This is a genomic window from Sphingobium sp. PNB, assembly GCF_019873065.1.
Lineage (GTDB): Bacteria > Pseudomonadota > Alphaproteobacteria > Sphingomonadales > Sphingomonadaceae > Sphingobium > Sphingobium fuliginis.
On record NZ_JAINEZ010000005.1, the window covers coordinates 1 to 57,671 of the forward strand.

The 57,671-nt window shown below is 66.4% G+C and carries 45 protein-coding genes and 1 tRNA gene (1 of these 46 running past the window's edge); 21 read left to right on the plus strand and 25 right to left on the minus strand.

Going from position 1 to position 57,671, the window contains the following annotated elements; translation table 11 throughout:
* Positions 1–204: 204 nt before the first annotated feature.
* The 4 genes from K7W03_RS03015 to radA all read right to left on the minus strand — a co-directional run bounded on the left by K7W03_RS03015 (position 205) and on the right by radA (position 3,994).
* A complete protein-coding gene (locus tag K7W03_RS03015; RefSeq protein ID WP_222885531.1) occupies positions 205–1,527 on the minus strand; it encodes an aminopeptidase P family protein in 1,323 nt (440 codons plus the stop codon).
* Positions 1,528–1,646: 119 nt separating this feature from the next.
* A complete protein-coding gene (locus tag K7W03_RS03020) occupies positions 1,647–1,829 on the minus strand; it encodes a general stress protein CsbD (protein ID WP_025551144.1) in 183 nt (60 codons plus the stop codon).
* A 270-nt stretch (positions 1,830–2,099) separates the two neighbouring features.
* Positions 2,100–2,615 (minus strand): CvpA family protein, encoded by a 516-nt coding sequence (locus K7W03_RS03025; RefSeq protein WP_044661661.1) that lies wholly within the window; start codon positions 2,613–2,615, stop codon positions 2,100–2,102.
* Positions 2,616–2,626: 11 nt separating this feature from the next.
* The gene (gene radA, locus K7W03_RS03030) at positions 2,627–3,994 is read right to left on the minus strand and encodes a DNA repair protein RadA (protein ID WP_044661660.1); all 1,368 of its coding nucleotides are present in this window, start codon (positions 3,992–3,994) and stop codon (positions 2,627–2,629) included.
* A gap of 89 nt (positions 3,995–4,083) precedes the next feature.
* On the opposite strand from radA, the gene K7W03_RS03035 reads away from it, so the two are divergent.
* The 3 genes from K7W03_RS03035 to K7W03_RS03045 all read left to right on the plus strand — a co-directional run bounded on the left by K7W03_RS03035 (position 4,084) and on the right by K7W03_RS03045 (position 7,836).
* Positions 4,084–4,782 (plus strand): endonuclease/exonuclease/phosphatase family protein, encoded by a 699-nt coding sequence (locus K7W03_RS03035; protein WP_192832867.1) that lies wholly within the window; start codon positions 4,084–4,086, stop codon positions 4,780–4,782.
* 115 nt (positions 4,783–4,897) lie between these two features.
* The gene (locus K7W03_RS03040; RefSeq protein WP_222885532.1) at positions 4,898–7,231 is read left to right on the plus strand and encodes a patatin-like protein; all 2,334 of its coding nucleotides are present in this window, start codon (positions 4,898–4,900) and stop codon (positions 7,229–7,231) included.
* The gene (locus K7W03_RS03045) at positions 7,228–7,836 is read left to right on the plus strand and encodes a hypothetical protein (RefSeq protein WP_061940249.1); all 609 of its coding nucleotides are present in this window, start codon (positions 7,228–7,230) and stop codon (positions 7,834–7,836) included. Before K7W03_RS03040 ends, K7W03_RS03045 begins: the two co-directional genes overlap by 4 nt.
* A gap of 4 nt (positions 7,837–7,840) precedes the next feature.
* Here the strand turns inward: K7W03_RS03045 and K7W03_RS03050 are convergent, their stop codons facing one another.
* Positions 7,841–8,128: a 4a-hydroxytetrahydrobiopterin dehydratase gene (locus K7W03_RS03050; protein ID WP_048577142.1), complete on the minus strand. Its 288-nt coding sequence runs from the start codon at positions 8,126–8,128 to the stop codon at positions 7,841–7,843.
* 86 nt (positions 8,129–8,214) lie between these two features.
* Here K7W03_RS03050 and K7W03_RS03055 point away from each other — a divergent pair, with 86 nt between their 5' ends.
* The 3 genes from K7W03_RS03055 to K7W03_RS03065 are packed head-to-tail and all read left to right on the plus strand — an operon-like array spanning position 8,215 to position 9,886.
* Positions 8,215–8,640, plus strand: coding sequence for a metallopeptidase family protein (locus K7W03_RS03055; RefSeq protein ID WP_044663047.1), 426 nt, complete (start codon positions 8,215–8,217; stop codon positions 8,638–8,640).
* Complete coding sequence (gene ccmA, locus K7W03_RS03060) at positions 8,637–9,242, plus strand: heme ABC exporter ATP-binding protein CcmA (RefSeq protein ID WP_222885533.1); 606 nt, start codon at positions 8,637–8,639, stop codon at positions 9,240–9,242. Before K7W03_RS03055 ends, ccmA begins: the two co-directional genes overlap by 4 nt.
* Positions 9,239–9,886, plus strand: a complete 648-nt coding sequence (locus K7W03_RS03065; protein ID WP_048577144.1) for a heme exporter protein CcmB — start codon at positions 9,239–9,241, stop codon at positions 9,884–9,886. The genes ccmA and K7W03_RS03065 overlap by 4 nt, the downstream gene beginning before the upstream one ends.
* A gap of 174 nt (positions 9,887–10,060) precedes the next feature.
* On the opposite strand, the gene K7W03_RS03070 is transcribed toward K7W03_RS03065, so the two are convergent.
* From K7W03_RS03070 to K7W03_RS03110, 9 genes are all read right to left on the minus strand, one after another.
* Positions 10,061–10,744 (minus strand): Fe2+-dependent dioxygenase, encoded by a 684-nt coding sequence (locus K7W03_RS03070; RefSeq protein WP_137709346.1) that lies wholly within the window; start codon positions 10,742–10,744, stop codon positions 10,061–10,063.
* Positions 10,745–10,793: 49 nt separating this feature from the next.
* Positions 10,794–11,558: an energy transducer TonB gene (locus K7W03_RS03075; protein WP_222885534.1), complete on the minus strand. Its 765-nt coding sequence runs from the start codon at positions 11,556–11,558 to the stop codon at positions 10,794–10,796.
* 175 nt (positions 11,559–11,733) lie between these two features.
* The gene (locus K7W03_RS03080) at positions 11,734–14,295 is read right to left on the minus strand and encodes a TonB-dependent receptor (protein ID WP_222885535.1); all 2,562 of its coding nucleotides are present in this window, start codon (positions 14,293–14,295) and stop codon (positions 11,734–11,736) included.
* Positions 14,296–14,381: 86 nt separating this feature from the next.
* Positions 14,382–14,657, minus strand: a complete 276-nt coding sequence (locus tag K7W03_RS03085; protein ID WP_222885536.1) for a ribbon-helix-helix domain-containing protein — start codon at positions 14,655–14,657, stop codon at positions 14,382–14,384.
* On the minus strand, positions 14,657–15,379 hold the full coding sequence (gene phbB / locus K7W03_RS03090) for an acetoacetyl-CoA reductase (protein ID WP_222885537.1): 723 nt from the start codon (positions 15,377–15,379) through the stop codon (positions 14,657–14,659). The genes K7W03_RS03085 and phbB overlap by 1 nt, the downstream gene beginning before the upstream one ends.
* Positions 15,380–15,415: 36 nt before the next feature.
* Positions 15,416–16,387: a ferrochelatase gene (hemH, locus tag K7W03_RS03095; protein ID WP_222885538.1), complete on the minus strand. Its 972-nt coding sequence runs from the start codon at positions 16,385–16,387 to the stop codon at positions 15,416–15,418.
* Between the two features lie 5 nt (positions 16,388–16,392).
* The gene (locus K7W03_RS03100; RefSeq protein ID WP_222885539.1) at positions 16,393–18,660 is read right to left on the minus strand and encodes a molybdopterin cofactor-binding domain-containing protein; all 2,268 of its coding nucleotides are present in this window, start codon (positions 18,658–18,660) and stop codon (positions 16,393–16,395) included.
* Positions 18,661–18,716: 56 nt separating this feature from the next.
* A complete protein-coding gene (locus K7W03_RS03105) occupies positions 18,717–19,145 on the minus strand; it encodes a CoA-binding protein (RefSeq protein ID WP_025548752.1) in 429 nt (142 codons plus the stop codon).
* Positions 19,146–19,316: 171 nt separating this feature from the next.
* Entirely contained in the window at positions 19,317–20,084 is a 768-nt protein-coding gene (locus K7W03_RS03110; protein ID WP_226869663.1) for an Mrp/NBP35 family ATP-binding protein, read from the minus strand.
* Positions 20,085–20,418: 334 nt separating this feature from the next.
* Here K7W03_RS03110 and hflK point away from each other — a divergent pair, with 334 nt between their 5' ends.
* From hflK to K7W03_RS03150, 8 genes are all read left to right on the plus strand, one after another.
* Positions 20,419–21,546, plus strand: coding sequence for an FtsH protease activity modulator HflK (hflK, locus tag K7W03_RS03115; RefSeq protein WP_173664354.1), 1,128 nt, complete (start codon positions 20,419–20,421; stop codon positions 21,544–21,546).
* Positions 21,546–22,391: a protease modulator HflC gene (hflC, locus tag K7W03_RS03120; protein WP_222885540.1), complete on the plus strand. Its 846-nt coding sequence runs from the start codon at positions 21,546–21,548 to the stop codon at positions 22,389–22,391. The genes hflK and hflC overlap by 1 nt, the downstream gene beginning before the upstream one ends.
* 109 nt (positions 22,392–22,500) lie before the next feature.
* On the plus strand, positions 22,501–24,009 hold the full coding sequence (locus K7W03_RS03125; RefSeq protein ID WP_025548759.1) for a Do family serine endopeptidase: 1,509 nt from the start codon (positions 22,501–22,503) through the stop codon (positions 24,007–24,009).
* Between the two features lie 146 nt (positions 24,010–24,155).
* Complete coding sequence (locus K7W03_RS03130; protein ID WP_222885541.1) at positions 24,156–25,781, plus strand: helicase HerA-like domain-containing protein; 1,626 nt, start codon at positions 24,156–24,158, stop codon at positions 25,779–25,781.
* Between the two features lie 15 nt (positions 25,782–25,796).
* Positions 25,797–26,210 (plus strand): hypothetical protein, encoded by a 414-nt coding sequence (locus K7W03_RS03135; RefSeq protein ID WP_222885542.1) that lies wholly within the window; start codon positions 25,797–25,799, stop codon positions 26,208–26,210.
* Between the two features lie 174 nt (positions 26,211–26,384).
* Positions 26,385–27,689, plus strand: a complete 1,305-nt coding sequence (locus K7W03_RS03140; protein ID WP_222885543.1) for an MFS transporter — start codon at positions 26,385–26,387, stop codon at positions 27,687–27,689.
* Positions 27,686–28,603 (plus strand): cysteine synthase A, encoded by a 918-nt coding sequence (gene cysK / locus K7W03_RS03145; protein ID WP_044661642.1) that lies wholly within the window; start codon positions 27,686–27,688, stop codon positions 28,601–28,603. The genes K7W03_RS03140 and cysK overlap by 4 nt, the downstream gene beginning before the upstream one ends.
* A 30-nt stretch (positions 28,604–28,633) precedes the next feature.
* Positions 28,634–29,968 (plus strand): cell wall hydrolase, encoded by a 1,335-nt coding sequence (locus tag K7W03_RS03150; protein ID WP_222885544.1) that lies wholly within the window; start codon positions 28,634–28,636, stop codon positions 29,966–29,968.
* A gap of 24 nt (positions 29,969–29,992) precedes the next feature.
* On the opposite strand, the gene K7W03_RS03155 is transcribed toward K7W03_RS03150, so the two are convergent.
* Complete coding sequence (locus tag K7W03_RS03155; RefSeq protein ID WP_319024286.1) at positions 29,993–31,090, minus strand: helix-turn-helix transcriptional regulator; 1,098 nt, start codon at positions 31,088–31,090, stop codon at positions 29,993–29,995.
* Positions 31,091–31,209: 119 nt separating this feature from the next.
* On the opposite strand from K7W03_RS03155, the gene K7W03_RS03160 reads away from it, so the two are divergent.
* Positions 31,210–32,412, plus strand: coding sequence for an MFS transporter (locus K7W03_RS03160; protein WP_319024287.1), 1,203 nt, complete (start codon positions 31,210–31,212; stop codon positions 32,410–32,412).
* On the opposite strand, the gene K7W03_RS03165 is transcribed toward K7W03_RS03160, so the two are convergent.
* The gene (locus tag K7W03_RS03165) at positions 32,392–34,692 is read right to left on the minus strand and encodes a TonB-dependent receptor (protein WP_319024288.1); all 2,301 of its coding nucleotides are present in this window, start codon (positions 34,690–34,692) and stop codon (positions 32,392–32,394) included. The genes K7W03_RS03160 and K7W03_RS03165 overlap by 21 nt on opposite strands.
* 406 nt (positions 34,693–35,098) lie before the next feature.
* Between K7W03_RS03165 and rpoB the strand changes: the two genes are divergently transcribed.
* The 3 genes from rpoB to K7W03_RS03180 all read left to right on the plus strand — a co-directional run bounded on the left by rpoB (position 35,099) and on the right by K7W03_RS03180 (position 43,913).
* Complete coding sequence (gene rpoB / locus K7W03_RS03170) at positions 35,099–39,262, plus strand: DNA-directed RNA polymerase subunit beta (RefSeq protein WP_044661637.1); 4,164 nt, start codon at positions 35,099–35,101, stop codon at positions 39,260–39,262.
* A gap of 85 nt (positions 39,263–39,347) precedes the next feature.
* Positions 39,348–43,604, plus strand: a complete 4,257-nt coding sequence (gene rpoC, locus K7W03_RS03175; protein ID WP_037482269.1) for a DNA-directed RNA polymerase subunit beta' — start codon at positions 39,348–39,350, stop codon at positions 43,602–43,604.
* 235 nt (positions 43,605–43,839) lie between these two features.
* Positions 43,840–43,913: transfer RNA gene (locus K7W03_RS03180), tRNA-Gln, on the plus strand.
* A gap of 71 nt (positions 43,914–43,984) precedes the next feature.
* Here K7W03_RS03180 and K7W03_RS03185 read toward each other — a convergent pair.
* Positions 43,985–44,353: a thermonuclease family protein gene (locus tag K7W03_RS03185; RefSeq protein ID WP_137709356.1), complete on the minus strand. Its 369-nt coding sequence runs from the start codon at positions 44,351–44,353 to the stop codon at positions 43,985–43,987.
* Between the two features lie 574 nt (positions 44,354–44,927).
* Here K7W03_RS03185 and K7W03_RS03190 point away from each other — a divergent pair.
* Complete coding sequence (locus K7W03_RS03190) at positions 44,928–45,953, plus strand: DUF2279 domain-containing protein (RefSeq protein WP_226869661.1); 1,026 nt, start codon at positions 44,928–44,930, stop codon at positions 45,951–45,953.
* Positions 45,954–46,079: 126 nt separating this feature from the next.
* Here K7W03_RS03190 and K7W03_RS03195 read toward each other — a convergent pair whose 3' ends face one another.
* The 8 genes from K7W03_RS03195 to K7W03_RS03230 all read right to left on the minus strand — a co-directional run bounded on the left by K7W03_RS03195 (position 46,080) and on the right by K7W03_RS03230 (position 55,365).
* Complete coding sequence (locus K7W03_RS03195) at positions 46,080–46,580, minus strand: energy transducer TonB (protein WP_222885546.1); 501 nt, start codon at positions 46,578–46,580, stop codon at positions 46,080–46,082.
* A gap of 229 nt (positions 46,581–46,809) precedes the next feature.
* Positions 46,810–47,979 (minus strand): glycosyltransferase, encoded by a 1,170-nt coding sequence (locus K7W03_RS03200; protein ID WP_222885547.1) that lies wholly within the window; start codon positions 47,977–47,979, stop codon positions 46,810–46,812.
* The gene (locus K7W03_RS03205; RefSeq protein WP_222885548.1) at positions 47,976–49,061 is read right to left on the minus strand and encodes a sugar-transfer associated ATP-grasp domain-containing protein; all 1,086 of its coding nucleotides are present in this window, start codon (positions 49,059–49,061) and stop codon (positions 47,976–47,978) included. Before K7W03_RS03205 ends, K7W03_RS03200 begins: the two co-directional genes overlap by 4 nt.
* 5 nt (positions 49,062–49,066) lie before the next feature.
* Positions 49,067–49,867, minus strand: coding sequence for an NTP transferase domain-containing protein (locus tag K7W03_RS03210; RefSeq protein ID WP_222885549.1), 801 nt, complete (start codon positions 49,865–49,867; stop codon positions 49,067–49,069).
* Entirely contained in the window at positions 49,864–50,910 is a 1,047-nt protein-coding gene (locus K7W03_RS03215) for a phosphoribosylglycinamide synthetase (RefSeq protein ID WP_222885550.1), read from the minus strand. Before K7W03_RS03215 ends, K7W03_RS03210 begins: the two co-directional genes overlap by 4 nt.
* 158 nt (positions 50,911–51,068) lie before the next feature.
* On the minus strand, positions 51,069–52,691 hold the full coding sequence (locus K7W03_RS03220) for an NAD(P)/FAD-dependent oxidoreductase (protein WP_048577026.1): 1,623 nt from the start codon (positions 52,689–52,691) through the stop codon (positions 51,069–51,071).
* Positions 52,692–52,868: 177 nt separating this feature from the next.
* Positions 52,869–54,905 carry a TonB-dependent receptor family protein gene (locus tag K7W03_RS03225; RefSeq protein ID WP_222885551.1) on the minus strand — a complete coding sequence of 679 codons (2,037 nt, stop codon included), beginning with the start codon at positions 54,903–54,905 and terminating at the stop codon, positions 52,869–52,871.
* 43 nt (positions 54,906–54,948) lie between these two features.
* Complete coding sequence (locus K7W03_RS03230; RefSeq protein ID WP_044661631.1) at positions 54,949–55,365, minus strand: hypothetical protein; 417 nt, start codon at positions 55,363–55,365, stop codon at positions 54,949–54,951.
* Between the two features lie 106 nt (positions 55,366–55,471).
* On the opposite strand from K7W03_RS03230, the gene K7W03_RS03235 reads away from it, so the two are divergent.
* On the plus strand, positions 55,472–55,879 hold the full coding sequence (locus tag K7W03_RS03235) for a MerR family transcriptional regulator (protein ID WP_025548781.1): 408 nt from the start codon (positions 55,472–55,474) through the stop codon (positions 55,877–55,879).
* A gap of 34 nt (positions 55,880–55,913) precedes the next feature.
* On the plus strand, positions 55,914–57,671 hold the 5' portion of the coding sequence (locus tag K7W03_RS03240; RefSeq protein ID WP_222885552.1) for an acyl-CoA dehydrogenase C-terminal domain-containing protein. Its footprint extends 45 nt past the window's final position; the window shows 1,758 of its 1,803 coding nt (coding positions 1–1,758); its start codon is at positions 55,914–55,916; the stop codon falls past the right edge of the window.

The following is a 57,671-nucleotide window of genomic DNA, read 5'->3' on the forward strand; positions in this document are numbered from 1 at the left end:
CGATCCGTTGGATCGCAACCCCCTCACCCGGCTCCTCCGTCGCCAACGCTTCCCATCCTTCCCTCAAGGGAGAAGGAAGGTCTTGAACTTGCCCACACCCCCCAGAGCAAATTCCAATCCGACTGCATCGGCTCGACTGCTCCAAGTTTCCGTTTTGTCGCCTTTTCCAAGTCAGCAGATGATTCCATCCCCCGGAAAGCAAGCCTACCGCCCCATCGCCGCCTCGATCTCCGCGACGGTGCGCGGCACGGCTTCGCTCAGCCGCTGCGATCCGGTCGGCGTGATCAGGTACAGATCCTCGATCCGGATGCCGTAATTGGCGGACTGGACGTACAGCCCCGGCTCCACGGTGATCACCGCGCCCGCCGGCAGCGGCTTCGACATGTCGCCCACATCATGGACGTCCAGCCCGACCAGATGCCCCAGCCCATGGGTGAAGTCGTCCACCCGCCCGGCCTTGCGGAACACGTCCTTCGCCGCCTCGACCAGATCCTCATAATAGACCCCGGCCTTCAGCCTGGCGACGGCCGCCGCCTGCGCGGCGAGGACCAGCTCATAGGATGCCCGCTGTTCGTCGGTGAACCTGCCGCCGGCGGGGAAGGTGCGGGTCACGTCGCAGGCATAGCCCCCGACGGAGGCCGCCGCGTCGATCAGGATCAGGTCCTTCTCCCCGATCACCCCGCCGCCGCCGGTATAGTGCAGCGACGCCGCGTTGCGCCCGGTGGCGACGATGCTGTCATAGGCCAGCCCGTCGCCGCCCCCGGCGCGGAAACCATCCTCCAATATCGCCTTCAACTGCCTTTCGGTCATGCCGGGCCGCACCTGCTTCATCGCGGCGAGATGGCCGCGCGCCGTCGCCGCCATCGCCTTGCGCATCAGCTCCAGTTCGCGCGCCTCCTTGACGATGCGCAGCGAGGGCAGAAGGCCGCTGTCGTCCTTCAGGGATACGCCCGGCACCCGCTGCATCACCTTGCCGTAAAGCTCCAGCGCCCTGGGCACGGGCGCGGACGCGCTGACGATCGGCCCCAGGAAATGCAGCGTCTTGGACCGCTCGGCCAAAGCGGTGACAAGGCTCCCCAGCCCGCCGGTGCGCGCCACCCGGGAAAAGCCCGTGCGCCGCTCCACTTCGGTGCCCAGCGGCAGGCGCTCGACCTCCCACCGCTCCGACTCCACATCGCGCGACGGCAGCAGCAGCCATTCCCTGACCGTGCGTTCGGCGGGCGCCATGACAAGCACGGCGTCCGGCTCGTCGACAATGCCGGTGAGCCACGCGAAATCGCCATCCTGCACGAAGGGCGGCGCCACCGCCGCGCTGCTTTCCACCGGCCCCGCGCCATGGACGACGGCGACGCCGTCCTTCAACGCCTCCATCACCCGGCGGCGGCGCTCGCGAAACACATCGGGCGCGAAGGGAACGGTGCCCGAAGGCGTCGCAAAGCCCTGCGGCGGCAGGACCTGCGCCCGCAACCCGGCGGCGCACAGGAACGAAGCCGTCCCGCCCGCGATTATCGACCGTCGATCCCACATGTCCCTGAACTCCCTTGCTGAAAGGATTGGAACAGCAAGAGGCGTATGATGTCAATAATACAGTAAAAGGCCCCGCCAAAAAGGCGAGGCCATTCTGTGGAAGCTTCTTGGACTTGGGCTCAGATCTTGTCGCCAAGCGCGCCCTTGACCGAACCCTTGACGTCCTGCGCCGTGCCCTTGGCCTTCTGCGCCTTGCCTTCCGCGACCAGATCGGGATCGCGCTGGTTGCGCCCAGCCGCTTCCTTGATCGCCCCGGCCGCCTTGTTGCCGGCCGCCTTCACCTTGTCGGTCATCTCGCCCATCGGTTGTCTCCTTCAGTTGCTGTTGCCCGATAAACGGATGGGCAGAACCGAAAGTTGCCTCCAATACGCAGGCGGAACGGACGGAAAGAGGAAACAGGGTGACAGGCGGACTCGGGGGATCGCCCGCTAGAGCCAATCGACATTCAGCCCTGAGGGCCTGCAAATGATGCTTTTCCCTGCTTCCGGTGCTCACCTACCATGAGTAGGCTGCGCTCCGGGTCACGGAAAACCATCATTTTCGGCTCGTCATCTTCTGAATGTCGATTGGCTCTAGTCCGTCTCGGACGGCTTGCGCGCCCGCCGTTCCGCCACGAATTCGCTGATCGCCTGACCGCTGGCGTTCAGCAGCGGATAGGTCCGCGCATCGGACAGCCAATCCGGCCGCCGCGCGCCGCTGCCGTAGAAAGTGTCGTAAACCAGGCTGAACGCCAGAAAGACCAGCGTCGCGCCGATCAGCCCCTTGACCGCGCCGAAGCCCGCACCCAGCACCCGATCGACGGGCCCCAGCACCGACTGCCGCGTGCGCCGGCCGATGGCGTGAGCCAGCAGCTTGCCCGCGCCGAAGGTGATGCCGAACACCAATGCGAAGGCAAGCACCGCCGCGCCGCTGGTGCTGCCGACGAAGGGCGCCGCCAGTTCCGTCGCCGAAGCGTGGAAAAGGCGGATCGCGAAGATCGCCAGCACCCAGGCGATCAGCGACAGGGTTTCCTGCACGAAACCCCGCATCAGGCCGAAAATGGCGCAGCCGCCGATCAGCAGCAGGACGAGAATGTCGATCGCGTTCATCGCGCTGTTGGCTATCCGCGGCCGAGCATCTGGTCAACAAGTTGCGCAAGCGCGCGATAACCGCTGACCGAAATGCCCTTGACCCCATCGGCCACGGCGGCGGGAACGAAAGCGCGGTTGAAACCGAGCTTGGCCGCCTCGCGCAACCGCAACGGGGCATGGGCCACCGGGCGGATTTCGCCGGACAAGGCGATTTCCCCGAACAGGACGACATCGGCGGGCACCGGCCGCTCCGACAGCGCCGACATCAGCGCGGCCGCGACCGCCAGGTCGGCCGCCGGGTCCGACAGGCGATAGCCGCCCGCGACGTTCAGATAGACTTCGCAGGTCGAAAAGCTGAGGCCGCAGCGCGCCTCCAGCACGGCCAGCACCATGGCCAGCCGCCCGCTGTCCCAACCCACGACAGCCCGGCGGGGCGTGGCCCCGCTGGAAAGGCGGACGACCAGCGCCTGGATCTCCACCAGCACCGGGCGCGTCCCTTCCAGCGCCGGAAAGACGGTGGCGCCGGTCACATTCTCGTCGCGATGGGTCAGGAACAGGGCGGACGGATTGGCGACCTCCTCCAGCCCCTCGGCCACCATCGCGAACACGCCGATCTCGTCCGTGCCGCCGAAGCGGTTCTTGATCGCGCGCAGGATGCGATATTGGTGGCTGCGCTCTCCCTCGAAGCTCAGCACCGTATCGACCATATGCTCCAGCACGCGGGGGCCCGCGATGCTGCCGTCCTTGGTCACATGGCCGACAAGGATCAGGGCGGTGCCGCGCTGCTTGGCGAAGCGGATCAGTTCCTGGCTGGACGCGCGCACCTGGCTCACCGTGCCGGGCGCGCCCTCGATCAGGTCGCTGTGCATCGTCTGGATCGAATCGATGATCAGCAGCGCGGGTGGCGCGCCCTCCCCCAGCGTCGTCAGTATGTCGCGCACCGAAGTGGCGCTGGCAAGCTGCACGGGCGCATTGCCAAGCCCCAGCCGCTGCGCGCGCAGGCGCACCTGATCCGACGCTTCCTCGCCGCTGATATAGGCGACGCTGTGCCCGGCCGAAGCAATGCGCGCGGCCGCCTGCAACAGCAGGGTCGACTTGCCTATGCCCGGATCGCCGCCGATCAGCGTGGCGGAACCGGACACGATGCCGCCGCCCAGCGCCCGATCGAACTCCGCAATGCCGGTGGTGGTGCGGGGCGGCAGTTCGACCTTGTCGTCCAGCCCCACCAGCGTCAGCGCCCTGCCGCCGCTATGCAGGTCGTGGCGGGCGGAAAAGACCGTTTCGGCCGCTTCCTCGACAATGCTGTTCCATTCGCCGCAATCGTCGCACTGCCCCTGCCACCGGCCCGAAACGGTGCCGCATTGCTGACAGACGAATTTTCGCTTTGCCTTGGCCATGCGGCACGCATATCAGAACATATGCGGAACACAAATCCTCTTTGCATCTTGCCATGGAAACCGGGCGCGCTGTGGCGCATTGTTTCGCCATGAAGACCATTCGCGTCGCGAGCTACAATATCCGCAAGGCCATAGGCACCGACCGCCGCCGGGTTCCCGAGCGGGTGATCGACGTGCTGAACGAACTGAACGCCGACATCATCGCCCTGCAGGAGGCCGACCGGCGCTTCGGCGTCCGCTCGGCGGCGCTGCCGCCCTGGCTGCTGGAGAGCATCAGCCCCTATAAGCCGGTGCCCCTCAACGTGCAGGTCGATTCGATGGGCTGGCACGGCAACGCCATATTGGTGCGCAAGGATGTGGAGATCGGCGCGCACGACGTTCTGCACCTCCCCTGCCTGGAGCCGCGCGGCGCGACCATGGCGGAGGTCACGTTGGGCAAGACGCATCTTCGCATCTTCGGCATGCATCTCGACCTGTCCGGGCTCTGGCGGCGCAAGCAGGCCGCCGCGGTGATCCACGCGGCAGGGCAGCGCGACGCCATGCCGACGGTGCTGATGGGCGACCTCAACGAATGGAGCGCGGAACGGGGGTGCCTGGCGGATTTCGCGCGGCATTACAGCTTCGCGCCCTGCGGCCGTTCCTTCCATGCGCGACGGCCGGTGGCGCGGCTCGACCGGATCATGCATTGCGGGCAGTTGAAGCTGGTCGATTGCGGCGTGCATGAAAGCGCGGGGGCGCGAAAGGCGTCCGACCATCTGCCCATCTGGGCGGAATTCAAGCTGGGGTGACGGCGAAGCTCCATCATGTTCCTGCGAAGGCGGGAGCACCGAACCCTTTGCGCAAACGCGCCTGCCCATCTGCGCCCCCTCGACAAGCCCCCCTTGCTCTGCAACTCTCAACCCCATGAAAGAGCGGGAACTCAGGCTCGCACTGGTCTGCTATGGTGGGATCAGCCTGGCCGTCTACATGCACGGCATCACCAAGGAGATCTGGCATCTGGCCCGGGCAAGCCGGGCGTTCCATGACGGCGTGCCGTCCGGCAACAGCAGCGAGGCGGTCTATCGCAAGCTGCTGGAGGATCTGGAAACGGCCTGCGGCGTCAAATTGCGGGTGATGCCCGACATCATCGCCGGGGCCAGCGCCGGCGGCATCAACGGCATCTTCCTGGCGCAGGCGATAGAGACGGGCCAGTCGCTGGACCCGCTGACCGATATGTGGCTCGACAATGCCGATGTCGAAAAGCTGCTCGATCCCGATGCCCGCCCCGCCCGGCGGATCACCAAATTCTGGGCGACGCCGCTTGTGTGGATGGCGGCGCGGCATCCGGGAGACACGGTCGAGCGCACCGTCGCCCCCGATACGCGGGAGGAGGTTCGGCACAAGCTGTCGCACTTCATCCGCTCCCGCTGGTTCGAGCCTCCCTTCGGCGGGGAAATCTTCACGGCCATGATCCTGGACGCCTTCGACGCGATGGAGGCGACCGGGCGCGGCCCGGCGCTGCTGCCGCCCGGCCATCCGCTGGACCTGTTCGTCACCGTCACGGATTTCGAAGGGCATCCGCAGAGCCTGAACCTCAACAGCCCCCCACAGGTGGTGGAGACGGAACATCGGCTCTCCATCGGCTTTCGCGCCCGCGGGCATGGACAGCGCAACCTTGCCGATCCCGCCGAACTGGTCTTCGCCGCCCGCGCCACGGCCAGCTTTCCCGGCGCCTTTCCGCCCTTCACCGTGCGCGAGCTGGACCGGGTGCTGAAACGCCGCCATCGCGCCTGGCCGACGCGGGACGCCTTTCTGGCGCGCGCCCTTCCCCGCCATGCGGCGCACGGACGCGCCGAGGACGCGGTGCTGATCGACGGCTCGGTGCTGGCCAACGCCCCGTTCGCCCAGGCCATCGGCGCGCTCAGGAACCGCCCCTCCCGGCGGGAGGTCGACCGGCGCTTCGTCTATATCGATCCCAAGCCCGGCCATCGCTCGATCCAGCTCAATCGCCACGGCGAGGCGGAGGAAGCCTCATCGGGCGAGGATGCGCCGCTGCCGGGCTTCTTCCGCACCATTTTCGGCGCGCTCAGCGACATTCCCCGCGAACAGCCGATCCGCGACAATCTGGACGCCATAGACCGGCATAGCGCCCGCATCCGGCGCATGGCGCGCATATTGACCGCTCTGCGGCCCGGCATAGAGGCGGAGGTCGAAAGCGCCATCGGCGGCATGCTGTTCCTGGATCGCCCGACGCCGGCGCGGCTGTCCGCCTGGCGCAGCAAGGCCCAGCAACGGGCCGCCAGTTCCGCCGGCTTCGCCTTCCCCGCTTACGGCCACCTCAAGCTGTCCGGCATCGTCGAGGACCTGGCCGACCTGCTGTTCCACCTGAGCGGGGAGGAAAGCCCGCTGATGCGCGAAAGCTACCGTCAGGCGCTATGGGGCCATGTCAGGTCGATCGGCGCGGACCAGTTGACGGAGGATGTCGGACCCGCATCCGCCCCGGTCGGCTTCTTCCGCCAGCATGACCTGCCCTTCCGCATTCGCCGCCTGCGCTTCCTCGCCCGGCGTCTGGCCGAAACGCTGGAGGTGGAGGGCGCCGCGGACGACGCCGTCATCCAGAAGATGCACGACGCCATCTACGCCGCCCTGTCGCACTATACCGAATGCGAGGGCGCCGACTTCTACAATGGGGAAATCAAGGCGGCGGCGCGCGAAGTCCCCAATGATCCCGGCGCAGCGCTGGAGGCGGTGGCGCAGCTACGCGGCCTGCGCGAACGGGACGAAGCGGCGGACATGATGCTGGCCGATGCCCTGGCGGCGCTGCCCAGGGCGGCGCGTCGGACCATGCTGCTCGCCTATCTCGGCTTCCCCTTCTACGACATCGCCACCCTGCCGCTGCTGCAAGGGCATGGGATGGACGAATATGATCCGGTCAAGGTCGACCGCATCTCGCCGGAGGATTGCAGCGCGATCCGCTCCGGCGGGGCGGAAGCGACGCTGAAAGGCGTAGAATTCAATAATTTCGGCGCTTTCTTCAGCCGCGCCTATCGGGAGAACGACTATCTGTGGGGGCGGCTTCATGGGGTGGAGCGGCTGCTGGACATCGTGATTTCTGCATGTCCCGCGGCAAGCCGTCTTTCCCAGGAAGCGGTGCATCAATATAGGCGAACCGCTTTCATGGCGATTCTGGATGAGGAGGAGGAGCGGCTGGACCATGCCGCCGACCTGATCGCCAGCTTGAGAGAGGAGATCGGGTGAACGCAGGCAAGACGCTGTTTCCGATGCTGGTGCTGGCACTGGCCGCCGGTTGTTCTCCTGGCTCCGATGGACAGACGAGCGCAAAGGCGGGGGAACGGCCCGGCGAGCCGCGTGACGCCCTCGGTTCCCTCGCGCTACCCGACATGCCTTTGCGCCGGGAAGAGGCGGCGGAGACGCTTCCCGCATCTTCCGCCCTCGCTGCCGCGCCTTCGCGCCCCGGCGGAAAAGGCGCCGGACGGCAGGCGGACGCCGGCCCGACGAGCGCCGTGCCATTGCGGCTGCTGCCGATGAAGCCTTCGGTGGTCAACATCCCGCCGCCCCCCTATGTCCCCGACCTGCCGCCATCGGACGGCGCGGCCGACATCCAGCCCTTTCCCGATGAGGTGACGCGCTACATGGTCGACCGCGACAGTTGCGACCATTTCCGGGGCGAGGAAGCCTATGATCCGGAGCGGCTGGCCTATTTGCAGGACAATATCGCGGCGCTCTGCACCGGCACCGATGCGCGGCTGGCGCTGCTGCGCCACCGCTATGCCCATGTCCCGGCGGTCATCTCGGCGCTCAGCGGCTATGATGACCGGATCGAAGGAAATGCGTCGCAATAGGGCCTTATGAAAGGGCGTCGATCTGGGCGGCGAGTTCGATGTCCCGGCGCGACAGGCCGCCGGCATCATGGGTGGTGAGCAGGATGTCGACGCGGTTGTAGACATTCGACCATTCGGGATGATGATCCGCCTTTTCCGCAAGCAGCGCCACCTGCGTCATGAAGCCGAAGGCGGCGTTGAAATCCTTGAAGGTGAAAAGGCGGCGGATGCCGTCCGGATCCTGCACCGGCGCCCATTCCGGCAGATTCCTCAGCGCCAGCGCGCGTTCCTCCCCATCCAGTTTCGCGATCATCTGTCTTTCCCGTCCCTTGCCCGGCCGATTCCTGGCGGCGTTAACTCATTTTCCCAAGCGTCGGCGGTTTGCAGACGATTCGGAACATGCTTTATGTCTCTCCCATGGACGATGCCGGTCAACAGCCCCGATTTGCGCCGACGCGCGAGGATATAGAAAGCCTGGCGCTGGCGGCCCTGTCGCGCCTGCCGGAACCCTTTCGTTCGCACCTGTCGAATGTCGTGCTGTTTGTCGAGGAATTTGCCGATCCGCAGGTGCTCAAGGAAATGGAGATCGACGATCCCTTCGGCCTGACCGGCCTTTACACCGGCCGGCCCGTCGGGGAAGCGGCGCAGAGCGGAGACCTGCCGCCGACGGTCCATCTTTTCCGCCGTCCGCTGCTGGACGAATGGGTGGAAACCGGCGTGCCGCTCGACATGCTGATCACCCATGTCGTCGTGCATGAGATCGGCCATCATTTCGGCCTGTCCGACCTCGACATGCATGTGCTGGAGGACATGGTCACTCTATGAGCCGGGCGGGATTGCACCTGTCGGGCGTCGCCTGCGCGCGCGGCGGGCGGCTGCTGTTCCACGGCGTCGACCTGGCGATGGAGCCGGGCGGCAGCGCCTTGCTGAAGGGGCCGAACGGCATCGGCAAGTCCAGCCTGATGCGGATTTGCGCCGGGCTGCTGCGCGCGACGGCGGGAACGGTCGATCGCCATGGCCGGATCGCGCTGGCGGACGAGCGGCTGGCGCTGGACATGGAGCAACCGCTCGAAGCGGCGCTCCGTTTCTGGACGCGGTTGGATGCAGCGGCGTCGGACGCGCTGGACGCGGCGATGGCGGCAATGGCGCTGGAGCCCCTCCGCCAGGTGCCGGTGCGCATGCTGTCGACCGGGCAGCGCAAGCGGGCTGCGCTGGCACGGGTGATCGCCAGCGGCGCGCCGATCTGGCTGCTGGACGAGCCGGGCAACGGGCTGGACGAAGCGGCACTGGACCTGCTCGGAACGGCGGTTGCGGGGCATCTGGCCAAGGGCGGGATCGTCGTGGCGGCGTCGCACCAGCCGCTGCCGCTGGCGACGCCGGTGATCGTGGCGATACAGGACCATGCATGGGCGGAGGAGGAGGCATGACCATCCTCCTGACGCTCGCGGCGCGGGATTTGCGGCAGTCCTGGCAATCCGCCGGGCTGTGGCTCCCGGTCGCCTTCCTGTTGCTGGTGGCCAGCCTCTACCCCTTTGCCGTGGGGCCGGACGCGGCGCTGCTGCAGCGGAGCGGCGGCGGCATGCTGTGGATCGCGGCGTTGCTGGCCAGTCTTTTGCCCGTGGACCGGCTGGTGGCGCCGGATCGGGATGCGGGCGTTCTCGATCAGATAGCCCTGCGCGGGATCGGGGAGGAGACGGTCGTGCTCGCCCGGCTGATCGCCCATTGGCTGGGCTTCGGCCCGGCGCTGATGATCGCCACCCTGCCCGCCGCCGCACTGTTGAAGCTGGACGGGGCGACCATAGGCTTGCTGGAAGCCGGATTGCTGATCGGCACGCCCGCCCTTGCGGCGCTGGGGCTGCTGGTGGCGACGCTGACGGCAGGCTTGCGCTCCAGCGGGGCGCTCGCCGGACTACTGGCCCTGCCGCTCGCCGTGCCGCTGCTGATCTTCGGTGCCGGGACGCTGGGGGACGGAAGCGGCGCAGCGCTCAAGTTCCTGGGCGCAGCGTCCCTGCTGCTGGTCGCGATCACCCCCTTTGCCGGCGGCGCGGCAATCCGCGCCGGGCGGGAGTGAGAGACGGGTTGGGTGGTTCTTGCCATTAAGCCCCTCCCCTTAAGGGGAGGGTTGGGGTGGGGGCGTGCCTTTACAGGTCAACTTTTCCCGTGGGGCACGCCCCCACCCCTCAGTCCCCTCCGCTGAAGGGGAGGGGAAGCATTGACGTCCGCCATTGCCCAATATCCCACAAGATCAAGCGTCGGCCCATCGCCGCAGCAGATTGTGATACACGCCGGTCAACCGGATGACCTGCGCATTGTCATGGCCCAGTTCGCCCGCCAGCGCCTGAACGCTGCTGTCGAGATCGAACAGCATCTGCCGCGCGGCATCGTCCCGCACCATGGATTGTAGCCAGAAGAAGCTGGCCACCCGCCGCCCCCGCGTCACCGGTTCCACCCGATGCAGCGACGATGACGGATAGAGCACCGCATGGCCGGCCGGCAGCTTCACCTGCTGCACGCCGAAATTGGTCTCGACCGTCAGTTCGCCGCCGTCATAGCTGCCGGGCTCCTCCAGGAAGACGGTGATCGACAGGTCCGAGCGCACGCGAAAGCCGGTGCCGGCCTGCATCCGCACTGCATTGTCCACATGGGTGCCGAAGGCCTGACCGCCCGCATAGCTGTTGAACAGCGGCGGGAAGACCTTGAGCGGCAACGCGGCGGCAATGAACAGGGGCGAGCGGCCCAGAGCATCCAGCACGATCTGCCCTGCCTGCTTCGCTTCGGCGCAATCCTCCGGCAGTTGCAGGTTGCGCTTGGCGAGCGCGGACTGGTGGCCGGAGGTGACATTGCCGTCGACCCACTGCGCCGCGTCGATCAGCGCGCGGACCCGGGCGACGGTTTGGCCATCCAGCAGTTCGGGGATGACGGTCAGCATACCGATGAACCTGGACAGGCACGGATGAAGCGGAAGCGGCCCATTGCAGTCACTCCGCCCCGCCGCGCAGGACGAAGGGAATTTCGACCACGCCCTTGACCCGAACCGCCTGGCCATCCCGCATCACGGGTTTCCAGCGCCAGCCGCGCACCGCGTCGCGCGCCGCATTGTCGAGCCGGGGAAAACCGCTGCTCTGCGCGATGGAGAGGTTCTCCACCGCGCCATCCAGACCCAGCGTCAGAGCCAGAACGACGGTCCCCTGTTCGCGCCTGCGACGGCTCTCCACCGGATAGCGGGGCGGCTTGCCGGCGATCATCTGCGCGCCCAGGTCGCCGCCCTGGACCAGGCTCGATCCCATGGATGCGGCGGGCGGCGCGGGGGGTGAGGAAAGCGCGACGGGAGGAGCAGGCGGCGCAGGCGGCACGATCTCGGGCGTGGTCGCCACGGCCGGCGCCGGCGGCTGGGGCACTTTCACCAGTGGCGGCGGCGCGACGATCTTGGTCTGCGGCGGGGGTGGCGGGGCCTCCGCGGATGGAGGCGGAGGAGGCGGTGGCATGAGGTTCACGACCGACAGGCGCGCCTCCCGCACGCGCTGCGCATGATGCCGGACCTGGACCAGCGCGGCGATAAGGACGGCATGAAGCAGGACGATGACAAGAATGGCTGGAACGTTCGGCCCACGCCGCGTGCCATAGCGGGCGGGAGCAGCCTCGAATCGAACGGTTGCGCTGGGGACGGAGAGCGGAACGGCGGGGGATGGGACGATCGCGTCATCCGCCGCCTCTTCAACATATCCATCTGCTACGCGAAGCATGCCAGATCCCCTTTGCCGCCCTGCCGGCGAAACCGGTCCATAACGCGAATCCTAATGCTACTCAATCGCATCTTTACCATGGGACCGGACGGGTGGCGACCCGAGGAGGATAGGAGTGCATCGCCACCCGCCCGTTTCCCCCGGCAAGGGACGAGTGCCGGGGGATAGGGATCGGTCAGAACATATAGTTGAGGCTGAACACCGCCGACCGGGTCGGGGCAGGCTGCGCCCAGCTGTTATTGATGTTGTTGCGCACCGTCGTCACATATTTCTCATTGGTGAAGTTCTGCACATTCACCTGCGCCTTCAGATTCTCCGTGATCGGGTAGGAGGCCATGAAACGGTGGATCGTGTAGCTTGGCACCCGGTAGCCGACATAGCTGTTGGCGACCAGTTGGGCGAGCGACGGCTGGTTCAGCAGGAAGCTGCCCTGATAGGTCAGGCCATAGCCCAGTTCCAGGCCGAAGCCGAAGCGGTAGGTCGTGAACAGGCTGCCCGAATGCTTCGGGGTATTGGTCAGCGCGTAACCAGCCGTCGGATCAAGGAAGGTCGTGCTGTTGGCGCATGTGCCGGCGGCCGGGTCCGTCGCGCCCGGATGGGCGAGGCAATAGTCGGAAACGCCCTGCTTGATCTTGCTCTTGAGGTACATGTAGTTGGCGGAAATCGTCCAGTTGCTGGTGATGTTGCCCGACGCGCCGAAGGACACGCCCTCCACCCGCTGGCGGCCATCCGTCGCCTGATCGCGCAGCAACGGATCGCCCGACACCACCTTGATCTGGTTGCGGTCGTTGCGGAACAGCGCCAGGGTCAGCAGCAACTGCTTGTCGAACAGGTCGGCCTTGGCGCCGATCTCGTAATTCTTCGTGGTTTCCGGCCTGACATTGCAGGTGCCGCTGCCGCCCGCGGCATTGTCCGCGGTGCAGCTACCGTCGACCGACGATTTGGACGGCAGCTTGGAGTTGCCGAAAGCGACATAAAGGCTGGTGTCCGGCGTCGGCTTCACGACCGCGCCGATGCGGAAGGAAAAGAGATTGTCGTCCACCTCCAGCCGAGTGCCGACCGTGCTGATCTGGCCAAGCTGCGCCGAACCGCCCGTCGTGTTGTAGGTGAAGGTGCGGTTGAAGCCCTTGACCTTCTCATAGCGGACGCCGCCGTTGATCTCGAACCAGTCGGTGAACTTCATCGTATCGAACAGATAGGCGGCATAGCTGGTCTGTTCCCCGACATTATGCGTGCCCAGGATGAAGTTGACCGGCCCGACATAATTGTTGCTGCCATAGACGCGGGCCAAGCCGGTGGTGGCCGCAGGGCCGACGATGCCGGACGAGGGATCGGCGATGTTCACCAGCGGCAGGTAGAAACCAAGGCTGGCGGCGGCGCTATAGGCCGGATTGGCGGCGCCGGCGCCGGTGGCAGGCGCGGTGAAAGGCGCGGCATAGGGATCGAATCCGTTGGCGCTGCGGCCCAGGCTGCCCTGCAACTGGTCGTAGCGCTCCCACAGGGCCGAACCGCCGACGACCAGCGTATGGCCGATGCCGCCGGTGTCGAAATCGGCGCTGAGGTCGATCTGGTTATAGGCGGTTTCATTGGTGATGAAGCGCTGGTTGCCGCGGCCGCCGATCGGCAGATAATAGCCGACTGGAATGGTGAGCGTTTCGCCGGCGGCGGTCGTGCCGATGCGCTGCGTGCATGCGCCGCCGGTGTCCGGATTGAAGCCGCCCGCCGTTCCGTTGTCGAGGCAGAAGACGCCGTTCGGCTGGCTGGTCACCGTATCCTGGCGGATATGTTCGTACCGCGTCAGGTTGCGGACCTTGACCGTATCGCTGAAGGCATGGCTGAAGATCGCCTGCAGCGACTTGGTCTTGCTGTCCTGGCGGTCGAGATTGGCGAAGCCGTAATAGCCCGACCGGTCGAACTGGTCGACGATGCCCCCCAGCGCCGGGAAGTAGCGGATGCCATATTGCGGCATCGCCTTGTCATCCAGATATTCGCCCTGCAGCGTCAGGCTGGTGGGGCTGTCGATGCCGATGGTGATCGCGGGCGCCACGCCCCAGCGCTCATAATCCTCGATATCGCGGCCCGGCACATCGTTGCGGTGATAGACGGCGTTGAGGCGCACGGCGATCAGGTCGTTGACGCGCTTGTTCGCGTCGATGGTCGCCCGATAATAATTGTCCGTGCCGATCCCGGCGTTCAGGATCGTCTTGTCGTCGGCCAGCGGACGCTTCGTCACCAGGTTGATCGTGCCAGCGACCGAACCGCCGCCGTTCATGACCGAATTGGCGCCGTTAGTGACTTCGACCTGCTCGATATTATAGACTTCGTTGCGGTTCAGGAACGCGCCGGAACGCACGCCGTCGACCGTGACGTCGTTCTTCGCGTCCTGCCCGCGCAGGATGATGCGGTCGCCATAGCCGAAGCCGCCCTCGCCCGCGCCGAAGGTGATGCCGGGAACGGTCGACAGCACGTCGCGCAGCGTCAGCAGGTTCTGCTGCTGGATGGTTTCCTTGCCGATCACCGTGATGGTCTGCGGCGTATCGAGCAGCGGCCGGGTATATTTGGGCGATTCCGCCTTTTCGACCTTGATCGGCGATTCCTCGATCGCCGTGTCGGTGACCGTCATCCCGCCAAGCTTGGCGCCCTGCGCTGCATCCTGCGCCTGCGCGGACGAGGCAAAGGCGATCGCGCCGACGCAACTCAGCGCCAGGAAGGACGGTCGTGACAGTGCTTTGGACATGGAAACAGAACCCCTTTCTTGAACCTTGAGGGGTCTGCTATTGCGACTTGTTCGCAGAGTCAACGCTATTGCGAGTAATTATTATTTTATGATTGTATATTATCGTTGAAAAGCCAGCATCTTATCGCGCTCGCCAGATTGGGCGGATCGGCCGACGCCATGCGCGCGACATCGATGCGCGCGATCAAGGCGTTGACGGGCAAACCCTCTCGCAGGGCGGCCGCGCGCAGGGCTTGCCAGAATATCGGTTCGAGGCTGATCGCGGTCTGATGGCCCGCAATCGTCACGCTGCGCTTGACGGGCGGAGCGAAGGGCGATGCCGCCGGCGCCGAAGCGTCAATGGAAGGCCCCTCGCCTTCCATCAGTACATATGCTGGCCGCCGTTGATCGACAGCGTGCTGCCGGTCACGAAGCCCGCCTCCTCGCTGCAGAAGAAGGCGACGCCACGGGCGATCTCATCGGCATGGCCCAGACGGCCGACCGGGATCTTGGCGACGATCTTTTCCAGCACCGCCTGCGGCACCGCCGCGACCATGTCGGTGTCGATATAGCCCGGCGCGATCGCATTGACCGTGACGCCATATTTCGCGCCTTCCTGCGCCAGCGCCTTGGTGAAGCCATGGATGCCGGACTTGGCGGCCGCATAGTTGACCTGGCCATATTGGCCCGCCTGCCCGTTGATCGATCCGATATTGACGAAACGGCCCCAGCCGCGCTCCCGCATCCCGCCGAAGGTCGCCTTGGCCATGTTGAAGCAACCGCCCAGATTGATGCGCATCACCTCGTTCCAGTCGTCGAAGCTCATCTTCGCCAGCACGCCGTCGCGCGTGATGCCCGCATTGTTGACGACGACGTCGATCGGCCCCAGCCCCTCGGCCACCTGCGCGCAACCGTCCAGACAGGCCTGGTGATCGCCCACGTCCCATTTGAAGGACGCTATGCCCGTCTTGTCCGAAAAGGCCTGCGCCTTGGCGTCGTTGCCGGCATAGTTGGCGGCGACCGTGAACCCCATCTCCTTGAGCGCCAGGCTGATCGCCTCGCCAATTCCACGCGTTCCGCCCGTGACGACTGCAACCTTGCTCATAGTGGCTCTCCTCAAAGAATATTGACGGGACGAAACTTACCTCTCCAACCAGCCGGCCAGTTCGCGACGGGCCAGAGTCTCGTACAGATTCATAGCGTCCGGGGAGGCGTTCAAACAACTCAAATGGACAAAATTATTGCCACCGGAAGCGATAAAATCCTCTTTGCCGCGAATGGCGATTTCCTCTAGGGTTTCCAGGCAATCCGCCGAGAAGCCGGGGGTCAGGACGGCAACATTCCGGACATTTTCCGAAGGGAGCTGCCGCAGCACCGCATCGGTTGCCGGGCCCAGCCATTTCGCGGGGCCGAAACGCGATTGGAAGGTGACCCGGACCTCCCGCCCCAGCGCCTCGCCCAGCAGCCTTGCACTTTCGACGCACTGGTCGCGATAGGGATCGCCCAATTGCCGCGTTCGTTCCGGCATGCCGTGGAAGCTGGCGATCAGCAGGTCCGGCGCGAAATCCAGGTTGGCGAGCTGCGCCTGGGTCGATGCGCGCAGCGCCTCGATATAGGCGGGATCGGCATGATAGGGCGGCAGCGTGCGGATCGCCGGCTGCGCCCGCATCTTCGCCAGCGCCGCATAGGCGGCATCGAGCGCGGTGGCCGTCGTCGCCGCGCAATATTGGGGATAGAGCGGAGCCAGCAGGATGCGGTCGCACCCTGCGGCGACCATCGCCTCCAGCCGCGCGCCGATCGCCGGATTGCCATAGCGCATCGCCCAATCGACCATCGCGCCGGCGCCCATCCGCTCCTGAAGCCCGCGGGCGGCGTCGCGCGTATAGACGGCGAGCGGCGATCCCTCCTTCATCCACACCTGCCGATAGGCATGGGCGGATTTCTTCGGACGGGTCAGCAGGATCGGGCCGCGCAGGATCGGCTGCCACAGCAGTTGCGGAATTTCCACGACGCGCCGGTCGGAAAGGAATTCGGCCAGATAGCGCCGCACCGATGCCGGGTCGGGACCGTCGGGCGTGCCCAGATTGATGATGAGAAGGCCGATCTTGCCCAAGAATTTCACCCTTCCATCAGCAGGGGCAGGGTGCGGAAACGCCGCCCCGCCGTGGTGAACAGCGCATTGGCGACGGCGGGCGCCACCAGCGGCGCGCCCAGGTCTGTCAGCCCGGCGGGAGGCGCGGTGCTGCGGATCAGTTCGACCGTCACTTCCCCGACATCGCCCAGCCGCGGCAGACCCATGCGGCCCAGCATCGCCCGCGTCGGCATGCCCTTCGCATAGGGGACGGACGCCCCCATGGCGAATGCCAGCCCATGGATCAGGCCGCTTTCGACCTGCTGCCGGGCAATGTCCGGATTGACCTGATCCCCGCCGTCCACCGCGGCGACGATCCGTGAGACCTGCAACTTGCCCTCCGCCATGCCCGCCTCCACCATCACGGCGATGAAGGCGCCGTTCATCACATGCGCCGCCAGTCCCTGCCCGCTTCCTTCTATGCCGCCCTGCCAGCCGCCCATGGCGCCGACGGTGGTCAGGCAATGCGCCAGCCGGGGATTGCCGCCCAGCATCTGGATACGAAAGGACATCGCCTCCATCTGCGCCTGATGCGCCAGCTCGTCCATGAAACTTTCGGTGAAGAAGGCGCCGTGCAGATGCGCGTTGCCACGTGCGAACCCCAGCGGCAGGCCGACATCGGCGGGGAAGTGATCGACCGCCCAGTTGGGCACCGCATAGGGCAGCTCCATGCCCGCCACCGCCAGCCGGGTGGACGTGCCTGACGCATCGGCGCCGGCCTCGTGCGGCAGCTTGCCATGGGCGATGCGCGCCCATGTCTGGGTCAGGGCGCAGGGGGCGGCGACCTTCGCGGACCAGCCTTCGATCGCGCCGTTGCGGCCCAGCTTGCCCGCCATGCGCGCATGGGCGGGAGCGCTGGGCCTGTCCTGGATCACATCCTCCAGCCGCGACCAGAGCAGTTGCACCGGCCGCCCCATCTCGCGGGAGAGGAGCGCGGCCTGCACGCCGGCCTCGAAATCCATGCGGCGGCCATAGCCTCCGCCGGCATGCAGCGGGTAGAGCGTCACCGCTTCCGCCGACAGCCCCAGCGCGCGGGCGATGGCGGCGCGGGCCAGGCCGGGCGCCTGCGTCGCCATCCATATTTCCGCGCTGTCCTCGCTGATCCGGGCGGTGGCGCACATCGGCTCCAGCGCCAGATGCAGGCCCGGCCGCACCCGATATTCGCTGGCAAGGATGGTCGCATCCCCGAACAGCGGCTGCGGATCGCCCTGCGCATAAAGCCGTTCGCCGGAGCCGGAAAAGGCCTGCTCCAGCGCCGCCTCCATCCCGGCGCTGTCCACCGGCCTGCCGGAAAGCGCGAAGACCGGATCGGCCAGATCGAGCGCCTTGTTCGCCGCCCACCAGTTGCTGGCGACCGCCGCGACCCACCGGTCCCGCCGCACCAGCTTCAGGAAGCCGGTGACGGATTTCGCCGCGCCCTCGTTGACGCTCTTCAGCACGGCATCCCCGATCGGCCCCTGCCGGATGGAGGCGAAGACCATGTCGGGCAGGCGGATGTCGGCGGCGAAATTATGGCTGCCGTCGATCTTGGACGGGGTGTCCAGCCGGGGAAGCTCCTGCCCCGCCAGCCGGTCCACCTCCGCCTGGCGGAAGGGCAATATCTCGGGCAGGTCGAAGGTCGCGGCATCCTCCACCACCTCGCCCAGCTTCAACCGGCGCTGCCCGCCGTCGGAAATGATGCCGTTCTGGATGTCGCAGCTTTCCCAGGCGACGTCCCAGCGCGCCGCCGCCGCCTTGCACAACAGCACCCGCGCCGCCGCGCCTGCCTCCCGATAGGGCTGGTGGAACATCGGCACCGACGTGCCCGCGCCCGTCAGCATCAGGGCGCGGCGGGTCGCATATTGATCGATGGTCCATTGGCCCGCCTCGCCCGCCAGCCGGCTCCAGTCATTGGCCAGCCATTCGCGCGCCAGCAGGATATTGGCGTAGAGCGGCCCGATCGGCGCGCTCTGCACGCCGACGGTCCGCCAGTCCGCGCCCAGTTCGTCGGCCAGTATCTGCGGCAGAAGGGTCGTGACCCCCTGCCCCATCTCGGTCTGGGGCACGATGACGACGACCTGGCCAGACCGGTCGATCTTCAGGAAAGCGTTGAACGCGGTCTCGCCCGGCGCGGTGTTGAGACTGGCGCGATAGGAGCGCGGCCATATGGCCCATGCCAGCAGCAGCCCCACCGTGGCGCCCCCGCCGACCAGCAGGGTGCGCCGGTCCAAACCCTTTTTCGTCTGCTGACCCTGCTTCCGCGGTGCGCGCCCCATGCCATCGCTGATAGAGGGGCTTGGAAGCTCTGCAAAGCCCTATTGCGCCCGAAGGTTCAGGCGACGGGCCTGAGCTGGAGCCGGCGTATCTCGATGGCGGGGCAGCGATCCATCACCACCTTGAGCCCGGCCGCCTCGGCCCGGGCCGCCGCGGCCTCATCGACCACGGCCAACTGCATCCAGACCGCCTTGGCCCCTGCCGCTATGGCATCGTCCACTACCTCCCCCGCGGCGTCGCTGCGGCGGAAGATGTCGACCATGTCGATCGGCACGCCGATGTCGGACAGGCTGGCCCAGACGAATTCGCCATGGACATGCTCGCCCGCGATCTGCGGATTGACGGGCAGCACGCGATAGCCGTGATCCTGAAGGGTCTTCATCACGCCATAGCTCGGCCGGTCGGGCCGGTCGGAAATGCCGACCAGCGCTATGGTGCGGGTTTCGTTCAGCAGATCGGCTATATCCTGCGCATCGGTAAGCGGCATGAGGGGTCCTCCATATTCGCGAGACATGGGAAGGACGCTGGAGAGGCGCAAGCCGTTCCCTCCAACCCCTTCATCCCAATGCAAGCCGGGATCTCAGGCGATAGGGCATGGAGTAGTCTCACGAGGTCCGGCTATCGCCGGGACGACGAAAGAAGGAACAGGGTGAAGACGTCAGCGCCCACCCCGCAGCCACGCAACGACCTTCTCCGCAATCGTGCGGAAAGCCACACCATGCGCGTCGTCCCCCGCCGCCGGAGGATCGCCCGCATCGGACCGGCGGCGAATGTCGATGGCGAGCGGTATCCGGCCAAGGAAGGGCATCCCCATTTCCCCGGCGGCCGCTTCCGCGCCGCCCTGACCGAAGGGGTCCGACACTTCCCCGCAATGGGGGCAGGCATAGCCCGCCATATTCTCGACAAGGCCGATCATCGGCACCTGCGTCTGCTCGAACAGGCTCACCGCGCGTACCGCGTCGATCAGCGCCAGGTCCTGCGGCGTGGAGACGATGACGGCGCCGGCCGGCTTGTGCTTCTGCACCATCGACAGCTGCACGTCGCCCGTGCCCGGCGGCATGTCGACGATCAGCAGCTCCGCATCGCCCCAATCCGCCTCGATCAGCTGGGCCAGCGCATTGCCCGCCATCGGCCCGCGCCAGGCGAGCGCCTTGCCCGGCTCGACCAGATGGCCCATGGAAAGCATCGGAACGCCAAAGGGGCTCTGCACCGGGATGAGCTGCTTGTCCTTCGCCTGCGGCTTCCTGTCCTCGCTGGCCATCAGCCGCGCCTGCGACGGGCCGTAAATATCGGCGTCGACCAGCCCTACCTTCACCCCCAGCCTTTGCAGCGCGACGGCGAGATTGGCCGACAGCGTGGATTTGCCCACCCCGCCCTTGCCCGATGCGACGGCGACGATCTTCAGCGGCCTGCGCTCGGCCGTCATGGCGATGCGCACATCCTCGACCCCGGGCACGGTCAGCGCGCCCTCCCGGATCGCGGCGGCCACGGCGTCGCGCTGATCGGACGACAGGCCCGCCACGTCCAGCACCAGCGACATCACCCCGTCCTTCAGGCGCGGCGCGCTGGCGCGGCCGTCGGTCAGCGTTTTGAGGCGAGCGGCGAAATCTTCAAGCTGGGTCATGGCAGGCCATCTAGGGACTTTCCCCGTCCGGCGAAACCGGCAGGCCGCCGTTTTTCTTGGCCATCGACATCATTCGAAACAATAATCGTTGCGAAGGGCACTGTTTTTCGCCGGAGAGCCTACCTATAGAGAAGGCATGAAGAGATTTTTCGGGTGGATGCCGGGCATAGCGAGCGCCATGGCCCAGGGTCCGTGGGGCGGCAAGAGCGACGGTCCGGACGGCAATGACGGCCAGGGCAAGGGCGGCGAAGGCAAGGGCAGCGACGGGCCGCGCAACCCGTGGACCCAGCCGGGACGCCCCGGCGCCAAGGGCCCTTCCGCGATCGAGGAACTGCTCCGCCGCAGCAAGGAAAGCTTCGGCCAGGGGGGTGGCGGCTTCGGCAATCTGCCGCCCCGCCCATCCGGCAAGGCGCTGTGGCCGGCCGCCATCGGCATATTGGTGGTGCTGTGGCTGGTCCTGACCTGCTTCCACCGGGTCGGCCCGCAGGAACGCGGCGTCGTCACCCTGCTGGGCAAATACAGCCGCACCCTGTCCCCCGGCATCAGCCTGACGCTGCCTGCCCCACTGGAAAATGTGACGACCGTCGACGTCGAGGAAATCCGCACCATCGACATCGGCTCGACGCGGGCGGAGAGCGAGAATCTGGTCCTGACCGGCGACCAGAACATCATCGACCTCGCCTATTCCGTGCGCTGGAACATCCGCAGCCCGGAACTCTATCTGTTCCAGCTTTCCGACCCTGACTCATCGGTGCGCGAAGTCGCCGAAAGCGCGATGCGCTCCGTCGTCGCCAGCGTCAGCCTGGAGGATGCGCTGGGCGCCGGCCGCACGGAGATCGAGCAGCAGGTCGAACAACGGATGCAGGAGATATTGGACGGCTACCGCTCGGGCATCCGCGTGCAGGGCGTCGCCATCAAGCAGGCCGATCCGCCGACCGCCGTCAACGATGCGTTCAAGGCGGTGTCCGCGGCGCAGCAGACGGCCCAGACCTATCTCAACGAAGCCCGCGCCGCCGCGCAGCAGGTGACCGCCAAGGCGCAGGGCGAAGCCGCCGCCTTCGACAAGGTCTATGAGCAGTACAGGCTCGCGCCCGACGTCACCCGCCGCCGCATGTATTATGAAACCATGGAGGGTGTCCTGTCGAACGTCGACAAGACCATCGTCGAAAGCGGCAATGTCACGCCCTATCTGCCCCTTCCCGAACTCAAGCGCCGGGCGCAGGGCAGCACCGCGCAGGGCAGCGCGACCGTGGAGGGCCAGTGATGCAGAACCTCGCCCGCCATCCCGTCGCGCTGGCGCTGCTGGCCATCGCCGCGCTGCTGCTGATCGGCAGCACCATCGCCATCGTGCCTGAAACCAAGCAGGGCGTGATCGTGCGCTTCGGCGATCCCAAGAAGATCATCAACCGCTATCGCCCCAACGAGGATTTCGGCAAGACGGGCGCGGGGATCATCCTGCGCTGGCCGTTCATCGACCAGATCGTCTGGATCGACAAGCGCGTCCTGTCGGTGGAGATGGAGCGGCAGCAGGTGCTGTCCACCGACCAGCTCCGGCTTCAGGTCGACGCCTTCGCCCGTTACCGCATCGTCGATCCGCTGCGCATGTACATCGCCGCGGGCAGCGAGGAGCGGGTGTCGGACGCCCTGCGCCCGATATTGGGCTCCGCGCTGCGCAACGAACTGGGCAAGCGGCCCTTCGCGGCGCTGCTCTCCCCCGAGCGGGGCCAAGTGATGGACAATATCGAGGCGGGCCTGAACCGCGTCGCCCGGCAATATGGCGCGCAGATCGTCGATGTGCGGATCAAGCGGGCCGACCTGCCCGACGGCGCGCCGCTGGAAAGCGCCTTCACCCGCATGCGCACGGCGCGGGAACAGGAAGCGCTCACCATCCGCGCTCAGGGCGCCAAGCAGGCGCAGATCATCCGCGCGGAGGCGGACGCCAACGCCGCCCGCATCTATTCGGAAAGCTTCGGCAAGGACGCCCAGTTCTACGATTTCTATCGCGCCATGCAGGCCTATCGCTATACTTTCGCTCCGGACCGGCAGGGGTCGACCACCATGGTCCTCTCCCGCGACAATGATTTCCTGAAGCAGTTCCAGGGGCGTTGATTTCATTACGGAACCAGCGTCATTCAATGAGGGTTAAGGCAAGACGGCGCATCCCGCTCATCGCAGAGTCCCGCCTTTCCTTCGCAAGTTCATGAGAGGACCGTCACGAGTGCGTTACGCTTATGCCATTACCGGCGCCCTGCTGCTCGGCGGCACGGCCATCGCCGTCACGACCAGTTCCAATGTCGGCGCGCAGGTCGCGCAGAATGAAGGCATGCAGGCCGCCGCCCCCGCCGGCGCCCCGGCAAGCCTGGCCGACATGGTCGAGAAGCTGCAACCGGCCGTGGTCAACATTTCCACCAAGCAGCGCGTGCAGGTGCAGAATCCCTTCGCCGGCACGCCCTTTGGCGACCTGTTCGGCGCTCCGGGCGGAAGGCCGCAGACCCGTCAGGCGCAATCGCTGGGGTCGGGCTTCATCATCTCCGCCGACGGCTATATCGTCACCAACAACCATGTGGTGTCCGCCGGCGCCGAAGGGGCCAGCGTCGATTCCATCACCGTCACGCTGACCAATAGCGAGGAATATCCGGCCAAGCTGGTGGGCCGCGATCCCGCCACCGACATCGCCGTGCTCAAGATCGAGCCGAGGAAAGCCCTGCCCTTCGTGAAGTTCGGGGACAGCACCAAGGCGCGCGTGGGCGACTGGGTGATCGCCATCGGCAATCCCTTCGCCCTGTCGGGCACGGTGACGGCCGGCATCATTTCCGCCGTGCATCGCGGCACCGGCGGCACCTACGACAAGTTCATCCAGACCGACGCCTCGATCAACCAGGGCAATAGCGGCGGCCCGATGTTCGACATGCGCGGCAATGTGATCGGCATCAACAGCCAGATACTGTCGCCCTCGGGCGGCAATGTCGGCATCGGCTTCGCCATCCCGTCGGAACAGGCGGCGCCGATCGTCGACACGCTGCGCAAGGGGCAGGCGGTCAAGCGCGGCTATCTGGGCATCCAGATCAGCCCGCTGGGCGAGGATCTGGCCGATTCGCTCGGCCTCGCCAAGAATCGCGGCGAATTCGTGCAGGGGGTGGAGCCCGGCAAGGGCGCCGACAAGGCCGGGATCAAGGCGGGCGACGTGATCGTCAGCGTCGCCGGCCAGGAAGTGACGCCGGACCAGAATCTCTCGTCCATCGTCGCCAACCAGCCGATCGGCGGACGTGTGCCGATCGTGCTGCTGCGCAATGGACAGCGGCAGACGGTGACGGCCGTCGTGGGCGAACGCCCGTCCGAAGACGAACTCAACGCCTTCGCCCAGAGCCAGGATGAGGATTTCAGCCAGCAGCAGGAGAACCCCTCCAATAATGGCCAGGCCAGCCAGCAGTCGCTGGGCATTTCGGCCATTCCGCTGACCTCGACCATCATCCGCCAGCTCGGCATCGCCGCCGATACGCGGGGTATCGTGATCACCGCCGTCGACGGCTCGACCGATGCAGGCGCCAAGGGCCTGCGCCGCGGCGACGTCATCATCACCGCGAACAACCGGCCCGTCGCGACCCAGGCGGACCTCGACGCGCAGGTGAAGGCGGTGTCGGCGCAGGGCCGCAGCGCGATCCTGCTCCAGGTGCTGCGGCGCGGCCAGCCCGCCGTGTTCCTGCCGGTGCGGCTGCGCGACAAATAAGCGCGCGCGCCGCAGGACAGGCCAAGAGCTGAAAACCAGCCGATCGTTACGGGTCGCGCTTGCCGGAAGCCCTGCCTCGCCTCTACAAAGGGGACGGCAGACTCCGGTGGGCGCGGCCCGTCACCTTTTTGGGAGAATGACGCGAGATGAGCGACGGCATTTTCATCGGCCTTGGCGCGCCGGACAAGGACGGCGGCATCCCCCAGACGCTGAACCTGCGCCGGGCCAATCGCCATGGCCTGATCGCCGGCGCGACCGGCACGGGCAAGACCGTGACGCTCCAGGGCATAGCCGAAAGCTTCTCCGCACTGGGCGTGCCCGTCTTCCTCGCCGACGTGAAGGGCGACCTGGCGGGCATTGCCATGGCCGGCTCCCCCACCGCCAAAAATGCGGACAAGCTGGTGGCGCGGGCCAGGGAGATCGGCCTCGACAATTACAGCTATGCCGACAATCCCGCCATCTTCTGGGACTTGTACGGCGAGCAGGGCCATCCCGTCCGCACCACCGTCAGCGAGATGGGGCCGCTGCTGCTTTCCCGGCTGATGGACCTCAACGAAACGCAGGAGGGCGTGCTCTCCATCGCCTTCAAATATGCCGATGAGGAAGGGCTGCTGCTGCTCGACCTGGGCGACCTGCAGGCAATGCTGGCCTATTGCGCGGAAAATGCCGACAGCCTGTCCGCGCGCTACGGCAATGTGACCAAGGCCAGCGTCGGCGCGATCCAGCGGCAGTTGCTCCAGCTCGAAAGCCAGGGCGGCGACCATTTCTTCGGGGAACCCGCGCTCGACATTCACGACATGCTGAAGGTCGATGAGAAGGGGCGCGGCTATGTGAACGTCCTCGCCGCCGACAGGCTGATGCAGAGCCCCAAGCTCTACGCCACCTTCCTGCTCTGGCTGCTCTCCGAACTGTTCGAGACGCTGCCCGAGGTGGGCGACCCGGACAAGCCGGTCCTCGTCTTCTTCTTCGACGAGGCGCATCTCCTCTTCGACGATGCGCCCAAGGCGCTGACCGACAAGATCGAACAGGTGGTGCGACTGATCCGTTCCAAGGGCGTCGGCGTCTATTTCGTGACGCAGAACCCGATCGACATTCCGGAAGATGTGGCGGGCCAGCTCGGCAATCGGGTCCAGCACGCCCTGCGCGCCTTCACCCCCCGCGACCAGAAGGCGATCAAGGCGGCGGCGGAAACCTTCCGCGTCAATCCGGACCTGAACGTCGAAACCGCGATCACCGAACTCAAGGTGGGCGAGGCGCTGGTGTCGCTGCTGCAGGAGGACGTCTCGCCCGGCATCGTCCAGCGCACGTTGATCGCCCCGCCCCGGTCGCGCCTGGGCCCGCTTGATGCCAAGGAACGGGCGATCATCCAGTCCATATCCCCCTGCGCGGGCAAATATGACGCGACCGTCGATCGGGAGTCGGCCGAGGAAATCCTCGCCGCCCGGGGTCAGGCCGCCGCCGCCGCCGCGCAGGCCGCCAAGGCGCAGGCCGAAGCGGACAAGGCGGCCGCCGCCCAGGCCAAAATAGAGGCCAAGCAGCGCGAGGCCCAGCTAAAGGAACAGGCGCGGCAGGAAGCCGCCGCCGCCCGTGAAGCCGCCAGGCCCTCCTCCTTCGACAAGGCGATCCAGTCCGCGACCCGCTCCGCCGCCTCTTCCGTCGGGCGTCAGGTCGCCAATGAAATCGGCCGGGCGGTCTTCGGCGGGTCCAGCCGCAGGTCCGGCGGCATTGCGGGGCAACTGGTGCGCGGCATATTGGGCAGCCTGTTCAAATAATCGGGGAGACATGCCATGCGAAAGAGGATCATCTTCACCCTGGGCATCTGCACCCTGGGTCTGGCGCCTGCCCTGCCCGCCCATGCACAGGATTATCGCGACCTGCGCCGCGCCACGGACGCCGCCATCGCCAGCGACATCGCCCGCGACCGTCAGGCCGAACGCGATGCCAGACGCCAACCCTATGTGTCGCCCGGCTACGGCCCGATCCAGACCGCCACGGCAGCCCGCAATGCCTGCGCGGCCAAGGCGCGGGAAGAGGCAGGACCGGGCGCGAAGGTCCTGGGACGGATCGCCGCCAGCACCATGTCCACCGGTTGGGAAGTGGAAGGCGAAGTCGGTCCGTTCGACGGCCGGCGGTCGGTGCCCTTCGTCTGCTCGGTGCGCAATGGATCGGTAAGCGGCATCCTGTTGCAGCCGGATCGATAGGGTTCGACCCCACCGACACGGAAAGCCTGCCCAGCCGAAAGCCGCCATGCCCAAGCGCATGGGGAACAGGCCCGATCTCCTCTAAAGCCAGACCATCACCGCCCCAAATATTGCTGCGCCTTTTCTCTACCGCCGCGGTTGCGAGGATCATTGTGCAGGCGCTAAGGAGGGCGCATGCTTAGCCCCCCGGTTCCCGCCCATCCCCTGCGCTTCGGCAATTTCCGGGCCTATCTGCTGGGGCGGCTGGCGACGGTTCTGGCGCAATATAGCATGATGATCATATTGGGCTGGCAGGCCTATAATGTCGCCCGCGAAACGATGAGCACCGGCGCCGCCTCGGCCCAGCTCGGCCTGATCGGGCTGGCGCAGTTCCTGCCCCTCTTCTTCCTGACGCCCGTGACGGGATGGGTGGCCGACCATTTCGATCGGCGCCTGATCACCCGTTTCACCCTGCTGCTGCTGGTGCTGGCGTCGGCCGTCCTCGCCTTCGCCACCTATGAGGGCTGGGTCAGCCTGCCGCTGATCTTCGGCATCGCCGCCCTGGTCGGCGTCGCGCGTGCATTCAATGGCCCGGCCTATAGCGCGCTCGCCCCCAATCTGGTCCCGCGCGAACTGCTGCCCAACGCCATCGCCATTTCCAGCGTCGTGTGGCAGGCGGGCATGATCGCGGGCCCGGCGCTGGGCGGCTATGCCTATGCGATGCAGCCCTGGGGGGCCTATGCGCTGGCGTCGGGCCTGTTTACGGTCGCCCTGCTCTGCATGATGCTGATCGGCCCGGTGCCTCAGCCGCCGCGCGACACCAGCCGGCACCCGGTGCGCCAGATGATCGACGGCCTCACCTATGTCCGCACCAACCGGCTGGTTCTGGCGACCATCACGCTCGACCTGTTCGCGGTGCTGCTGGCGGGCGCGACGGCGCTGCTGCCGGTCTATGCCCGCGACATATTGCATGTGGGTTCGGCCGGCCTCGGCCATCTCGCCGCTTCCCCCGGCATCGGCGCGGGGGTCACGGCCCTTTTCTTCTCCTTCCGGCCGATGAAGACGGAAGTCGGACTCAAGATGCTGGGCGCCGTCATCCTCTTCGGCATCGCCACGATCGTCTTCGGCTCGACCGCCTTCCTGCCCCGCGCCATCGCGCCGGAAGTCGGCATCGGCGCGCTGATCCTGCTGGGATCGGCCGACATGGTGTCCGTCTATGTCCGCCAGTCGCTGATCCAGCTTCACACCCCCGACGAGATGCGCGGCCGCGTATCCAGCCTGTCGCAGCTCACCATTTCCGCCTCCAACGAACTGGGCGAGGCGGAGTCCGGCTTCCTCGCCGCGCTGGTCGGGCCGGTCGCGGCGGTGATCGGCGGCGGGATCGGCGCCATCGTGATAACCCTTATCTGGGCGAAGCTCTTTCCAGAACTCCGCCTTGCCCGTACCTTCGACCCACCCGAAACAAGGGCGGCCGAGCCCATGCAGGAGAAAGTGCAATGAAGGCATCCAGTATCTTGGAAACCATCGGCAACACGCCGCATATCCGCGTCAACCGGCTGTTCGGTGATGCAGAGGTGTGGATCAAGTCCGAACGGTCCAACCCCGGCGGGTCGATCAAGGACCGAATCGCCCTGTCGATGATCGAGGCGGCGGAGGCGTCGGGCGATCTCAAGCCCGGCGGCACCATCATCGAACCGACATCCGGCAATACCGGCGTCGGCCTGGCCATGGTCGCGGCGGTCAAGGGCTACAGGCTGATCCTGGTCATGCCCGAGAGCATGAGCCTGGAACGCCGCCGGCTGATGCTGGCCTATGGCGCCAGCTTCGACCTGACGCCGCGCGAAAAGGGCATGAAGGGCGCGATCGAGCGTGCGCTGGAACTGGTGGAGCAGACCCCCGGTTCCTGGATGCCGCAACAGTTCGAGAACCCCGCCAATATCGACGTGCATGTCCGCACCACGGCGCAGGAAATCGCCACGGACTTTGCCGACTCGCCGCTTGACGCGCTGATTACCGGCGTCGGCACCGGCGGCCACATCACCGGCGTCGCGCAGGTGCTCAAGCAGCTCTGGCCCCATCTGAAGGTCTATGCGGTCGAACCGACCCTGTCCCATGTCATCAGCGGCGGCCAGCCCGGCCCTCACCCGATCCAGGGGATCGGCGCTGGCTTCATCCCCGCCAACCTCCACACCCAGTTGCTGGACGGCGTGATCCAGGTCGATCCGGCCGACGCCAAGGAATTCGCCCGCCGCGCCGCGCGGGAGGAAGGCGTGCTGGTCGGCATCTCCTCCGGCGCGACGCTGGCCGCCATCCATCAGAAGCTGCCGGAACTCCCGGCGGGCAGCCGCGTTCTGGGCTTCAACTATGACACCGGCGAACGCTATCTGTCGGTGCCCGACTTCCTGCCCGAATAAGGCCAGACACAGGCTAGAGCCGGAACGGGCATGACCGACGCAAACCCCACCAGCCAGCCGCATCGTTCGATGTGGCTGCTCTGGCTCGTGCTGTTCGTCGGCCTGCCCGCTATGGTTTCCGCCTGGGAGGCGCGGGTGCCTCCCGGCAGGCCGCGCCCGGAAGCCGTCGCCGCCGCCCGGCTCACGCGCCCCGCCACGCCGCCGCCGGCGGTCGCACCGGTGGAGGTCTATGCGCTGGAGCGCGATCAGGCGCGGGCCTTCAACGCCGCCATTCCCTTCTCCCCCCTGCCCAATCCGGCGGCGCGGCCATTCCTCTTCTCAGGATCGCCCATCGACCTTGCCCGCGCCACGGACTGCCTGGCCGCCGCGCAGCTTTACGAGGCGGGCGACGATGCCGTGGGCGAGCGGGCCGTCGCGCAGGTGGTGCTGAACCGCGTGCGGCATCCCGCCTTTCCCAAGACGGTCTGCGGCGTCGTCTTCCAGGGGCAGGAACGGACGACGGGGTGCCAGTTCACCTTCACCTGCGACGGCGCGCTCGCCCGCACGCCGACACAGGCGGCGTGGGAAAGGGCGCGGGACATCGCGCGGGCGGCCCTGGCGGGCAAGGTGTACAAGCCGGTCGGCTACGCCACCCATTATCATACCGATTGGGTCGTGCCCTACTGGAGCGGCAGCCTGGACAAGATCACGTCCGTGGGCACCCATCTCTTCTTCCGCTGGCGGGGCTGGTGGGGCACGCCCCCCGCCTTCCGCCGCGCGGGCGAAAGCGGCGAGCCGCTGGTGCAGCGCATCGCGCGCCTGTCCGCCGCGCACCAGGGCGATCCGGATGCGCCCGCCGGTCTGTCGCCGCCTGCCCTGACCGGCGGCACGCTGGCCGACCTCGCCGCCCGGCCGCAGCAGGCGATAGGGGCGGATTCGCTGGGCCGGACGATGGCCGGCGTCCGGCTCATCGCCATCGCGCCGGGGGCCAGGAGTTTCCTGGTCGAACTGGGGCGCGCCATCTCCCCCGACAGTTGGCCGACCATGGCCCAGACCTTCTGCGCCGGGCGCCCGGAATGCCGGATCATGGCCTGGCGAGCGGGAACCGCGCCGGGCGGCCTGCCTCTGTCGGGCGACCAGATGGAAAGCATGGCCTTCGCCTATATCCACAACAGCGCCACGGGATTGCAGCGCTCGCTCTGGAACTGCTTCCAGACGCCGCGCGGCAACAAGGATGAATGCATGCTCCAGCGGAACCCCAGGGCGGCAGCCCCGCCGCCGCCCCCCGCCGCGCCGGAACTGGCGGGCGTGCGCCGCAAGGAACGCTTCGAAGTGGTGAAGATCGCGCCGCCGTCGCCGGCCGTGACGGCGCCCGCCCAACCCTGAAGGGCGCTCCGTCTCGCCTTCTATCTATTCTATGTCCTCGAACCCGCTCAGGCGCGGCAGCGCGCCGATGCGGGCGACCAGTTCGGACTGGCGGCTGCAATCCAGCTTCACATAGATATTCTTGATCTGCGTCCGCACGGTGTTGAGCGCCACGCCGCGTTCCTGCGACAGGTCTTCCAGGCCCCGCCCCTGGCAAAGCGCTTCGGCCACCTCCGCCTCCGCCCTGGTGAGGCCGTAAAGCGATCGGATGCGGCTGGCGAGGCTCTGGTCCCGGTCGGCGGGATCGGTGGCGATCGCGACGATCTGCCGCTCCATGCCGACCCGCACCGCGGCGATCGACAGCACATAGGGCGCGCCCCGTTCGCGATGGACGAAGATCGCGCTCGCCTGTCCACCCTGCCGGGCCGTCGCAGCCCTGAAGGCGGCCTGCAACGCTTCGTCATCGCGGGGATCGCGCGCCTTCAACTGCCGCTGCCGCAAGCTCAGCGCATCGCCCCGACGCAGCAGCGCGTCCGCCATCCGGTTGCAGTCGATCAGCGCGCCGTTGGCGCGCAGGGTGAAGACGGCATGGCCCACCATGTCGAGCGTCGCGTGCAGCGAACGGCCATAATGGTTGGCGCGGTCCAGCTTGCTGCGGATCGCGAACATGCGGCCGATATGATCGATGCTGTCCTGCATCGCCCGCACTTCGCCCTCGTTGAACGGCTTTTGCGTGCGGCCCCGATGCAGGCCGATATGGCCGGTCGTCCCGTCCTTCCGGATCACGCCGCCCAGGCAACGGAAAGTGTCGTCGCCCATGCCCTTGATCCACTCATTGTAGATGCGGCTGCCTTCATAGGCATGGGTCGGCACGAGCGCTTCGACATTCCAGACGCGATTGACGGCCTCTGCCCGGTCCAGCGCGACGCCCCAAATGTCGTCGTCCTGAAACTCCTCGTCGTAAAGCGCCATTTGCGCATCGGTGAAATAGCCGGAGTAGGAGATTTCCGCGACATGCTGGGGCGTGCGGCCCCAATGCAGAACGCCCGAGCGCGCGCCGACCGCGTCGGCCAGCGTCGAAGCCAGCCGGTCGAACGCGCCGTCGTCGGTCGCCGCGTCGTAAATATCCTCCGTCCGGATCACAGCTTTGCCCCGATCTCTCCACGTCCCCATGCGGAATATACGCAATTGCGCCCTGCCGCATTGCACAAATCGGACACCGATCCATTCAAATTGCTGGAAAAACGGATAAAGCTGCCGTCGTGCCGCGTCCCTTGCTCCTCCTCCCGCGCTTTTCCGCAGACGGCGCCTGGCTTCCGGTCCTCGCCCTGTCGGCCATGACGCTGCTGGTCCAGGGGTGCACGCTGATGTCGCTGGGCGTGCTCCTGCCCGGGATCGCGGCCGATTTCGGGGGGCAGGCGGGCGGCGGCGCCACCGCGTTCCTGCTGGCGATGAGCCTTGCCAGCCTGGCGGTCGGTTCGTCCATGGGAAAAGCCGGCGTCCGGTCGGTGCTGCTGATCGGCGTTCTGCTCAGTGCGGCCGGCTTCGCGCTCGCCGCCATCGCGCAGCAGCGAACGGCCTTGATGGCGGGCATGGCGCTGTCGGGCTTCGGCGTGGGCGCATCGACCATCGTGCCCGGCATCGCCGTCATCACGCGGCATCATGTGGCGCGGCGCGGCCTGGCGCTTGCGGTCTTTCTGGGCGCCGCCGTCGTCGCGGGCGCCGTCATCCCGCCATTTGTCGCGGCGGCCATGACCTTCTGGACCTGGCGCATGGCCATGCTGTTCTGCTCGGCGGCGATCGTGCTGGCCTGCCCCCTGCTGGTGCTGCTCGTCCCCGGGGACCGGACGGATGCCGGGCCGATGCCGGTGGAGCGGACCGCGCCCCCGGCAGCCATCCGGACCGGGAATTTCCTCCGGATCGTGCTGGCCATGACCCTGTTGCAGCTCGCGATCAACGGCGTGCTGTTCGCGGCGGTGGACATCCTGATGGCGGAGGGCCTGAGCCAATCCACGGCGGTCCTCGCCTATAGCAGCGCCAATCTGCTCGGCCTGCCCGCCCTGTTGATGGGCGGCATGCTGGCCGACCGGCTCGGCGCGCGGCGCAGCCTGACCGCGACGGCGCTGCTGCTGGCCGCGGGGACCATGGCGCTGCTGGGGATCCGCATGATGGACATGGCCGGGGTCTGGCTGTTCGTCCTGCTCTGGGGCGTTGCGAGCGCGCTGCCGGGCCAGTCGGGATCGATGCTGCTCGCCGACGCGGTGGAGGCGGAGGCGTTCCCCCGGCTGCTCGGCCTCAACACCGCGATCATCAGCCTGGTTGGCGCGCTGGCGCCGCTCTGGACAGACCAGATGCGCGCGGCGGGCGGCGGTTACGGCTTGCCCGTCTCGGTCTATGCGGCACTCGCACTGGCCGCCGCGCCGCTTATCGCATCGGTTCGTTCGTCACAGGCCGAAGCTGGCTGACAGACCGACAGTGCGCGGCCGTTGCGCCATTTCGCGCAGCGGCGATCCGGTTACCGGCACCAGCTCCGCATTGCGGTAGAGCAGCGCGCGGCTGTTCAGCAGATTGTCGGCAAAGGCGGACAACTGCCAGCTATCGCGGCCAAGCCCCATGCGCAGGAACAGCAGTTCGCTTCCCTCGCCCGAATAGACACGCGGATCATAGGCCACCGACCGGGTCGAAGGTGCGCGGCGATAGCGCCCTGCCCGCCGCCATTCGGTCCGGACGAAACCGTCCAGCCGCCCCGGCAGCGTAAAGCCATATTCCGCCGCCAGCGTCCCCGACCATCGCGGTACATAGGGTATCCGGTCGCCCGCCGCGACGATAGCCGAACCTGGAAGCCCGACATCGCGGCGGAAACGCGCATCCACGAAGCCGAACGAGAAATCCAGCACCAGCCGCCGCAGCGGCTCGCTCCGTAACGCCAGCTCGACACCCTGATTGCGAGCCGCCCCCAGGTTGTCGACATAGGAAAAGCCGCAATTGGGCAAGGTGACGGACTGCTGTATGCGTCGCCAGTCGATGCGGAAAGCGGCCAACGACAAGTGAAGCCGCCGGGCGGGCAATCCCGCCTTTACGCCCACCTCATAACTCCAGAGCGAGTCGGAGCCATAGCTGTCCGGTGCGGCAGCGCGGCCCAGCGCCGAAAGATCGGCCGCGCAACTGTTCGCCGGCACCGCTCCATTGGTCCCCCCGCCGCGAAAACCCTTGCCGGCGCTCAGATAGACAAGACTGTCGCCCCCCGGTCGCCAGGACAGCCCGGCATAGGGAATGAGGGGCGTATCGCTTTGTCCCCGGGGCCCGACCGCGTTGCTGCCGCCCGCAAAAGGCCCCTCCGACATCAAGCGGAAGCGCAATGGATTATAGGACAGACGCAGGCCTCCCGTCACTTCCCAACGGGGCGCGAAGGTCCAGTTTGCCTGCCCGAAAACCGCCAGCGTGCGCTCGCGAATTTGCTGCCGGCTTTGATAGCTCAGCCCGCCGGGCAGCAACGGCAGGCCGAAAATCTCCTCGATCGACAGGCCCAGTTGCGACTGCGCGAGATCGGCGATCCCAGGCTCGACCACATGCTGTTCCATGGCGATCCGCGATCGGCTGTAGAAGCCGCCGACGAGCCAGCGGACGGACGCACGAGGATCGGCGGATGCAATGCGCAACTCCTGCGTGAAAACCGTTTGATCGACCGTCGTCCGGCTATAGCTGCCGCCGGGCGTACGGATTCCCGGGACCATGCCACCCAATATGATCTCTCCGAAATAGCCCGAATAATCCACCATCTGGCGGTTGCGGCGGTCCAACCAGGCGGTGACGCCGGTGAGCACGGCGCCGCCCAGGTCCAGCCGCGCAGTGAGGCCGGGCAAAAGGAAACGATCGTGGCCCGGCTGGCGGAGGCTGGCGGTCTGACGGAAGAGACCCAGGCTGCTTTCGTAAAAGGGCAGGTCGCCCCGCTTCGCCCTCTGGAAGAAAAGCGACGGCGTCAACGCCAGGCGCTCGCCAAGAGCCGCCTTCAACGCGAAGCGCAGGCCCAGCGCCGCGTCGTGATCGATATTCTTCGTCAACAGGCCGCCGGAAGCAGGGTCGAACCGGTCGATAACGCCGGCATCGCGGCGATAATAAGCGCTGACGCGCATGCCGATCCGGCCGGGCAATATGGCGCCGCCCAGGGCCGCCTGCATTTCGCGGCTGAATCCCCCTCTCCCGACCAACGCAAACTCGCCGCTGGCCTGCCCATCCAAGCCTTCCAGTTGAGGCTGCCGGGTCAGGGTGCGGATGGTGCCGCCCATGGAATCCGCGCCGAACAGCGTGCCCTGCGGCCCGCGCAGCACCTCGACGCGGTCGAGGTCGAAACGGCGCAGGTCGGGATTGCCCGCCACCTCTAGCGACCGGATCTGAATGGGCACATCATCGACATAGAGGCCGATCGTGGATGCGCCGATGGGAGAAAAGACGCCGCGCATGATCGGCTGCTGCGCACCAAAGGCACCTATGGTCGGCATGGTGAGATTAGGCACCACGCCAGCCAGATCGGCCAGCCTGGCAATACCGCGCCGTTCCAGATCGGCCGCATCAAGGCGGTCAAGACTGATCGGCACCCTCTCCTGCGCTTCGGCCACGCGACGGGCCGTGACGAAGACGGTCCGCTCGCCGGCCAAAGGTTCCCCGGCTTCATCATCCTCCTGCCCATAGGCAGGCGCCGCCGTGGCCAGTGCGAAAGCGCAACTCAGGCGCGCCCATGGTTTCACGACAGACGAGCCGACGGCAGAAGAGGTTGAATCCCGGCAAAAGCCATCCCATCTCTCTACAGCAACGACCTGACGCGGCAACCAGCCAGAATCAACAGACCTGCCCCCTTCACAAGAGCGGGCATGGAGCCTATATGGGTCTTTCAAATCCGGCTCTTGCACTGCCCTCGGGCGTGCGGGAACCGTCCCCCGGATCGCCCGGGGACCGGCTTCGTTTAGCGCACGGGACCGGCGGGATTGGGCGAAAACGGCGGGTCACAAGACGCTGACAGTGCGGATCGGACAGTCCCGGCCCGCACTTTTTTGCGTGGCGGTGGAGGGGCGAATCACCTCTGAAACCGACAGGCCAGGCTGAATTTTCGCTGCGATGCGAAAAAATGCGACGAACAACCAGGCAGGATACGCAATGGCGACCAAAGCTCTCCCCACGATCAGCAATACCGGCGCGAAGAAGCGCATCAGAAAGGTATTCGGCGACATCCACGAAGTGGTGCAGATGCCGAACCTGATCGAAGTCCAGCGGGAGAGCTATGAGCAGTTCCTCCGTTCCGATCCGTCGATCGGCTATGTCTCCGGCCTGGAAAAGACCCTGCGCTCGGTCTTCCCGATCCGCGATTTCGCCGGCACCGCCGAAATGGACTTCGTCCATTACGAGCTGGAAGACCCGAAATATGACGTCGAGGAATGCCGTCAGCGCGGCATCACCTATGCGGCGCCGATGCGCGTCACGCTGCGCCTGATCGTGTTCGAGGTGGATGCCGACACCGAAACCCGCTCCGTCCTGGATATCAAGGAGCAGGACGTGTACATGGGCGACATGCCGCTCATGACGCAGAACGGCACCTTCATCGTCAACGGCACGGAGCGCGTCATCGTGTCGCAGATGCACCGCTCGCCGGGCGTCCTGTTCGACCATGACCGGGGCAAGACCCACTCTTCGGGCAAATATCTGTTCGCCGCCCGCGTGATCCCCTATCGCGGTTCGTGGCTCGACTTCGAATTCGACGCCAAGGACATCGTCAACGTCCGCATCGACCGCAAGCGCAAGCTGCCGGTCACGGCGTTGCTCTATGCGCTCGGCCTCAATGCCGAGGACATTCTGGGCTATTTCTACAACAAGGTGACCTTCCTGCGCGGCGAAGGCGGCTGGCAGATTCCCTACACCGCCGAAGCCTGGCGGGGCCAGAAGCCCGCCTTCGACATCGTCGACGCCAAGTCGGGCGAGGTGGTGTTCGCCGCCGGTCACAAGATTTCGCCCCGCGCCGCCAACAAGGCGGAGAAGGACGGCCTTGAAACCCTGCTGATCCCGACCGAGGAAGTCTATGGCCGCTACAGCGCCTATGACCTCATCAACGAGAGCACCGGCGAAATCTACATCGAGGCCGGGGACGAAGTGTCGCCGGAAAACCTCGAAAAGCTGGACAAGGCGGGCATCGACCGCCTCGAACTGCTCGACATCGACCATGTCACCACCGGCCCGTGGATCCGCAACACGCTGAAGGCCGACAAGGCCGAGGAGCGGGACCAGGCGCTGGCCGACATCTATCGCGTGATGCGCCCCGGCGAACCGCCGACGAAGGAAACCGCCGAAGCCCTCTTCGCCGGCCTCTTCTTCGATCCGGAACGCTACGACCTGTCGGCCGTGGGCCGCGTCAAGCTCAACATGCGCCTCGACCTCGACGCCGAGGATACCGTCACCACCCTGCGGACCGAGGACATCCTTGCGGTCGTCAAGGAACTGGTGAACCTGAAGGACGGCAAGGGCGAGATCGACGACATCGACAATCTCGGCAACCGCCGCGTCCGCTCGGTGGGCGAACTGCTGGAAAACCAGTATCGCGTCGGGCTTCTCCGCATGGAGCGCGCCGTCAAGGAACGCATGTCGAGCGTCGACGTGTCGACTGTGATGCCGAACGACCTCATCAACGCCAAGCCCGCCGTGGCCGCCGTGCGTGAGTTCTTCGGCTCCTCGCAGCTTTCGCAGTTCATGGACCAGACCAACCCGCTGTCGGAAGTCACCCACAAGCGCCGCGTCTCTGCGCTTGGGCCGGGCGGCCTGACCCGCGAGCGCGCCGGCTTCGAAGTCCGCGACGTTCACCCGACCCATTATGGCCGCATCTGCCCGATCGAAACGCCGGAAGGCCCGAACATCGGTCTGATCAACAGCCTCGCGACCTTCAGCCGCGTGAACAAATACGGCTTCATCGAAACGCCCTACCGCAAGGTGATCGACGGCAAGGTGACGAACGAGGTCGTCTATCTGTCGGCGATGGAAGAAGCCAAGCACACGATCGCGCAGGCCAACGCCGAGCTGACCGAAGAGGGCACGCTGGCCGAAGACCTGATCTCGGCGCGGGAGGCGGGCGAATTCCTGATGGCGCCCAAGGACCACATCACCCTGATGGACGTCAGCCCCAAGCAGCTGGTGTCGGTCGCGGCCTCGCTCATCCCGTTCCTGGAAAATGACGACGCCAACCGCGCGCTCATGGGATCGAACATGCAGCGTCAGGCCGTGCCGCTGGTCCGTGCCGAGGCGCCGTTCGTCGGCACCGGCATGGAAGGCACGGTTGCGCGTGACTCGGGCGCCGCCATCGCCGCCCGCCGCGCAGGCATCATCGATCAGGTCGACGCGACCCGCATCGTGATCCGCGCCACCGGCGACATCGAACCCGGCCAGTCGGGCGTCGACATCTACACGCTGCAAAAGTTCCAGCGCTCCAACCAGGACACCTGCATCAACCAGCGCCCGCTGGTGAAGGTGGGCGACCTGATAGAAGCCGGCGACGTCATCGCCGACGGCCCGTCGACCGAGTTCGGCGAGCTGGCGCTGGGCCGCAACACGCTGGTCGCGTTCATGCCTTGGAACGGCTACAACTACGAAGACTCCATCCTGATCTCCGAGCGGATCGTGAAGGATGACGTCTTCACCTCGATCCATATCGAGGAGTTCGAGGTCATGGCCCGCGACACCAAGCTGGGGCCGGAGGACATCACCCGCGACATCCCGAACGTCGGCGAGGAAGCGCTGCGCAACCTCGACGAGGCGGGCATCGTCTATATCGGCGCCGAAGTGGAGCCGGGCGACATATTGGTCGGCAAGATCACCCCCAAGGGCGAATCGCCGATGACCCCGGAAGAAAAGCTGCTCCGCGCGATCTTCGGTGAAAAGGCGAGCGACGTGCGCGACACCTCGCTGCGTCTGCCGCCGGGCGTTGCCGGCACGGTCGTGGAAGTCCGCGTCTTCAACCGCCACGGCATCGACAAGGATGAGCGCGCCATGGCGATCGAGCGGGAGGAAATCGACCGTCTCGCCAAGGACCGGGAGGACGAACGCGCCATCCTGAACCGCGCCACCTTCAACCGCCTCCAGGAAATGCTGCTGGGCCAGACCGCCACGGCCGCTCCCAAGGGCGTGCGCAAGGGCGTGGAAATCGACGAAGCCCTGCTGGCTGAGGTCGAGCGTCATGAATGGTGGAAGTTCGCGGTCGCGGACGACGCCCGCCAGGCCGGCATCGAAGCGGTCAAGGCGCAATATGACGAAGCGGTGAAGCTGATCGTCGAGAAGTTCGAGGACCGCGTCGACAAGCTGCAGCGCGGCGACGAACTGCCCCCGGGCGTGCTCAAGATGGTGAAGGTCTTCGTCGCGGTGAAGCGCAAGCTGCAGCCGGGCGACAAGATGGCCGGCCGTCACGGCAACAAGGGCGTCATCTCGCGCATCCTGCCGATCGAGGACATGCCGTTCCTGGAGGACGGCACCCATGTCGACATCGTGCTGAACCCGCTGGGCGTGCCGTCGCGCATGAACGTCGGGCAGATCTTCGAAACGCACCTCGGCTGGGCCGCGCGCGGCCTGGGCCAGCAGCTCAAGCATGCGCTGGAGGAATGGCGCGAAGCCAATCCGAACGCGCAGGGCGGTGAGATGCCGGATGCGGTGAAGACCCGCCTGCTCGAAACCTATGGGCCGCAATATGCCGACCAGATCGAAGGCCGCACGGCCGACCAGATCGTGGACCTGGCCGAACATCTCGCACGCGGCGTGCCGATGGCGACCCCGGTGTTCGACGGCGCCCGCGAAGCGGACGTGTCGGCGATGCTGGAACTGGCGGGCCTGCACTCGTCGGGCCAGTCGGACCTGTTCGACGGCCGCACGGGCGACAAGTTCGACCGCAAGGTGACTGTCGGCATCATCTACATGCTGAAGCTGCACCACCTGGTCGACGACAAGATCCACGCACGCTCCATCGGCCCCTACAGCCTCGTCACCCAGCAGCCGCTGGGCGGCAAGGCGCAGTTCGGCGGCCAGCGCTTCGGTGAGATGGAGGTGTGGGCGCTCCAGGCCTATGGCGCCGCCTACACGCTGCAGGAAATGCTGACGGTGAAGTCGGACGACGTGGTCGGCCGCACCAAGGTCTATGAGGCGATCGTCAAGGGCGACGACACGTTCGAGGCCGGCATTCCCGAAAGCTTCAACGTGCTGGTCAAGGAAATGCGCTCGCTGGGCCTCAATGTCGAACTCGCGTCGATGGACGAGATCGAGGACGATGACGGCTTCGCGCAGGCGGCGGAATAAAGGGAACTCCGGAGCGCTGTCTCCCGAAGACGGCGCTCCCTCCCTGCCCCGCCCCGAACAATTTACCCTCTAGAGGGACTGAAAAATGAACGAACTGACGAACTTCGCCAATCCGATCCAGAAGCCGGAAACCTTCGACCAGATCCAGATCGGCCTTGCCTCTCCGGAGCGCATCCGCAGCTGGTCCTTCGGCGAGATCAAGAAGCCGGAAACCATCAACTACCGCACGTTCAAGCCGGAACGTGACGGCCTGTTCTGCGCCCGCATCTTCGGTCCGATCAAGGACTATGAATGCCTGTGCGGCAAGTACAAGCGCATGAAGTACAAGGGCATCGTCTGCGAAAAATGCGGTGTCGAAGTCACGGTGTCGAAGGTCCGCCGCGAACGGATGGGCCATATCGAACTGGCCGCGCCCGTCGCGCACATCTGGTTCCTGAAGTCGCTGCCCTCGCGCATCGGCCTGCTGCTCGACATGCAGCTCAAGCAGCTTGAGCGCGTCCTTTATTTCGAAAGCTACATCGTCACCGAGCCGGGCCTGACCCCGCTGGAGAAGTATCAGCTCCTGACCGAGGACGAACTGCTCGACGCGCAGGACGAATATGGCGAAGACGCCTTCTCCGCCGGCATCGGCGCGGAAGCGGTCAAGCAGATGCTGATGGACCTCGACCTTGAGGGCGAGAAGCAGGCGCTGCTGGACGAACTGGCCGTCACCAAGTCGGAACTGAAGCCCAAGAAGATCATCAAGCGGCTGAAGGTCGTCGAGTCCTTCCTGGAATCGGGCAACCGGCCGGAGTGGATGATCCTGGACGTCGTGCCGGTCATCCCGCCGGAACTGCGCCCGCTTGTTCCCCTGGACGGCGGCCGCTTCGCGACCTCGGACCTGAACGACCTCTATCGCCGCGTCATCAACCGCAACAACCGCCTGAAGCGGCTGATGGAACTGCGCGCGCCGGACATCATCGTCCGCAACGAAAAGCGCATGCTGCAGGAGGCCGTCGACGCCCTGTTCGACAATGGCCGCCGCGGCCGCGTCATCACCGGTGCGAACAAGCGTCCGCTGAAGTCGCTGTCCGACATGCTGAAGGGCAAGCAGGGCCGCTTCCGTCAGAACCTGCTCGGCAAGCGCGTCGACTATTCGGGCCGTTCGGTCATCGTGACCGGCCCGGAACTCAAGCTGCACCAGTGCGGCCTGCCCAAGAAGATGGCGCTCGAACTGTTCAAGCCCTTCATCTACGCCCGCCTCGACGCCAAGGGTCTCTCCATGACCCTTAAGCAGGCCAAGAAGTGGGTCGAGAAGGAGCGCAAGGAAGTCTGGGACATTCTCGACGAGGTGATCCGCGAGCACCCGGTCATGCTGAACCGCGCGCCGACGCTCCACCGCCTCGGCATCCAGGCGTTCGAACCCGTGCTGATCGAGGGCAAGGCGATCCAGCTTCACCCGCTGGTCTGCTCGGCCTTCAACGCCGACTTCGACGGCGACCAGATGGCCGTCCACGTGCCGCTGTCGCTGGAAGCCCAGCTTGAAGCCCGCGTGCTGATGATGTCGACCAACAACATCCTCAGCCCCGCGAACGGCAAGCCGATCATCGTCCCCTCGCAGGACATGGTGCTGGGTATCTATTACCTGTCCATGGAACGCGAAGGCGAGCCGGGCGAAGGCATGCTGCTGGCCGACATGCAGGAGGTCCATCAGGCCCTCTATGCCAAGGCCGTCACCCTGCACTCGAAGATCATCAGCCGCGTGCCGCAGACCGACGAAGCCGGCAATCAGTATATGAAGCGCTTCGAGACCACGCCGGGCCGCATGCTGCTGGGCGAATGCCTGCCCAAGTCGCACAAGGTGCCCTTCGACGTCGTCAACCGCCTTCTCACCAAGAAGGAGATCGGGGACGTCATCGACCAGGTCTATCGCCACACCGGCCAGAAGGACACGGTGCTGTTCGCCGACGCCATCATGGCGCTGGGCTTCCGCCACGCGTTCCAGGCGGGCATCAGCTTCGGCAAGGACGACATGGTGATCCCGGATTCGAAGACCGCGATGGTCGACGAAACCAAGGCGCTGGTGGCCGACTATGAGCAGCAATATCAGGACGGCCTGATCACCCAGCAGGAAAAGTACAACAAGGTGATCGACGCCTGGAGCCGTTGCGGCGACCAGGTCGCGAACGCCATGATGGACGAAATCCGCGCCCAGCCCAAGGACCCGAATACGGGCCGCATGGCGCCGATCAACTCCATCTACATGATGGCGCATTCCGGCGCCCGTGGTTCGCAGGCGCAGATGAAGCAGCTTGCCGGCATGCGCGGCCTGATGGCCAAGCCGTCGGGTGAGATCATCGAAACGCCGATCATCTCCAACTTCAAGGAAGGCCTCACCGTCCTTGAATATTTCAACTCCACCCACGGCGCCCGCAAGGGTCTGGCCGACACCGCGCTCAAGACGGCGAACTCGGGTTACCTGACCCGCCGTCTGGTCGACGTCAGCCAGGACTGCACCGTCGTCGAGGAGGATTGCGGCACCGACAAGGCGCTGGAGATGAAGGCCATCGTGCAGGGCGGCTCGGTCATCGCTTCGCTCGGCGAACGAATCCTGGGCCGCACGACGGCGCAGGACATCGTCGACAGCAAGGACGGTTCGGTCATCGTGCCCATCGGCACGCTGCTCGACGAAGCGCTGGTCGCGCAGATCGAGGCCATCGGCACGCAGGCCGTGAAGATCCGCAGCCCGCTGATCTGCGAAAGCAAGATGGGCGTCTGCGGCAAGTGCTACGGCCGTGACCTCGCCCGTGGTACGCCGGTCAATATCGGCGAAGCGGTCGGCGTCATCGCGGCGCAGTCCATCGGCGAGCCGGGCACGCAGCTCACCATGCGGACCTTCCACATCGGCGGCGCGGCGAACTTCAACGAAACGTCGAACCTGGAAGCCATGTCGGACGGCACGATCGAGCTGCGCGACATGCCGACCATCACCGACAAGAATGGCCGCCGCCTGTCGCTCGCCCGCAATGGCGAGATCGCGATCATCGACAGCGAGGGCCGCGAGCGCGAAACGCACCGCCTGCCTTACGGCGCCACCATCCTGTTCGCGGATGGCGACACCGTGAAGAAGGGCGATCGCTTCGCTGAGTGGGACCCCTTCACCATGCCGGTGATCACCGAAAAGCCGGGCATCGTGAAGTATCAGGACCTGATCGACGGCAAGACGCTGACCGAACAGACCGACGAAGCGACCGGCATCGCGCAGCGCGTCGTGACCGAGCATCGTGGGTCCGCCCGCACCAAGGAAGACCTTCGCCCGCGCCTCACCCTGCTCGACGACCAGTCGGGCGAAGCCGCACGCTACATGCTGGCGGTGGGTGCGACCCTGTCGGTGGACGACGGCGCGCAGGTGCAGGCCGGTGACGTGCTGGCGCGTGTCAGCCGCGAAGCGGCCAAGACCCGCGACATCACCGGCGGTCTGCCGCGCGTCGCCGAACTGTTCGAAGCCCGCAAGCCCAAGGACAATGCCATCATTGCCAAGGTGTCGGGCCGCGTCCAGTTCCTCAAGGATTACAAGGCGAAGCGCAAGATCGCCATCAATCCGGAGGATGGCGGCGAGCCGGTCGAATACCTCATCCCCAAGAGCAAGGTGATCGACGTTCAGGAAGGCGACTATGTGAAGCGCGGCGACAACCTGATCGGTGGTTCGCCCGACCCGCATGATATTCTCGAGGTGCTGGGCATCGAGCCGCTGGCCGAATATCTGGTTGCCGAAATCCAGGAAGTCTATCGACTGCAGGGCGTGAAGATCAACGACAAGCACATCGAAACGATCGTTCGTCAGATGCTGCAGAAGGTCGAGATCACCGTGTCCGGCGACACCACGCTGCTGGTGGGCGAGCAGGTCGACCGCGAGGAGATGGAGGAGATCAACGCCAAGCTCCAGCCCGGCTTCCAGCCGGCAGAGGGCAAGCCGGTGCTGCTCGGCATCACCAAGGCGTCGCTCCAGACGCGCAGCTTCATCTCGGCGGCCTCCTTCCAGGAAACCACCCGCGTCCTCACGGAAGCGGCGGTCCAGGGCAAGAAGGACACGCTGGTCGGGCTCAAGGAGAATGTCATCGTCGGCCGCCTGATCCCGGCGGGCACCGGCGCCGGCATGAACCGCATGCGCGTCGCCGCCTCGTCGCGTGACGCGGCGATGCGGGCGGCGCTGCGGGCCTCCAGCCAGGTCGACCTGATCGCGCCCAAGACGGCTGCCGAAGAGCATGCCGCCGAACTGCGCCAGGGTCCGGAAGCCGCCATTGGCGACGATCCGCTGGCCGTCGTCCAGGGTGAGGATTTCACCACCGAGGACATGGAATAAGCGCTTTGAAATAATGGGGTCCGCTTCCTATCTCGGGAAGCGGCTCCCAGCCCTTCGTACCCCATCAGGGATCGATGAAGAGCCCGCCGGAAGCGACAGCCTGTCCGGCGGGTTTTCTTTTATGGTTGCGCCGGGCAGGGCATGAAATTGTCCGGCAGGCCTGTCGCAAAACTCTTGACCAATCCGGAATCGCCGCCTATTTGCGCCTCTCCGGTGAGCCGCTGGCTCATCCTGATGCCCGATCCTCTAATGGTAAGAGAGCGGACTCTGACTCCGTCAATCAAGGTTCGAATCCTTGTCGGGCATCCACACTTTCCTAAAAATCACGGGACGCACGGCAAGGCTTGGGGCGCTTTGGGCTCTAAAAATGCCGCGCCCGATCACCGCCTCGTCAGGAAACGGCATTCCTTGGCCAGCCGGCGCCCCATGTCCCATGCCGGCCTATAGACAGCCATGCCCTTGCGAAGCTGTTCGCACGACATGTTGAGCCCACCGGCATAGACGATGGCCACGGTGCGCCCATAGGCGTCGCGCGCCACGGGGACGATGGTGATGGGATCGCGCAAAGCGTGCTTCAGGCTTTCCTTGCTCCGGCGCGAACTGTCCTCCGGGCAGGCCTTGCCCTTGCGGCAACGGCCGACAATGTCGGGGGCTTCGATGCCGATCAGCCGGATCGGCTCGCCATTCACGCGCAGCATGCCGCCATCGACCACCGTTAGGGCGGACGCCAGGAACAGGGCGCCGATCATTCCCTCAACCTCGGACCGGGAAGGGAAACGCCCAGGCTAGCAATCATGTCCTCTCCCCATCGTCCTTGCCCCGCGCGGGACAGTGGTCCCATCGCCCGGAGCCGTTGCGGGAACCTGCGGGGGAAATGGTGCCAGACTCCCGCCGTCCACGACCTTGGGAAAGCTGGCGCCGGCACGGGAGCGACCTCTACGGGCCCCTTACCGACTGCCTCCATCCTCCACCGGAGACCTGTTCCCATTGCGTATATTTACGCATTCATAATTGATCCTCCAACCTATTTTGCCTTTCCCCGCAAATATGTATCGCTTTGATACAGAATGGTAAAATATCCGATCCGACGCCATATGACTTCCGACATATAGGGCGGCCCGGGCATGCAGATGTCATGGCGCATCGCCGCCGCCGGGGATTTCCACCGGCGCGTCGGGGCAGGGCGCGATACAGGATATAGATCGTCGGCTATTGGACGCAGTTGCCAACGCAATAAGCAATAATGGGCAAGCATTACCCATTTTCGCAAATTGTCCCCGATGGCCGGTCCAGATTAAATTCCCGCGATGAGATCAAGCGCCCATGCAAAGCCTGCAATGGGCGCAGTCTGTCGGGGAGGAGAGGATGCGCCCTGCATGGACATTCCTGCCGCTCCCCTGGGCTCTCTGCATCGCCCTGACGCCGGCGGATGCGCAAGACGTCCGCCCGGATGAAGCGGTCCAAACGGCCCTGCTGGAAACACCCTTCGACCTCCGCGCCATGACGCCGGAACCGCCCGAGACCGGCAACAGGGTCCAGGGGCCGGCCGATCCGCGCATCCCGCCTCCTCCCGATACCGTCATTGAAGGGCGTTACCATTCGCTGGGCAGCCGCATCGGCGCCGCCAGATGGGAGACTATCGGCCTGTTCGCCTATATCACCGCGACGCAGGCCTATTGGACCGACGGCACGACCCATTTCCATTTCAAGGATGAGGGCTGGTTCGGCAAGAACACCCATAATCTGGGCATCGACAAGCTGACCCACGCCTTCAACGCCTATCTCTTCGCTGAATTTCTGGGCGCGCGGATCGCCCGCAGGACTCATGACCGGGCGCGGGCGGCGGCGCCCGCGGCGCTGCTTTCCATGGGCCTCATGCTCTATGGCGAGCTGTGGGACGCGCATAAGAAGGACAGCGGCTTTTCGATACAGGACGTGGTCTTCAACAGCGGCGGCGCGGCCTTCTCGGTGCTCCGCCACACCGTGCCGGGGCTGGAGGAGAAGCTGGATTTCCGCCTGCTGATGATGCCCAATTCAGAGGTCTACAGCTTCAAGGGAAAGCGTCATTATGAGCAGCAGCGCTTCCTGCTGGCGCTCGAACTTTCCGGTTTCAGGGGATTGCGCGACAGCCCGCTGCGCTTCGTCGAACTGCAGGTCGGCTATCGCGGCAGGAATTTCACCAATGCCGACCGCGCCGCCGGAAGAGAGCCGGAGCGCGACATCTTCTTCGGCGTCGGCCTCAACATCAAGCAGCTGTTCTTCCGCGACAGCCGCTCGCGCCTGGGCCGGGCGATCGGCAGCGGGCTCAACTATTTCCAGCTTCCCTATACCGCCGCCTATTTCCATTGACGGGCAAGGGAAGCTGGAAGAGCGAACGGGGCGGATGCGCGCAGGCTGACCCGCGCCGCATCGAACCGCCCGGCCGCTCCTCCAGACTCCGCATCGCGCAACGCCGTCCGGGGGGAAGGACGGCGCTCAGCGCGACGCAATCAGGACCGGCCTGTCGCCGTCGGCCTGCGCCATCGTCCGGGCGCGGTGGTCGGTGCGCAGCCGGCGCAACATGGCGTCGCGTTCCAGCGCGTCGCTGGCGACGACGATCCAGGCTTCGAACCGGGACGAGGCGGCGATCTGCGGCGGCAGGGGCGTCAGCCGCCCCATCCGCTTCACCGCCCGCAGGGATATGCTGTCGACGGCGGGCGACGATGAAGGCTGGGCCAGCGAGACGGCTTGCGGCCGCCCCTCCCCGTCCAGACGGAATTCGACGCGGGTATAGCCGGTCGCATCCCGGTCGAAATTCTGATCGGCGGCGCGGCGGATGCTGCCGGTCAGCCGGGTCGCGGTCCGGCTCTGCCATTTTTCAAGCGTCATCTCCTTTTCGGGAGAGGCAATGACGGTCAGCTGGTCACCGGGCTGTTTGGCGCTAACCCCTGTCGACAGCAGCAGGGACGAGCAAAGCACCAAATATCTGGCACGCATAAGGGCCTCCTCTGCCAGGATAATGATGTCGTGGATTGCGGCTGCGGCTGTGTCTGACCGGCCGAAAGCAGCGCGAAGCTATATATTACAAAATCGATCATGCTGGTAATGAATATAAACCAACAATCTCATCGACATACATAATATTTCACGATTGTGCCTTTGCTCCGGCGTGGCCGCATGGCTGCCGGGCGCGCGGCGGGGATGCGGGCCAACCCGTTGTCGTTGATCAGTTTTGGTGAACGGGACCCAAGCTCGCGGCGGCGACTCGGCCTTTCCCCGGATGTCCCCTCACCCCGAGCCGCTCCACAATATCCGTCCAGCCCGCCATCGCCCTCTCCAGGCTGAACGCCTCTATCCTGTTGCCCGGCAGGATGGCGCTGGCGGGTTCGATCTGGCCCAGCAGCGCATCCGCCATGGCCGTCGCATCCGCCGGGTCGACCAGCCGCCCGAACCGCCCGCCATCCAGCAGATCGGCCGCATTGCCCGCCGTGCGGGAGGCGACCATCGGAACGCCCACGGCCATCGCCTCCAGCAGCACATTGGGCGATCCTTCCCACCAGCTCGGCAGGACGAAGGCGTCGGCATGCGCCAGCCAGGGAAAGACGTTCGCCACCACGCCGGGCAGCGCCAGATCGTCCGCCATGCCCAGCCTGCGCGCCTGCTCCATCAGCCGGTCGCGCATCCGGTCCCGGCTCTCGCCCAGGATGATGAGCCGCGCCCGCCGGCTTTGCCGCAAGGTGGCGAAGGCGCGCAGCAGCGTCTCGAAATTCTTCTGCTTCGCCAGCCGGCCGATGGCGAGGATGACCGGCGCATCCTCGGTCATCCAGCCATGGGGCGCCGGACCTTCCGCCCTTGCGCGCGCCGCGGCGGCGTCGATGCCGTTGGGAATGACCGCGACCCGCCCCTCGCGCGCCGCCGCCGCAAAGGCCGGCGCGGCGGCCAGCGTCGGCGACACCAGCACGACCCGGTCGGCGTCGGCGGCGATCAGGCGGGTCATGATCCGCCGCTCCCACCCCGCCGATCCGCCATGCGGGGCGCCCGGAACGGCACGCACCATGTCGTTGCTGATGCGATAGACGCGGCGCAGGCCGCCAAGCCCCCTGCTGGCCGCCCAGGCGACGAAATGACCGTGATTGCCGGCGGAGATCAGCAGGCCCGGCGCGCGCCGCCGCAAATGGCGGCGCAGCGCGTGAATCGCGATCAGCTTTTCGATCAGGCGGGAGGCATGGCTTCGCTGGAGCAGCGCATGGTGGCGCACGCCCGGAACGCCCTCCCCACCGGGCGCGGCCGTCACCAGTTCCACCTGATGGCCGCGCTCCGCCAGGGCGGCCGCCAGCAGCCGCGCATTGCGCACCACGCCGGTCGCCGCCAGGGCGTGGACGTAGAGGACGATCACCGCCGCGCCTCCGTTTCGATGGCGCGGGCCGTGCGCCAGCGTTGATCGGGCAAACGGTCGAGATGATGGCGGTATAATGCGCCCATGCGTCCGGTCCCGACGCCTCGCCCGCTGACAAGTTGCACAATGTCCGTGCCGGGGTTCCAGTTCCCCTCGATCAGCGCCGGTCCCTGCGCGGTCAGGCCGATGTCCCAGCCGATGACCGCGAAGCCCTCGCGAAAGCGCCGGTGCGCGGCCAGCGCCAGGGCCTCCGCCGCATCCCGGTCGGGAAGCATCATGCCTTCAAGCATCGCACCGGTGGCGGGGTGCCGGCCCGGACGAACCCGTCCCATGCCTCCGCGCCACGCAGCGCCGCAGCGCTCCGCATCGTCCACCGCCAGCACCAGATTGCCCGCATTGAAATTGTCGACCGGCCGCCCCTCCCCCGCCGACAGGCGCAAGGCCAGCGCGCAGACCTCCGGCGCGCCCCGCTCATCAAGGACGGTCACGACCCGCAGGGTCGGCAGCGCGCCGGGCGACACCGGCTCCAGCGCCGGATGGGTGGCCAGCCGCTGCTGGATGACGCCGCCCCGCGCCCATTGCCGGTGCAGCCGGGCGAGCAGCGCCGTTTCGGACAGGCGGCGATGGCCGCCGCGCCAGCGGTCCCCGTCCCGGACGAAACGCTCCACGCCCCGCCCCCTGGACGTGTAGCTGGGCTTGGCGATGATGTCATGATGGCGGCCCAGCCATTGCGCCAGCGCCTCCCGCTCCGGATCGTGGCTGTCCGGCGCGGGCAGGCCCGCCTCCCGCACCAGCCGGGCGAACAGCCGCTTGTTCTTGAGCGGGTTGGCGGCAAGCGGAAAGGCGCCCGGATTGAGCAGCCGGTGCAGCCCCTTGCGGTCGCGCATCGACAGGCCCTGGGCGCGCGCGGCTTCGCTCAGCATCGCCCGCTCGGCGCGGCTCCAGCCGCCCTGCCCCGCCTCCGCCAACAGCCGCGCAAGAACCCGTCGGCTCAGGCTCCAATGGCTGCGCAGCCCCCGGTGATAGGCGGCCATCAGCTCATTGTCGCCCGGTCCGGCGGGCAGGGCGCGCAGGGTGAACAAGGCGGCTACTCCGCCGCCTGCGCCACCGTCATGCGGGCGTTCAGCAGTTCCGCCGCGACGGCGCGGGTGCGGCTGTTGTCGACGTCGATGGCGACCGCGCCGTCGCTCAGGATCACCGGCGCGATGGTCATGCCGAACCGCCGGGAAAAGCGGGCGAAGGTCTCCGCCAGCGTGCCGATGCCAAGGCGGAAACGGACGAGATTCAGGAAACCGAAGGCGTTGACGATGCGCATCGGATGCTTGACGAACTGCCCCCCCGACCGGAATGTCTCTGCGGCCGTCAGGGCTGCGCGGTCCTTCAGCCAATAGCTGTTGCAGTTGGAATAGCTGCCCTCGGCAAAGCGGTAGAATTTGCGCTGCCCCTCCGGATGGGCGGCCAGCACGGACTCGCGCCGGGCGAAGGCGACCGCCGCGTCGGTTCCCGGCGTCCCGCATTGGCCCAGCATGTCGGCCACCGCTTCGGGCGTCAGCAGCACATTGTCGGCGGTGGTGATGAACAGCGGGAACTGCGCGCCCTGCTCGGCGGCAAGGATGCTGTCGACCAGATTGGGCCGCGCGGCCACCGGCATCATCCGGCCGCTGTCGAGCAGGCGGCGCAGCAGCGGTACGCCCGCCAGCACTTCGGGATCTTCGATGGCGACGCGGATCTCCCCGATCCCGTCGCTTGCCGCCAGTGCCGCGGCCACATGGGTCAGCATCGGGCTGCCAGCGACGGGCGCCAGGCATTTGTGCGACACGCCCGCTTCCAGCGCCAGCGGATCGGTCAGGCCGTCGCGCCTGCCCGCCAGGATCAATGCCGTGGTCATGCCGCCGCCCGGTCCGGCACGTCGGCCGACAGCCCCTGCCGCAACAGCCCCTGCCGCAACAGGCTGTGCGCCACGATGGTCTCGACCAGCGCGGGATGATCCACGCCCAGCGAACGGGCGGAACGCGAAATGGTCTTCTTCGACCAGAGATTGCAGGACAGGTTCAGTTCCATGAACAGCAGCGCATCGGTCGCCGGATCGTAGCGGAACTCGAACCGGCCATAGTCGAACGGCCAGAATTCGGGTAGCAGGCGGCGGGTCAAATCCTCCAGCCGCTCGCGCAGGTCGCGATCCTCGACCAGCATCAGCGGATCGTCGCCCGCATCCACCAGGCCGCGCTTTTCCTCATAGCTGCGCTCGCGATGCGGGTCGGCGGGAACGTACATCATCGGCGGCAGCACCCAGGGGGCGTTGCCGCTGCCGCCCACCACCGGCACCGCCACATCCAGCAGCGGAGCCCAGGCCTCCACCAGCACGTCATGGCCCAGGTCGAACAGATGATCGGCATGGACCAGCGCCTCGGCCCAGCCGTCGACCATGGCCAGCCCCCAGGAGGCGGAGGATGCGTTCGGCTTCACCACCAGCCGCTCGGCCGCGAAAGCGGGGCCGCCGGGCAGGCCGCCGCGCCGGAAGAGCTGCGCCTTCATGGTCGGCACGCCGCGGGCGCGCGCGATCAGCTTGCTCAGATATTTGTCGTCCGACACGCCGCGCACGATCGGGCTGGCGCCCAGAAAGGGGACGTCGCGCCACGACAGCAGCAGGGGCGCCAGCATCTCGCTGTTCTGGAAGCCGCCGCGATTGAGCAGGGTGACGACGAAATCGGCATCGGGCCGTTCGAACAGGGCATCATAGCGGCTGGCGGCGGCGACATGGAGGCCGATGCCCTCCAGCGTGGAGCGCATCTCATGATGATAGATGGCGTGATTGCCGTCCACTGCGTCCGGCCGCCCGCCCGCGCAGGCATGTTTGGCAAGGAAAAGGACGCGCAGCCGCGCCTTGTCGGCGGCCGGAATGCGCATGCAGCGGTCGGGGCTGGTCGTCATGCCACGACTGCTAACGCAGCTGCATGACGGCGCCTTGACGCTGGAGTTACGGCAGAGCGTCGGTCAGGAGACGATGGGATGACGGGCGCGTGACCGCTTTATTTCACCCCGCCAAAGCGGCAGGTCGCGCATGGCTGCGCAATCGGGAAGATGCGACGTCATGTCGCCGCGATGCCCAGCCCCACCGCTTCCGCCACCTTGATGCCGTCGATGGCCGCGGAAAGGATGCCGCCCGCATAGCCTGCCCCCTCGCCCGCCGGATAAAGCCCCGCGACATTCAGGCTCTGGAAATCCCTGCCCCGCGTGATGCGGATGGGGGAGGAGGTGCGCGTCTCCACCCCCGTCATCACAGCGTCCGGATGGTCGTAGCGCGCGATCTGCCGGCCGAAGACCGGGATCGCCTCGCGGAACGCCTCCAGCACGAATTCGGGAAGGCAGCGCGACAGGTCGGTCAGGGTCACGCCCGGCTTGTAGGAAGGGACGACCTCCCCCAACCCGGTCGAGGCGCGGCCGGCAAGGAAATCGCCCACCTTCTGCCCCGGCGCATGATAGCTTTCGCCGCCCGCGACGAAGGCCATGCTTTCCCAATGGCGCTGCAATTCGATCCCCGCCAGCGGCCCGCCGGGATAGTCCCGTTCCGGATCGATGCCGACGACCAGCCCTGAATTGGCGTTGAACTCGGCCCGCGAATATTGGCTCATGCCGTTGGTGACGACGCGCCCCTCCTCGGACGTCGCGGCCACCACCCGCCCGCCGGGGCACATGCAGAAGCTGTAGACCGTCCGCCCGTTGGCGCAATGATGGGCCAGGCTGTAGGCCGCCGCCCCCAGCACCGGATGCCCCGCGCAACTGCCGTAGCGCGCCCGGTCGATCCAGCTTTGCGGATGCTCGATCCGCACGCCGATGGAAAAGGGCTTCGCCTCGATATGCACGCCCCGGCGGTGGAGCATCTCGAAGGTGGGCCGGGCGCTGTGGCCCACCGCCAGCACGACATGGTCCGCCTCGATGAAGCCGCCATCCGCCAGATGCAGCCCGCGCAGCTTTTGCGTGCCGTCCGCCTGCCGCTCCAGCTCCAGTTCGTCGACCCGGTGCTGCCATCGATATTCGCCGCCCAGCCCCTCGATCTGCCGCCGCATCGCTTCCACCATGGAAACCAGCCGGAAGGTGCCGATATGCGGATGCGCCTCGGTCAGGATGTCGTCGGGCGCACCGGCCGCGACGAATTCCTCCAGCACCTTGCGGCCCAGGAAGCGCGGGTCCTTGACGCGGCAATAAAGCTTGCCGTCGGAAAAGGTGCCGGCCCCGCCCTCTCCGAACTGCACATTGCTGTCGGGGTTGAGTTCGGCCCGCCGCCAGAGGCCCCAGGTATCCTTGGTCCGTTCCCGCACCACCTTGCCCCGGTCGAGGATGATCGGCCGGAAGCCCATTTGCGCGAGGATGAGGCCGGCGAACAGCCCGCACGGACCCGCGCCGATCACGACGGGGCGCTTGCCCGACCAGCCCGGCGGCGCACTGGCCACGAATTTATAACCGGTGTCCGGGCGCGGGCGGACGTCATGATCCTTCGCGAAGCGCGCCAGCACGCCCGCCTCGTCGGCCAGTTCGACATCGACGGTATAGACGAGCTGGATCGCATTCTTCCGCCGCGCATCATTGCCCCGGCGCACGACGACATGGGCCAGCAATTCCTGCGGTTCGAGGCCCAGCCGCTCGCAAATGGCGGCGGGCATCGCCCCGGCGGGATGGTCGAGGGGCAGTTTCAGTCCGGAAAGGCGCAACATCCGCCTGCCCCTAAACCTATTACCGAGTCGGCTCCAGTGCTCCTTAGATTATCTCTCCCATTGTCGTTCCCGCTAAGGCGGGAACCCATCTCCCATAAGAATAGACGGGATGCCGCGTCGGAGATGGATTAGCTTTGCTGAACTGCGTTTCCCGCCTTCGCGCGAATGACGCTTGAATTAGAACCGGGCGCGCACCCCGCCATAGAAGGCGCGCCGTTCGATGGGATAAAAGGCGACGCTGCCTTCATTCGCCACAGTCGCCAGATTGTCCGGCACATAGCGAACCACCGCGCTGATGTCGCCCACGGCCCGCTCGCCGGTCAGGTTGCGCGCATCGAGGAACAGGGCCAGCCCCTTCCGGACCTCCGCCTGTGCGCCGAGGTTCAGGGTCGCATAATCCCCGACCCGCTTGGTATTGGCATAGTCGACCCAAGCCCCCTGCGGCAGCCACTCGACGGCGGGCGAAATGCTCAGCCGCTCCGTCCCCAGCTTCAGTTCCGCCCGGTAGAAATGGCGCGGCACCACCGGCAGGCGGTTGTTCCCGAACTGCGCATCGCCCCGGAAGCGGAAATCGCTATATTGATAGACTTGCCGCAGCGTCGCCCAAGGCGTCAGCGTCAGGTCCAGTCCTGCCTCGACGCCCTGATGGCGCGTGCGGCCCGCATTGAAGGTCGCCGCCGGAATTGCGCTGTCGCCCGCGCCATATTGCAGCATCTCGCCGCGAAGATCGGCCAGGTAGATGCCGATGTCCCAACGGGCCATGCCCAGCGTCCCGCGAGTGCCGATCTCCGCTGTCCATGCCTTTTGCGGCTGGAGCGGGACGAAGCCGACGGCCAGCGTATCGAACTGCGTCTGGCCAAGCTCGATAAAGCCGGGCAGTTCCACCGACCGGCTGTAGTTCGCATAGAATTGCACCGCCTGCGCCGGCTCCACCAGCAGCCCGAATTTCGGCGCGAAGGCGTCAAAGGACGCATCCCCGCTCCGCGCCGGAGCGAAGCGGTTGTCCAGCCGCCGCTCGCCATGGGTGTAGATGCCGCCCGCGATCAGCCAGAACCCTGCAAGCGGCGCGATCCGCGCCTCGCCATAGCTGTTGATCGTCTGCGCCCGCGCCTTCTGATAGGATGTCGGCGCCCCCGCCCTGCCGTTCACATTGACGAACTGCCGGAACCGGCCCTGCCCGAAACGCGCCTGCGTGCCCAGCGTCAGCCCGACCGGCATCCCGCCAAGGTCACCTGTCAGGTCGAGGCTGGCAAAGACCCCGCGATCCTCCGATTTCTGGTCCACGACCTGATAGATCGGATGATCCAGCGCCTTGGCGTTGTAATAGACGCCGAACGCCAGCTCCCCGCCATCCAGCGCCACCGTGGTGCGGTTCTGCAAGCGGATCGAATCGATGTTGCGCGCCTGATCGCCGGTAAAATTGCCCTTCGCCGGATGATCCAGCGCATCGCTTTCATTGAGCGCGCCGGGCAACTTCTGCCGGATCGTCTGCACGCTGGCATAGAAGCGCGTTTCGACCCGCTCACTGAGTTTCAGCCCGACATTGCCGTTGAAGCGCAGCGCCCTGCGCCGTCCATGGTCGCGGTCGCCGTCGGACCGGTCGGCGGTCACCGCTGCCCAGGCGTCGCCCCGCCCGTCGGCATGGCCATAGGCCGCCTTCGCCCGCAACGTGTCGAACGACCCGCCGTCGACCCGCATCTCCACGCCCGGCGCCGTGCGCCCGGTCGGCGTCACCGCATTGATCGCCCCGCCCAGCGTCGACCCGCCCAGCCGCAGCGCATTGCCGCCGCGATAGACCTCCAGATGCTGGAAGACCTGCGGGTCCAGCTCCTGGAAGTCGCCATTGTCGTCGGCCATGTTGATCGGGATGCCATCCTGCAACAGCGTCAGCCCGCGCATATGATAGCCGCGCGACAGGCCCGACCCGCGAATGGAGATGCGCACCTCCTGCCCGAAGCGCGGCTGGGTGTAGACGCCGGGCGAGAAGCTCAGCGCATCGCGCAGGGAGATGGCGAGCCTGTCCTCGAAATCCCCGGCCGACACCACGTCGACGCCGCCGGGGGTGCGGACGACTTTCGCCGCGGCTTCCTCCACCACGGGGCTGGCGGTGACGATGATCCGGCTCTGCTCGGCCTCCTCGGCCAAAGCGGGAGCGGACAGGGAACAGGCGAGCGCGCACAGCGAGACGCCGCGCGAAACGGAAAAGACTGGCATGAAATGATAACCTTACTGAAAAATCGCGGAAAATGGCGGATTTTCAGAAGGCGGGCGGCCCCGAGGAGGGCGGGGGCGGCGCGGCCAGCCGCGCGATCAGCCCGGTCTTGAGCGCGAAGGCGATGGGCCCGAAACCAAGCTGCCAAGCGGGCAGGGGCAGGTCGGCCAGAGCCAGCGGCGGAACCAGCGGCTGCACCGATGCGGCAAAGGGGCAATGCTGCTGCCCCGGCGCACCGTCGTCCGGACGATGCCGGCCCGACTCGCCATGCCGGTCGAAGGCGCCCCGGTCGACCACGACATTGACCGCGCCCTGCCCGGTGCAGAGCGTCACGACGACGCCCCGTTCGGTCCGCACCGGCATGAAGCCCGAAGGCGCGACAAGCTGGATCGCGAGGACGAGCAGGGCCAGCGCGGCCAGCAGGCCCCTTGCCGATTCCGATCGTCTGACTGCCCCCATCATGGCCCCAGGCCCTAGCGGCGGCGGCCCGCCCTGTCACTAGGACAAAAGGGCCAGGGGCCGCACACTCACCTTGACGTAAACGTAAAGCACCGTTACATCAGCCGGCATGGACAAACACACCAGTATCGCCGGTATCGAACTGCCCGATCACAGCGACCGGCAGTCTTATACCATCACCGACCTGTCGGAAGAATTCGGCGTCACCGCCCGCGCCCTGCGCTTCTACGAGGATGAAGGGCTGATCGCCCCGGAACGGCAGGGCCTCGCCCGCATCTATTCGCGCCGCGACCGCGCCCGCCTGGCCTGGATATTGCGCGGCAAGCGGGTCGGCTTCAGCCTGTCCGACATACGCGAGATGATCGACCTCTATGACGCCGACGAGGAGCATGAGGAACAGCGCCGCGTCACCATAGAAAAGTGCAGGGCGCGCATCGACCTGCTCACGCGGCAGAAGGACGACATCGACGCCGCCATCGCGGAACTCTCGCAGTTCGTGACCGTCCTCGACAGATAATCCCCCACCAGAACAGAACCGTCCGGAGAAGATCATGCCCAGCTATACCGCCCCCGTCCGCGACACCCGCTTCGTGCTCGATCACATCGTGGGGCTGGACCGCTACACCAACCTCCCCGGCTTCGAAAATGCGTCGGCGGACCTGGTCGACGCGATCCTGACCGAAGGCGGCAGGATCGCCGCCGAAGTCCTCTTCCCCCTGAACGCCGTGGGCGACAGGGAAGGCTGCACCCGCCACCCCGACGGCAGCGTCACCACCCCGACCGGCTTCAAGGCGGCCTATGACGCCTATGTCGAGGGCGGCTGGACCACGCTGCACGCGCCGGCCGAATATGGCGGCCAGGGCCTGCCCCATGTCGTCGCCACAGCGGTCAGCGAATATATCCTCTCGGCCAATCACAGCTTCGAAATGTATCATGGCCTGACCAGCGGGGCCGTGGCCGCCCTGCTCGCCAAGGGCAGCGAGGAACAGAAGCGGAAATATCTGCCCAATATGGTGTCGGGCAAATGGACCGGGACGATGAACCTGACGGAGCCGCATGCCGGCACCGACCTTGGCCTCATCAAGACCAAGGCGGTTCCGAACGCCGACGGCAGCTACGCGATCAGCGGCACCAAGATCTTCATTTCCGCGGGCGAGCATGACCTTGCCGAAAACATCATCCACCTCGTCCTTGCCAAGACCCCCGGCGCGCCGGACAGCAGCAAGGGCATTTCGCTGTTCGTGGTGCCCAAGTTCCTGGTGAACGAGGATGGATCGCTGGGGCAGCGCAACGCGGTCTCCTGCGGATCGCTTGAACACAAGATGGGCATTCACGGCAACGCCACCTGCGTCATGAACTATGACGGGGCCACCGGATGGCTGGTGGGCGAGGAGAACAAGGGCCTGGCCGCCATGTTCATCATGATGAACGCGGCGCGGCTGGGCGTCGGCCTCCAGGGCCTGGGACAGGCGGAGATCGCCTATCAGAACGCCGCCCATTATGCCCATGACCGCCGTCAGGGCCGCGCCCTGACCGGCCCCAGGGACCTGGAGGAAAAGGCCGACACGCTGTTCGTCCATCCCGACGTCCGCCGCATGCTGATGGAGGCGAAGGCGCTGACCGAAGGGCTGCGCGCGCTGATGCTCTGGGGCGCGCTCCAGGTCGATCTTTCCCATCAGGCCGCCACCGAAGAGGAACGCCAGGCCGCCGACGATCTGGTGCAATTGCTGACCCCCGTGATCAAGGGCTATGGCACGGACAAGGGCTTCGACGTCACCGTCATGGCGCAGCAGGTGTTCGGCGGCCATGGCTACATCTGGGAAAATGGCGTCGAACAATATGTCCGCGACGTCCGCATCGCCCAGATCTACGAAGGCACCAACGGCGTGCAGGCGATGGATCTGGTCGGGCGCAAGCTGCCGATGAACGGTGGCCGCGCGCTTCAGGCCTTCCTGAAGATCGTCGCGGATGAAGTGGCGCAGGCCAAGGGTGACGAGAAGCTCGCCGGCCTTGCCGAGGCACTGGAAAAGGCGAGCGGCCAGCTTGGCGCGGCGACCATGTGGCTGATGCAGAATGCGATGAAGAACCCCGACAATGCCGGGGCGGGGGCGGTGCACTATATGCACATATTGGGCATCGTCGCGACCGGCCTGATGTGGCTGCGCATGGGCAAGGCCGCGGCGGCCCTGCTCGCGGCGGGGGAAGGCGACGCGAAATTCCTGGAAGCCAAGCTGGTGACCGCCCGCTTCTTCGCGGAACGCATCATGCCCGACGCCGGCGCGCTCCGCCGCAAGATCGAGGGCGGCGCC

Coding starts and splice junctions, on each gene's coding strand:
- K7W03_RS03140 (WP_222885543.1), top strand. CDS start 26,385: ATGCTTAGCCCCCCGGTTCCCGCCCATCCCCTGCGCTTCGGCAATTTC.
- K7W03_RS03185 (WP_137709356.1), bottom strand. CDS start 44,353: ATGATCGGCGCCCTGTTCCTGGCGTCCGCCCTAACGGTGGTCGATGGC.
- K7W03_RS03215 (WP_222885550.1), bottom strand. CDS start 50,910: ATGACGACCAGCCCCGACCGCTGCATGCGCATTCCGGCCGCCGACAAG.
- K7W03_RS03085 (WP_222885536.1), bottom strand. CDS start 14,657: ATGGAAGGCGAGGGGCCTTCCATTGACGCTTCGGCGCCGGCGGCATCG.
- K7W03_RS03210 (WP_222885549.1), bottom strand. CDS start 49,867: ATGACCACGGCATTGATCCTGGCGGGCAGGCGCGACGGCCTGACCGAT.
- rpoC (WP_037482269.1), top strand. CDS start 39,348: ATGAACGAACTGACGAACTTCGCCAATCCGATCCAGAAGCCGGAAACC.
- radA (WP_044661660.1), bottom strand. CDS start 3,994: ATGGCCAAGGCAAAGCGAAAATTCGTCTGTCAGCAATGCGGCACCGTT.
- ccmA (WP_222885533.1), top strand. CDS start 8,637: ATGAGCCGGGCGGGATTGCACCTGTCGGGCGTCGCCTGCGCGCGCGGC.
- hflK (WP_173664354.1), top strand. CDS start 20,419: ATGAAGAGATTTTTCGGGTGGATGCCGGGCATAGCGAGCGCCATGGCC.
- K7W03_RS03230 (WP_044661631.1), bottom strand. CDS start 55,365: ATGATGGGGGCAGTCAGACGATCGGAATCGGCAAGGGGCCTGCTGGCC.
- K7W03_RS03015 (WP_222885531.1), bottom strand. CDS start 1,527: ATGTGGGATCGACGGTCGATAATCGCGGGCGGGACGGCTTCGTTCCTG.
- K7W03_RS03130 (WP_222885541.1), top strand. CDS start 24,156: ATGAGCGACGGCATTTTCATCGGCCTTGGCGCGCCGGACAAGGACGGC.
- K7W03_RS03040 (WP_222885532.1), top strand. CDS start 4,898: ATGAAAGAGCGGGAACTCAGGCTCGCACTGGTCTGCTATGGTGGGATC.
- rpoB (WP_044661637.1), top strand. CDS start 35,099: ATGGCGACCAAAGCTCTCCCCACGATCAGCAATACCGGCGCGAAGAAG.
- K7W03_RS03100 (WP_222885539.1), bottom strand. CDS start 18,660: ATGGGGCGCGCACCGCGGAAGCAGGGTCAGCAGACGAAAAAGGGTTTG.
- cysK (WP_044661642.1), top strand. CDS start 27,686: ATGAAGGCATCCAGTATCTTGGAAACCATCGGCAACACGCCGCATATC.
- K7W03_RS03055 (WP_044663047.1), top strand. CDS start 8,215: ATGCTTTATGTCTCTCCCATGGACGATGCCGGTCAACAGCCCCGATTT.
- K7W03_RS03190 (WP_226869661.1), top strand. CDS start 44,928: ATGCAAAGCCTGCAATGGGCGCAGTCTGTCGGGGAGGAGAGGATGCGC.
- K7W03_RS03110 (WP_226869663.1), bottom strand. CDS start 20,084: ATGACGGCCGAGCGCAGGCCGCTGAAGATCGTCGCCGTCGCATCGGGC.
- hflC (WP_222885540.1), top strand. CDS start 21,546: ATGCAGAACCTCGCCCGCCATCCCGTCGCGCTGGCGCTGCTGGCCATC.
- K7W03_RS03150 (WP_222885544.1), top strand. CDS start 28,634: ATGACCGACGCAAACCCCACCAGCCAGCCGCATCGTTCGATGTGGCTG.
- K7W03_RS03075 (WP_222885534.1), bottom strand. CDS start 11,558: ATGCTTCGCGTAGCAGATGGATATGTTGAAGAGGCGGCGGATGACGCG.
- K7W03_RS03070 (WP_137709346.1), bottom strand. CDS start 10,744: ATGCTGACCGTCATCCCCGAACTGCTGGATGGCCAAACCGTCGCCCGG.
- K7W03_RS03195 (WP_222885546.1), bottom strand. CDS start 46,580: ATGCGTGCCAGATATTTGGTGCTTTGCTCGTCCCTGCTGCTGTCGACA.
- K7W03_RS03035 (WP_192832867.1), top strand. CDS start 4,084: ATGAAGACCATTCGCGTCGCGAGCTACAATATCCGCAAGGCCATAGGC.
- K7W03_RS03235 (WP_025548781.1), top strand. CDS start 55,472: ATGGACAAACACACCAGTATCGCCGGTATCGAACTGCCCGATCACAGC.
- K7W03_RS03135 (WP_222885542.1), top strand. CDS start 25,797: ATGCGAAAGAGGATCATCTTCACCCTGGGCATCTGCACCCTGGGTCTG.
- K7W03_RS03225 (WP_222885551.1), bottom strand. CDS start 54,905: ATGCCAGTCTTTTCCGTTTCGCGCGGCGTCTCGCTGTGCGCGCTCGCC.
- K7W03_RS03105 (WP_025548752.1), bottom strand. CDS start 19,145: ATGCCGCTTACCGATGCGCAGGATATAGCCGATCTGCTGAACGAAACC.
- K7W03_RS03080 (WP_222885535.1), bottom strand. CDS start 14,295: ATGTCCAAAGCACTGTCACGACCGTCCTTCCTGGCGCTGAGTTGCGTC.
- phbB (WP_222885537.1), bottom strand. CDS start 15,379: ATGAGCAAGGTTGCAGTCGTCACGGGCGGAACGCGTGGAATTGGCGAG.
- K7W03_RS03020 (WP_025551144.1), bottom strand. CDS start 1,829: ATGGGCGAGATGACCGACAAGGTGAAGGCGGCCGGCAACAAGGCGGCC.
- K7W03_RS03025 (WP_044661661.1), bottom strand. CDS start 2,615: ATGAACGCGATCGACATTCTCGTCCTGCTGCTGATCGGCGGCTGCGCC.
- K7W03_RS03220 (WP_048577026.1), bottom strand. CDS start 52,691: ATGTTGCGCCTTTCCGGACTGAAACTGCCCCTCGACCATCCCGCCGGG.
- K7W03_RS03065 (WP_048577144.1), top strand. CDS start 9,239: ATGACCATCCTCCTGACGCTCGCGGCGCGGGATTTGCGGCAGTCCTGG.
- K7W03_RS03050 (WP_048577142.1), bottom strand. CDS start 8,128: ATGATCGCGAAACTGGATGGGGAGGAACGCGCGCTGGCGCTGAGGAAT.